The following is a 57,671-nucleotide window of genomic DNA, read 5'->3' on the forward strand; positions in this document are numbered from 1 at the left end:
ACTCTCCATAATAGTTAAACCTATTTGAAAGCTTAATTGCTCATTTGCGTTGCTAGCGAGATTTGCATCTCTTTTTTGATCGATTGCTCGACCGTGCTTCTTTCACTCGTTGTTCAGTTTTCAAAGAACAATTACTCTTGTCCAACCCGCTCTCTTTCGAAAGCCGGAAGACCAATATACCACATCTAAATTTCTTTTGCAACTTGTTTTTTTCAAGTTACTTTCGTTCGCTTCTCAGCGGCGACTTTTATAAGATACCACAGACGAGATAAACAATGCAAGCATTATTTTCAAAAAATTTAGGGCACCTCTCGGCGCCCCATATTGCAAGGATTTTAGTCGTTTTGGCGTTCACGCATTAGCGGGAATAACAGCACATCACGAATAGAAGGCGCATTCGTCAATAGCATAACCAAACGATCAATTCCAATTCCTAGCCCACCTGTTGGTGGCATCCCATATTCCAACGCACGGATGAAATCATCATCCATTTCATGCGCTTCATCATTGCCTTGCTCTTTCTCACGAAGCTGCGATTCAAAACGCTCTCTTTGATCTATAGGATCATTAAGCTCTGTAAATGCATTCGCATGTTCACGCGCTACAATAAAGAGCTCGAAACGATCCGTAAAACGTGGATCTTCCGGGTTCTTTTTAGCAAGTGGTGAAATTTCGAGAGGGTGACCGTAAATAAAAGTTGGCTGAATCAGCGTTTCTTCAACGAAAGTTTCGAAGAACTGATTCACGATATGCCCAAATGTCATATGAGGCTCAACTGAGACTTTGTGTTCTTTGGCTAAACGATGCGCTTCTTCATTGGACATATGGACGCTAAAGTCTACACCTTTAACTTCTTTGATGGCTTCAACCATTGATACGCGTCTCCAGCCTACAGCTAAGTTGACTTCGTGATCCCCATACTGGATGGTTGTCTTGCCCAGTACTTCTTGAGCAATATGAGCAACAAGTTCCTCTGTGAGCTTCATAATGTCTTTATAGTCAGCATACGCCTCATATAGCTCAATCATGGTGAACTCTGGATTGTGACGCGTAGAGATTCCCTCGTTACGGTATACACGACCGATTTCGTAGACTTTCTCCAAACCACCGACAATAAGGCGTTTCAGATGCAGTTCAATAGCAATACGCATGTATAACTGCATATCTAATGTATTATGATGGGTAATAAAAGGACGAGCAGATGCCCCACCTGCAATTGAATGCAATGTTGGAGTCTCTACTTCCAAGTACCCGAGCGAATCAAGATACCGACGCATGGACTGAATGATACGGGAGCGCAAAATAAAAGTCTGCTGTACATCTTGATTAATAATCAAGTCCACGTAACGTTGACGATAGCGAAGCTCGACATCGCTAAGACCATGGAATTTATCAGGCAGTGGGATTAACGATTTGGTCAAAACCTCAAGCGATTTAACTTTAATGGACGTTTCACCAGTTTTTGTTTTAAACACAACACCGCGAACGCCTACCATATCGCCCAGATCTAAAATATCAAAAGCCTGATACTTATTTCCTTCAACGGAATCTTCACGAACATAGATTTGAATCTTACCAGAAATATCTTGCAAATGAGCAAAGCTGGCTTTACCCATTCCTCTTTTTTGCATAATACGTCCCGCAATGGAAACCTCCACTGCTTCTTCGTCCAACTCTTCCTTCGTTTTATCTTGATAGCTATCCAGAATTTGTTTAGCCGTATGCGTTCTTTCGTACTTGCTTCCAAACGGATCAACGCCTAAAGCGCGAAGCTCGTCCAATTTATTACGTCGAATAACGAGCAATTCATTTAATTCCAGTTCCTGGCTCATACTTTCATCTCCTAGGTATTATTAAATGGCCTACACGACTCATGGAAATAATCGGTTAAAAACCGGAAAAAAGCTTCCGGAAGGAAGCTTTCCAAAGAGACGCAGCGGCTCACTACTTTTTAATATCGATAATCTGATACTGAATAATGCCTGCAGGAACGTTTACGTCTACGTTTGCACCCTTCTGCTTACCGAGAATGGCTTTGCCTACAGGGCTTTCATTGGAAATCTTGTTCTGGAACGGATCTGATTCCGCTGTCCCTACAATATGGTATTCAACCAGATCGCCGAATTCCAAATCCTTCATTGTTACGACGGAACCAACGCTTACTGTATTGATATCCACATCATCGTTATTAATAATCCGCGCGTTGCGCAGCAACTTTTCAAGTGTAATGACTCTTCCTTCAACAAACGCTTGTTCGTTCTTAGCGTCTTCATATTCGGAGTTTTCACTGATATCGCCATAGCCGATGGCTACCTTGATTCTTTCGGCAACTTCACGTCGCTTCACTGATTTAAGATGTTCAAGCTCATCCTCCAGCTTTTTCAAGCCAACCTGTGTAAGAATGACTTCTTTTTCAGCCATGTTCAACTGATCTCCCGTCGTGTGAATAATTTTCATATCGTTGAATCAATGCTTCTGCTAGGAGTTAGTCGTTAAAAGAGCTGATTCAAGTAGTATGAATTCACTATTAGTTAATATATTAGCTTCGTGCCTCAAGATGACACCGCTGTCGTTCACTATATGCGGGAACATACATTAATATTGAATGATTATATTGCAACGGTTTCAAAATGTCAATCTAAGCCAATGATGGTTTTTTTAATGAAGCGCAGCGGATTCCTGAGCTGAAAGAGCCTCTGGATCTGCAGACAAATTCTCGACATATTCATGCAAAACATGCACCATCTCGTCTCGTTTCTGAAGCTCCATAATAACGTCCTTCACACGAGCGGATCCAACTAATCCTTTGAGATACCAAGCCATGTGCTTACGCATCTCTTTGACAGCTACATGCTCACCCTTTAGAGCAACTAGACGATCCATATGTAGAATCGCAATGCGAATTTTTTCCGCAGCAGTCGGTTCTGGAGGCAATTCACCATTCGCCAAATACTGAACGGTACGGTAAAGCATCCAAGGGTTACCTAGCGCGCCTCGTCCAATCATAACACCGTCTACACCCGTGTGATCCAGCATCCGCTTTGCGTCTTCTGGCGTTATAACATCACCGTTGCCGATAACAGGAATCGACAGCGCTTGCTTCACATCGCGAATAATATCCCAATCCGCTTTACCTGTATACATTTGTTCGCGCGTACGACCATGTACACTGACCGCACTACCGCCGCCTCGTTCAACAGCCTTAGCGTTTTCGATGGCATAGATGTGTTCAGAGTCCCATCCAATGCGCATTTTGACTGTGACGGGCTTATTCACCGCTGCAACAACAGTCGCAATCATTTCTTCTATTTTGTCAGGTTGAAGCAGCCAACGCGCTCCAGCATCGCATTTCGTAATTTTGGGCACAGGACAACCCATATTAATATCAATAATGTCAGCGTTTGTATGCTGATCTACTACTTTGGCCGCCTGTACGAGCGTCTCGGTATCGCCACCAAAAATTTGTAGGCTAAGTGGTTTCTCCCGATCATCTACATACAACATATCCAGCGTCCGCGAATTCCCATGAACGATCGCTTTATCGCTTACCATTTCTGCACAAACCAAACCAGTTCCGAATTCCTTAGCAATAAGCCGAAACGCCGGATTACACACGCCAGCCATAGGAGCTAGCACAACTTTATTGGGAGCCTCAACATTTCCTATTCTGAGCACCGAAGATTCCATTCCTCTCACCTCGCGACCACCGCTACCAATTCATCCGGTTCGATGTTTAGCACTTGCGAAATTTTGCTAATGATTTTGCTATCTGGTTTACGAGTTCCTCGTTCAATCGCACCTAAGATAGCTATAGATACGCCTAACAGATCGGCCAGTTCATTTTGAGTATATCCTTTTAGCTTACGAAAAGCGCGGATGCGCTGAGCTACTGAGCTTTTTTCCATAAAACGACGCCTTCCTTTCCTTCCAGTTTCTCCAATTGGGCGGAGATGAATTCAAAAGCAGCATCTTGCCGATTGTAGAGAACCTCTGCGAGAGGAACTAACACAAATGCCCGTTCATGCATCCGCGGATGCGGAACAACCAAGTCGGGAGTCGTGAGCCGATGTTCACCGTAAAGAAGCATATCCAAGTCGATCGTTCTCGGGCCCCAACGTAAATCACGGGTTCGACCGAGATGGTTCTCAATAGCCAACATGACACTTAACAACACTTCTGCTGATAATACCGTTCTGACTTCTAAAACCATATTGAGAAAAGCAGACTGATCTACGTAGCCAACAGGCTCAGTCTCGTAAATACTCGATACAGCTGTTACTGTAATCCCATCTTGCTCATTAAGCTCTGCAATAGCCTGTTGTAAGTAAAATTCACGATTATCTATGTTAGACCCTAGTGCTAAATAAGCTGTTATCCCTTGTTCTTGCTCATCGGCTGCCATTCATTTTGCCTGCTTTCGGTTAATCTCTACGGTAACTCCATCAAAAATCACAGCAAATGGCGGATGCGGCTTAATGACCCGAACCGTCACTTCATTGATACTAGTATAAGTATGCAGCAGCTCTGATGCAATATTTTCCGCTAAGGCTTCAATTAATTTGAAGGTGCGGCCTTCGACAATTTCTTTTACTTTGAAAAAAACTTCAGCATAGTTGATCGTATCATTCAGGTGATCGGATTGCCCTGCCTTCTGCAATGGCAGCATGAGCTCAACATCAACATAATACCGTTGACCCAGCTTGTTCTCTTCTTGGAAAACACCATGATGACCAAAAAACTGCATGCGCGAAAGTGTGATTTTATCCATATATAAAGGCCTCCTTGGACTGAATTAAGCTCGAATAATAGCGTCGGTCATAACGGCTACCCGCTTCATCGCTTGAACGTCGTGTACGCGAACAAGGCCACAGCCTTGAGCAATCCCGAGCGCAATTGTCGCAGCCGTACCTTCCAGACAATCTTCTGGAGGGACACCGCCAAGGGCTGTTCGAATCATGCTCTTCCGAGAAGTACCTAGCAGCACTGGATAACCAATATCTGCGATGAGGCGAAGGTGCTTCATAAGCTGCAAATTTTGTTCGTAAGTTTTGGCAAACCCGATACCGGGATCAAGGATAATATTTTCTCTGCGAACCCCTGCCTCTAAAGCGAGTTCGATACTTTCATGCAAATCTGCAAGCACATTTGTCAAAAAGTCCATATACTCCATATTTGTACGATTATGCGTGAGAATGAACGGACTATCATAATGTGCAGCTACTGCTGCCATATGAGAATCAGCCTTACCACCCCACACGTCGTTGATAATATGTGCTCCTGCTTCTAACGCTTGTCGCGCAACCTCAGCCTTATAGGTATCTATGGAAATCGGAACATTAATCTCTGCGCTGAGCGCCTGTATAACGGGAATGACGCGTCTAAGCTCCTCTGCTTCTGTAACCGCAGCGAATCCTGGACGCGTTGATTCCCCACCAATATCAATGATATCTGCCCCCTCGGCAACCATCCGACGAGCTCTTTGAACGGCAGACGCTATGGTCATGTAATCACCGCCATCAGAGAAAGAATCTGGCGTAACGTTCAAGATACCCATGATGATCGTACGATCACCGATGGGCAGCTCGTGTCCTCTGCAAGAAATTACTTTCATCTACGTTCACTTCCTATTTTTGATAAACAACATGATAAAGCTTCATAAGTTTGCGAGTAATAGGACCCGCACAACCCTTACTTACTATCTTTTTCTGTCCGCTAGGGGTGTACAAGGTTGTAATCGGAACGATCTCTTGAATCGAATTCACCAGAAACACTTCATCCGCAGCCAAGAGATCTTCCCATGTGTAAAGTCCATCTTGGGTTGGAATTTCATTAGCTTGAGCGATTCGCAGTACGTGAGCCCTTGTGATACCAGGTAAGATACCTGTATCCAGAGATGGGGTATGACAGACGGCACCTTTTACAAAAAAAAGGTTGCTGACAATTCCCTCTGCCACAAAGCCATCATCAGTTAGCATCAGCCCCTCAGCTCCAGCCGCCCATTCATACTTCTGCAGTTCTCTTTTGGCAAGAATGTTATTCATATAATGAAAGGACTTAAAACGATAAAGTCCCTCCGGGGTGTTACGAGGCAATTTAAGAAGCTGCAAGGGCTTGCCTTGGCTATAAATAGTTTCATCCCTAAGTGGAAGAGGCTTAATGTATATGATCTCCGTTGGCTGCTGATAGTCACCTGAGGGCAAACCTAGTACATCCACGCCAGCAGAAAGCGTATAGCGAATGTACGCATCACTAAGCTGATTAATCTGGAGTAATTCGGTAACTAATCGCTGAACACGTTCTAAATCTAACGTATATATCATGCCAAGCTCGCCGCACCCATCTGATAGACGCTTTAAATGCTCTCGGAGTAAAAAAGGCTGTCCTTCATAGGTTCTAAATGTCTCAAAGAGGCCAAGACCATAAAGAAAGCCGTGATCATAAACCGAGACCACGGCTTTCTGTTCATCATAAAATGTACCGTTAATGCTGATTTTCATATCTATACGCCTGATTTTGCCGTACGGCGGAGAAAATTACGCAGGATTTGATGACCATGGTCAGTAATAATAGACTCTGGATGGAACTGAACGCCCTCAATCGGATATTCTTTGTGGCGAAGCGCCATAATCTCACCTTCAGCCGTATGAGCGCTCGCTTCTAAGCAGTCTGGTAACGTCTCCACCTTTACGATTAAAGAGTGATAACGAGTGGCTGTAAAAGGAGATGGCAGCCCTTCGAACAATGTCTGACCGTCGTGGAAAATCTGTGAAGTTTTGCCATGCATCAAACGCTCTGCACGTATAACTTCTCCACCAAACGCTTGTCCGATGGTTTGGTGGCCAAGGCAGACGCCGAAAATCGGGATGATGCCTTTGAAATGATCAATGAGTGAGAGGCTAATACCTGCTTCATTCGGAGTACAAGGACCTGGTGATATTAAAATATGATCTGGTTTCAGCGCCTCAACACCTGCTAAATCAATTTCGTCGTTACGACGGACGACGACTTCTTCCCCGATCTCCCCCAAGTATTGAACGAGATTGTACGTAAATGAATCATAATTGTCGATCACTAAAATCATTCTCAGCTCCCCTTTCGTCAGCCCGTCTCGGGCTTAAGCTCGGCTCATGCTCCGCTCGCTAAATTCAATTGCTTTCCACATCGCTTTGGCTTTGTTCAAGGATTCCACATATTCTCGCTCGGGGATGGAATCAATGACGATGCCCGCACCTGCTTGAATATGACCCATACCTTGAACCGCTACTAGCGTACGTATAATTATATTAAATTCCATATTTCCATTATAGTCAATCCATCCCATAGATCCTGTGTAAGGCCCCCGGCGAACCGGCTCTAATTCTTCAATAATTTCCATCGTACGAATCTTGGGAGCTCCCGTAATGGTCCCCCCTGGGAATGTCGCCGCAATGACATCATAGGCGTCTTTCCCCTCTGCTAGCTCACCCACGACTTCGGAGACGATGTGCATGACATGGGAGTAATATTCAATGACCATAAAGTCTTTCACTTGGACAGAGCCATATTTGGAGATGCGCCCAAGATCATTTCGCTCGAGATCAACCAGCATGACGTGCTCGGCGCGCTCTTTGTCATTGTGAATGAGCTCGCCAGCAAGACGCAGATCATCCTGCTCGTCCTTGCCTCGCGGGCGCGTGCCCGCAATCGGCCGCGTACGCAGGACGCCGTCTTCGAGCTGCACCAGCAGCTCTGGGGAGCCAGAGACGAGCGCAAAATCTGCGAAACGCAGCAGGCCCATATACGGCGAAGGATTTACGACGCGCAGCGCCTCGTAAATCTCTTCTGGCGTTGTATTTAGCTTGCGGCTCTGTCTCACTGACAGGTTGACTTGAAACACGTCACCCTCAGAAATGTACGTTTGAATTCGCTCCACAGCATCCATGTAATCTGCTTTATCAAAAGCAGGTTTGATACCTTCGATGCGTTCGACTTCTATGTGCAGATGCTCACGTGCCAATTGATCGTGGAAGCCGACCCTATCAGGGCCAACGCCTGGCCAATTACCAGACCGAATTGCCTGCCACTTATCGAGCATAGCTTCCGCCTTTTGATGAGCCCGCTCATATAATTGCTCCAAATAAGCATCATCAACAGAGTTTCGCGCCAACGGTATATGTACAGAAATAAATAAACTTTTTTCGACGTGATCCAGCGTCCATACTTGATCATACATCGCAAAGCTATAATCCGGGATGGGTAGATCATTCGCAGCCAGTTCAGGCAATTTCTCGATCGTACGAATAACATCATAACTCCAATAGCCGACACAGCCACCAAGAAATTTAGGAGCTCCTTCCACTTTCGGACTGCGGTAGGGAGCCATCCATTGCTTAACAACGTCAAGCGGCTTCCCTTGTACATGAGATACATCCGACTTATGGTCTCTATCCCTGCCACTTATTTCGGCTTGCATGCCAACCCCATGGATTGTCGTAATCGGGTGAAGACCCCAACACGTATAGCGGCCGCCTTTACCACTTTCCAATAAAAAGGAGTTAGGTGAAGCTTGATTCCACGCCTCGTGCCAAGAAGCGATTCGATCATCAGCAAGGCCAAGTTTGATGACGTAAGGCAGCATTGTATACGCGGAGGACCAACTGCGCCACTGCTCTAAAGTTGTTAGAATCATGTATGCCCCTCCTTAGATATTCCCGATGATTTGTTGTCCATTAGTATACTCTAACAGTTCCCAGAAAAAAAGCCCCCCAGCTGATTACAGCTGGAAGGCTTGTTAAATATTATTAATCGTTTATTGTTCGTCAAATTGATACAAAGGTGTACTTAAATAACGCTCGCCATTACTTGGGATAACGGCAATGACACGTTTGCCAGCACCTAATTCTTTCGCAACCTTCAAAGCTGCAAAAATTGCCGCACCGGAAGAGATACCACCAAGAATGCCTTCTTCTTTGGCAACACGGCGGGAAGTTTCGAATGCATCGTCGTTCTCTACAGCAATAATTTCATCGTAGATGTTCGTATTCAAAATGCTCGGTACGAAGCCAGCGCCAATACCTTGAATTTTATGAGGACCTGGCTTACCTCCAGAAAGAACTGGAGAAGCAGCAGGCTCAATGGCATAAATTTTAATTCCTGGGAAGTTTTCTTTGAGCACGCCGCCCACTCCTGTAATCGTTCCACCTGTTCCGACACCAGAAATAAACGCATCCAACTTACCGTCGTGCGCATTGATTGCTTCTACGATTTCGGGACCCGTTGTTTCGCGGTGAACCTTAACATTCGCCTGATTATTGAATTGTTGTGGAATGAAGTAAGTTGGATTCTCTGCCTGAAGTTCTTCAGCGCGGCGAATTGCCCCTTTCATTCCTTCAGCACCTGGCGTCAAAACGAGCTGTGCTCCGTATGCACGAAGCAGATTACGTCTCTCCAAGCTCATCGTTTCAGGCATAACTAAAATCGCTTTATATCCTTTAGCTGCCGCAACCATAGCTAATCCGATTCCTGTGTTACCGCTAGTCGGCTCAATAATTGTATCGCCTGGCTTCAAAATGCCTTCTTTCTCAGCCACTTCTATCATGGAGATGGCAATACGGTCTTTCACGCTTGCCCCCGGATTTTGGTACTCTAGTTTCACGTACACTTCCGCACTGCCTTCAGGAACCACGCGATTCAAACGAACCAGCGGAGTGTCACCAATCAACTCAGTAATACTTTGCACTAATCTTGCCATGTATTTCCCCTCCAGATTGAGTAAATTATGATTTCCGAGTTATTTAGTCGGTATTATTACTTTAATCTTATCAATGCACTTACAGGTTGTCAACCAAAATTTCGCGGTACATTTAGTGGAATTTGGGGTCCATTATCTTAGCGCCCCATTTATTACGAATGCTCACTACGTAATCTTTCAGAGGCGGCGCTTCTTGCAGCGCAAGCTCCCTACGTACATTTTCACGAATAAAGGCATGATCCGGATTAACCTTATCTCGCTTATTCTTCAGTTTGGCAATAGCAAAACCTTGCTGCACGGCAACCGGCTTGCTGAATTCGCCAACCTTCAGTAGTTTGACCGCTTCTAGGATAGGAGCAGCAACAAAAGGATCGTCCCCCTCAATCCAACCCAAATCACCACCAGAATTATTGGTCGCATCATCTAGGGAACGATCTCTAGCCAAAATCGCAAAATTCTCTCCTTTAGCCAGCTCCGCAAGTACTTTGTTCGCCTGATCCTTTGTAGAAACGATAATTTGCTGAATGTTGTACTCTATTTCCTGCTTAAATTCATCAGGGTGCGTCTTGATGTATTCATCCACATTTGCATCCGTAACGGCAACATTCCTGGTCGCGAGCTTCTCAAGCAATAGCTTATTGTTCACATCTTCTTTAATCTCTTCCTTAGACATTCCCAATTGATCCTTCATTGAAGTGTAAAATTGGTTTTCACTCTCATACCCCTGCTGCATGCGTTTCAATTCACGCTCAACTTCCGCGTTTCCGATGGTTGTTCCCGTTTCTTTGCCTTCCAGATATATCGCTTCACGATCCAGCATTTGATTGAGCAGCTCTGTACCATAATGATGTTCCAGCGCCGTTTGAAGCTCTTGAATGGTTATCTCTCGACTACCTATTTTGGCTACTACCCGCTCGGTGTCCTTCTCATTGTGCTGCTGCGGTTCAGGCGGATGCGTTGGTTCTGGTTGGTTCGTGGAACGGGCGATTAACAAGGAAGTGAGCACAAGAATACATACAGTCATCATGCTGATGACTCCCCACAGTCGCTTTACGTTCCGCATCCTAGTTCCCTCTTTGCCTCTATAATCCTGTTACTCTACAGGTCGATCATCCTCTGCAAATCTTCTCGATCGTACCGATACGCTTCGTTACAGAAATGACAAACCACTTCAGCAAACCCATCATCATCATGGATTTCTTGTAGCTCTGCCTTGCCTAAGGATATTAACGTCGTCTCTACTCGATCACGACTGCATTTGCAGCGAAACACAACATCCATTTGATCCATAATCTCTACGGAAGGTAGCACGGTTTGCAATATTTCCTCTAAGCTCAGTCCACCATCCAACATACTCGTAAAGGAAGGAAGACTGGCCAGCATATCCTCAATCACGACAATCTCGTCATTCGTAAGGCCTGGGAGAAGTTGAATAACGAATCCCCCTGATGCCAGAATGGAGTGATCCTTATCAACTAAAACTCCTAGCGCAACTGCCGAAGGGGTTTGTTCTGATTTAGCAAAGTAATATGTGAAATCCTCCGCTAGTTCACCGGAAACAAGGGGAACACTTCCTTTATATGGTTCTTTCATGCCTAAATCTTTGGTTATGTATAAAAAACCTTCTGTTCCTACAGCAGCGGAAACATCTAGCTTGCCGTTCTCCTTGAGAGGCGGGTTCACAAGTGGATTATCCACATAACCACGAACCTCGCCTTTGGCGTTCGCATCAACGACGATTTGCCCAATCGGACCATCGCCTTTCACTTGAATTATTAAATGTTCCTCACCCTTTAGCATAGCTCCAATAAGAAGTCCAGCTGCAACAGTTCTTCCTAGCGCCGCTGTCGCTGTCGGTGTCGTTTGGTGTCTACGACTTAGCTCCTCTGTAATACTTGTCGTTTGGACTGCAAAAGCACGAACTCGTCCTTCAAGGGCTATTCCTCGTATTAAATAATCACTCATGATGATTCCTTTCTTCTAACACCTTTATGCGTTTTTCTCATAAATCATTTGCAAGCCTTGCAGGGTAAGCAATGGATTAACGATTTGGATCGTACGAGACTCACTGGAGATAAGTTCAGCCAAACCGCCCGTGGCAATTACGGTCGGGTTAATGTTAAACTCCTGCTTAACACGTTCGACAATCCCATCCACCTGACCGACGTAGCCGAAAATAATCCCTGCTTGCATCGCTGCTACCGTATTCCGTCCAACAACGCTCTTTGGTTTAACTAGTTCAATTCTCGGTAGCTTCGCTGCCTTTTGGTACAATGCTTCCGTAGAAATACCGATTCCCGGGGCAATTGCACATCCAACTAGCTGCTGCGAAGGATCTATGTAGTCATAGGTGGTTGCTGTCCCAAAATCAACAATAATGCACGGTGCGCCATATAATTCAAGAGCGGCAACCGCGTTCACAATACGGTCAGCACCGACCTCTTTGGGATTGTCCACCCTGACATTCAGACCTGTCTTAATGCCGGGACCGACGACAAATGGCGTTCTTTTTAAATAGTGTAGGCAGAGGGTTTCCATTACATTCACTAACGGAGGTACAACGGAAGATAAAATCACACCATCTACTTGATCAAAGGTTATTCCCGTGTGCTGAAACAGACTATGAAGCAGCATGCCGTACTCGTCCACTGTCGCAGAGCGATTCGTGCTAATCCTCCAATGATGGAGAAGGGTACGCTCTCTGTACAAGCCAAGCACAATGTTCGTGTTTCCTACGTCCACAACAAGAATCATAGCGCGTTCTCCTTCCGCTCATTCAAGTCGAGACTAATATCTAGCGCCGACACGGAATAAGTAAGCCGCCCTACAGAAATAACGTCAACACCCGTTTCAGCCATTGCTTTTATAGTCTGTAGTGTTACTGAACCAGAACCTTCTACTACAATATGCGGCGCTTTATTTTTAATTATCGAAACCGCTTCTTTCATTTTTTCAGGGGACATGTTATCTAACATAATGATATCAGCGCCTACAGCAAGAGCCTCATTAAGCTGGTTAAAGTCCTCCACTTCGACTTCAATCTTCATCGTATGTGGGATCTGTTGACGAGCTGCTAGAACAGCCTGAGTTATGCCACCTGAGCCTTTAATATGGTTGTCCTTAATCATAACGGCATCATAAAGCCCGAATCGATGATTATGACCACCCCCGACACGCACTGCATACTTCTCTAGCAGCCTATGACCAGGTGTTGTTTTCCTTGTATCTACAAGACGAGTCGGAAGACCTTCTAACGCTTGGACAAATTCATTTGTTTTCGTGGAAATCCCTGAAAGCCGCTGCATCAGATTAAGACTTAATCGTTCACCCAGCAAAATACTTCTTGTACTGCCTTCCACTTCAGCTATGACAGTTCCTTTCTTAACAGACGATCCTTCTATCACTTTTGGTTCAAAGCGAAGTGAAGAATCGACCACCGCAAAGACTTCTTTGGCTATCGGCAATCCACAAACAATTCCGTCTTCTTTGACGTGGATAATCCCTTTGGACGCATGTTCCAAAGGGATAGTTGTCAGGGTTGTTACATCCCCTGTACCAATATCTTCTTCCAGCCAAAGGCGAATATTTTTACGAATCTGCTCCATATTCAAATCCAGCATCTTAAATCCACTCCTCAACCCTATCTTCCCCGCGCTTGAATACAATATGCTTCTTCCAATGCAGGTCATCTCGTTCTGGGAAATCTTCACGGTAGTGACCACCGCGGCTCTCTTCGCGTTGTAAGGCAGCCGTCGTTGTTAACAACGCGCAACTTAGTAAATTAGCAAACTCATAATCCTCGCGTTTGGACATTTGCGTATCAAATATTGACAATTGTCGCGCTAACTCCTCGTAGCCTTTCTGCAACCCCTTTGCCGAACGCTTGAGTCCTGCATAACGAAGCATCACTTTTTGCAGTTTCAACTTTTTTTCGACAACAGCCTGCTGTGGGCTTTCTATTCTAGGAGAATCCGTCCGCAATTCCGGACTTCCTTCGAGAGCTGGCAGTTCTTTAATACGTTCAATAATTCTTCTACCGAAGACAATTGCTTCAGAAAGCGAGTTACTCGCTAAGCGATTAGCGCCATGAACACCAGTCGACGATACTTCGCCACAAGCAAAAAGACGTTTCACGTCCGTTTCCCCATGCAGATCAGTCTTCACGCCCCCCATCATATAATGGGCAGCTGGAGCAACAGGAATCCAGTCCGTGGTCATATCCAGACCATAATTTAGGCAATATTCGTAAATCGTCGGAAAACGATGCTTTATTAGCTCTTCAGTCTCATGCGTAATGTCGATGTACACAAAGGTTGATTTGCAATTCTCCATCTCATCCACGATAGCGCGTGCTACTACATCCCGTGGAGCCAATTCCAACTGAGGATGGTAGTTCTCCATAAAGCGCTCACCTTTGATGTTGCGAAGATACGCTCCCTCGCCACGAACAGCCTCGGAGATAAGGAAACGTGGAGCACCTGGGTAGCAGAGTGCCGTAGGATGGAATTGTATGAATTCCACGTCTTGAATGTGCGCACCCGCGCGATGAGCAATCGCAATGCCATCAGCAGTAGCGATATCCGGGTTGGTCGTGTAACGGAACAATTGCCCCGCCCCGCCAGCGCACAGGATCGTTGCATTTCCACGCACAAATACTCGCTGACCATCCGGCTTTTGGACGAGTGCTCCATAGCATATGTCATCTTGGGTGATCAGATCGATTACGAAGTGATCGTCCCAGATCTCAATATTTGGGTCTTGCTTCGTACGCTCGGAAAGAGCTCGTACAATTTCAGCCCCAGTGGCGTCACCATGTGCATGCAGAATGCGGCGCTGACTGTGGGCGCCTTCCTTAGTTAACGCAAACTCCCCATTCTCCAAGTCGAACTGGGTACCCATACGAATCAAATCCTGTACGCCGCTAAAGCCTTCATGGACGAGAACGTCGACGGCCTCTGGCGAACAAAGTCCTGCGCCAGCAACCAACGTATCTTGCATATGATACTCTGGTGAATCTTCATCAGAGATTACGGCGGCAATACCACCCTGAGCATAGCGCGTATTGCTGTCCAGAAGTGACTTTTTTGTAATCATTAATACTTTTTTGTTCTCGCTTGCGCGAAGGGAAGTGAACAATCCCGCGATTCCCGCGCCTATGACAATCACATCTGTATGTACATGAGGAATAGCATCTAAATCTACATCTACGAGGTATCTAGGAATCATGCCGCTTCACCTGTTCTCTTCATAATTATCCCACAAATAAAAATACAAGTCTCTTACAAAGAGTAAATACTTTATGGGGGCAACAACCGTAAAATCACCCCACAAAGTGAAAAAACCAGAACTAATTTTTAATATTCGAAAGAGCCCCAAATGTACACAAGACAGTAGCGCATGCTACTTTACTTGTAACATGCGCTCTAAGGATAATCTCGCTTTATCCGCTACATCTTCTGGTACATAGATTTCAGGTTGCATGGTTTCCAAACATTTAACAATTTTCTTTAGATTGTTTACCTTCATATTCGGGCAAACCAAATATTTGGTAGCAAAATAGAATTGTTTGTCTGGGCTATCCATACGCAGTTGGTAGCCAGTCCCATCTTCTGTACCTACAATAAATTCTTTGCAGTCGGACTCTTTGCAGTATTTGATGATTGCGGTTGTACTTCCAACAAAATCTCCTAATTTTACTACTTCAGGACGACATTCAGGATGAACCACGAATTGGGCGTTCGGATATTGGGCTCTCATCTCTTCCACATCTTTTACGGTCAGCATGTCATGTGTGTTGCAATAGCCTTCCCAGATGATTACTTTCTTGCTTGTGAATTTTGATACATAGTCACCCAAATTTTTATCGGGTACCCAGATGATCTCATCTGAATCAACGGAATTGATGACGTTAATGGCATTGGCGGATGTACAACAAATGTCAGTTTCTGATTTTACATCGGCCGAAGTATTAATATAGGCCACTACTTTGGCATTTGGATGCTGGCGTTTCATGGCCCGAAGACCTTCCACATTCACCATATCAGCCATCGGACAGCCTGCGCGCTCATCCGGAATGATAACCGTTTTGTTCGGGGCTAATATCTTGGCGCTTTCCCCCATAAAATGTACGCCACAGAAAACAATTACATCTGCGTCGGTTTCAGCCGCTTTCTGCGCAAGCAGAAAGGAATCCCCCCGGAAATCGGCAACCTCTTGAACTTCGTCTCGTTGATAATAATGAGCGAGAATGATGGCATTGCGTTCTTTCTTCAGCTGCAGCAACCGCTCCTTAAGCACGCGGTTCTGTTCGGCTTTTCTTTCTAGCGCTAAAGCTTCCATGGATGATTCCTCCCCTATATGGGATGTAAAGTTTACTTGCCGTCTATCTAAATAGTAGTATGATCAAATCGCTCTCAAAATAGAGATTTAAAACTAATTTACACATTCCCGCATCCCCTGTCAATGCGCAAATGAGCCCGAAAAACCAAGAAAATCCGGGTACACCTGACGTGTACACCGGATTTATGAGTTGCATGGCCTATTACTCTTCAGAAGATGGATCCGAATTCGGATCTTTCTCTTTTTCTTTATCTTTGTCGAACTCCAGTTTATTACTATCGTTCGATTGGCTTTGACCTTGAATATTGACTTTAACCTCTTCATTATCAGAACCAGCGCTTAATCTGCCGCTCTCCAATAATTCGATAATCTCATCTTTGTCGAGCGTTTCTTTATCAAGCAGTGTTTTTGCGACCAAATGTACTTGATCGGCATGCACCGTCAGAATCTCTCGAGCACGATCATAACAGCTGCGGATAAAGCTTTGCATCTCTTGGTCAATCTCATAAGCAATCGCGTCACTATAATTCTGTTCATGCCCGATATCGCGGCCCAAGAACACCTGCCCTTGCGAACTGCCAAATTGCATTGGTCCAAGCTTGTCGCTCATTCCATATTCCATGATCATCCGACGAACGATCCCAGTTGCTTTTTGGAAGTCGCTGTAGGCACCAGTTCCGATTTCACCGATATACAGCTCTTCTGAAACACGTCCTCCAAGGAGTCCGGTTACCTTATCAAGCAACTCGTTTTTCGTTTGCATCATGCGATCTTCGCCTTCTTTAGGCAGCATCATCACATAACCGCCAGCGCGTCCGCGCGGAACAATTGTGACTTTATGCACCATATCTGCATTCTCGGCATAATAACCGATAATCGCGTGTCCGGCTTCATGATAAGCAACAATGCGCTTTTCGAATTCGCTAATAATGCGGCTCTTCTTCTGTGTACCCACGATTACGCGGTCAAAAGCTTCCTCGATCTCAGCCATGGAAATATCTTTGCGATTGCGTCTAGCAGCGATTAAAGCAGCTTCATTCAATAGATTTTCCAGATCAGCGCCTGTAAACCCAGTTGTGTAGCGAGAAATCGCTTCTAGTTTAACGTCCTTCGCCAAAGGCTTGTTGCGAGCATGTACTTTCAGTACCGCTTCGCGGCCTTTCACATCTGGACGATCAACCGTAATTTGACGGTCAAAACGTCCTGGACGCAAGAGCGCAGGATCAAGAATATCAGGGCGATTGGTCGCAGCGACGATAATGATTCCTTCGTTCGCGCCAAATCCGTCCATTTCTACAAGCAATTGGTTCAGTGTTTGTTCACGCTCGTCATGTCCGCCGCCTAAACCAGCACCACGCTGACGACCCACTGCATCAATTTCATCGATAAAGATAATACAAGGTGAGTTCTTCTTCGCATTCTCGAACAAGTCACGAACACGGGATGCGCCGACACCGACAAACATCTCTACGAAATCAGAACCAGAGATACTGAAGAACGGTACGCCTGCTTCACCAGCTACAGCTCTCGCAAGAAGGGTTTTACCCGTTCCTGGAGGACCATTAAGCAGAACACCCTTAGGGATTCTAGCGCCAACCGCAGCGAATTTCCGTGGGTCTTTGAGGAATTCTACAACCTCAATGAGCTCCTGCTTCTCTTCATCGGCCCCAGCCACATCCTCAAAAGTAACGCGTTTTTTCTCTTCATTATATAAGCGGGCACGGCTCTTGCCGAAATTCATGACTTTACCGCCGCCGCCTTGAGCCTGATTCAATAAAAAGAAGAACAGGATGAAGATGATGACAAACGGGATAATTGAAGTGAGGAAGCTAATCCATACGCTATCTCTCTCCATTGTTTCGTAAACTTCTGTCGGCACTCCGTTTGCTTCAATGAGCTGAACCACCAAAGGTTCGTACGGGGCATGTGTTTCAAAACTCTTCTTGTCAGCACCACTTGGCGGATTAATGTACTTACCTTTAATCAAATACGTATACCCATCGAATTTCAAGTTGACGGATTCTACATTTTTGTTAATAACCGCTTGGCGGAACTTATCGTAAGTAATTAGCTCCTTTTGTTCGTTTTGGGTACTTATAAAATGAACGATACCGACCGTAACCAAAAAAATAAGCAAATAAAAACCGGTATTCCGGATAATTCGATTCATCCCCAACCTCCTCTCGAACGGCACACTTTTGTTATTTTACCACATCCCGGTAAAGCACTACAACAAAGTAGCACACTCAACCAAGGGACATGACTTAGCGGGTGTAGATCTCTGGCTTCAATATGCCGATAAATGGAAGGTTACGATACTTCTCCGCATAATCCAGACCATATCCGACAACGAACTCATCGGGCAGTACATAACCTGAATAATCAGGTTCCAGTTCTACCGTTCTGCGTGCCGGTTTGTTAAACAGTGCAACAACCGAAATCGACTTAGCGTTACGTCGCTCTAAAACATCTATCAAATAACTCAGCGTTAAGCCGCTATCGATAATGTCCTCGACAATAATAATGTGACGGCCTTCCACCGGAACATCGAGATCTTTGATGATCTTCACGACCCCTGAGGATTTCGTCGATTGACCATAGCTGGAAACGGCCATGAAGTCTAATTCCAATGGCACTTTAATCTGCTTTACTAGGTCAGCCATAAAAATGAAGGCCCCTTTGAGCACGCAGATAACCAATGGGTTCTTCCCTTCATAGTCGTTGGAGAGTTGATCCCCCAATTCCTTGATTTTGTCTTGAATTTGCTCTTCGCTGTAAAGTACTTCTTGAATGTCGCTGTACAAGGATGACCCTCCTAGTTTATATTATGAAACCTCATAAATTTACATTCTAGACGAACGAAATTTACACTGCTATTTCAGCATTAGCTTCATATGAAGCACATGTTTTGTATCCGGTCCCACCAAAGCATGCTTGGACCTACGGAACCCTACAATCCACAACACTTGACCCGAAGCATCCACCAATAAGGGGATGACTTCACGTCGGCTTAACGGCATCTTAGCATCAATGAACATATCTTTTACCTTTTTGGACCCGTTTAAACCATGTGGTTCCAAGCGATCCCCCGGCTTGCGGCTCCTTATAGAAAGCGGCAACTCCAGTTGATCGAGATCTAGATATACATCCATGGCCGTTAATGAATGAACAGAAGCTAAAGTCGATGCGGAGTAAATCAAAGAGTAAACAAGCTTAATATCTGCCTCGGGCAGGCTCATCTCGCTAGCACTCAATTCGACCTGATACTGATAAGGACGAAGAGAAGGAGCAAATGACTGAAAGTGAACCGCTTCATATTCTCTCACTATATAAAGCTGTTCATCCACCTCAAGAACATGATTAGAAGCCCTTTGCTTCAAAATCAACTCACGAATCGATTCGACTTTTGTAAAGTCCAGCCTATCCATTCCCAAACAAAGACAGTTTAATATTAATTTAATCAAACGCCTTTGTAAAGCAACGTGCAGTTCGGTGAAGCTTGCCCTTTCCAAGCGATACATTTCGTGACACTTAGTTACGATTCGCTTAAAAACCTGCAAGGTTTCCTTTTCTAAATAGTCATCCTCTTCGCACATCAATTCCGTTAATCGATTCAATGACTCCGAAAACTGCTCATTATACTGCTTCAGCATAGGCAGCACATCGAGTCGAACCTGATTACGAAAGTACTTTCGCAGCGCGTTGCTGCTGTCTTGGCAATAAGCAATTTCGTGCTCGGCACAGTATTGCACAAGTTCTGATTTGTATATACGTAGAAAAGGTCGGATCAGTTCCACTTTTTTTTCTAGCCTTCGTTCGGGCATGCCTACGAGTCCTGATGGTCCTGTTCCACGAAGCAAACGCATCATAACTGTCTCTGCCTGATCATCCGCATGGTGCGCGAAGGCAATACACTGTGCTTGATGTTTATCCGCCACTTCATGTAGAAAAGCATATCGTTTCTCACGTGCAGCAGCCTGCCCATTCATTGATGTCTCTTCAATATACGCGGGCACGTCAATATCACCGATTTCACAAGGTAATTCGAGACGAGCAGCAAGAGCTACTACGAAATTAGCTTCTTCATCCGATTCCGCGCCTCGAAAACGATGATTGACATGAGCAACGACTAGCTTCCAACCATAACGACGTGAAAGCGTAAAAAGGACATGAAGCAGTGCCACAGAATCAGATCCACCCGATACTGCAATAACTACCACATCCCCCGAATCGATAAGCTTTTGTTCTATAATTCTTTGTTCCACCTTGGCAACAAGATTCGTGTCCATCTGCCAGTCCTTTCTCTTCTAACCCCATCCTTTTACCAGTAAATATAGACGGTTGCCCCGAAAACAAATAACGAAGCGGCAAAGCAAATTTTTAACCAAGGCATCTTGAGAGAAGACGGGGAGAGCTTTCTAGTTGCAATCAAGTTTTTCCAATAATGATAAGCTTCTTGCGAAGTTTTCAACTGCCCATTTAATGCTTGTTGCAGAAAAGGTGCAATTCTCGCAGCGGCTGCGCTTTCCCGAATAATCATTTGGAGATGTTCAATTTCACGATTCTGCGGAAGCGTCTGTGAAAAAACAGCAAAGCGATCTTTGTGATCGAGCGCCTTTAATAAGAGGATCGCAAATGAGAATAAGTCATAGCTTTCTTCCGCAACCCGCTCTCCCATCTTCCAAAAACCTCGGTCATACACCTCAGTTAATTGTTTAATAGCCCTACCTTTAAGTGTTACTCCGCCAAAATCGATTAAATCTACATCACCGTAGTTAGAAACAATCATATTTTCAATCTTCAGATCGCCAAAAATATAACCACTTTTATGAAGCTCGGTTAGCTTCCTCAAAAGGTTCGTCCCAATGACATAAATCCAATCCTGTCCACGCTTATGTATGAATTCAGAAATCGTCATCCCCTCAATGTACCTCATTACGCAAAAAGGGATTTCTTTACCTTGCACGATCATGTCATCTACATCAATCAAAAAATTTTTAAACGATGTTTCTGTTAGAGATAATGCATGCAGCGAGTTAATCTCGGACTGATGATCTACCGTTTCATGTCCTGCTTTGAGTGCGTATCTAGCAGTTCCTCTACGTACGAGAGCGACAACTCCGTTAGAACCAGCACCTAATAAACGTTCGACTACATAAACCCGACCGTTCCATTTTCCTTGGATTTCTGATCCTGGACGAAATGCATCCTCATACCACGTAGTCACTCATCATCCCGTCCTCGGCCTTTTGTATGAAAGGCTTCTCCGCCACAAACTGCAGTGTTTGCAGCAAAGCTGGACCCGTTGGAGTTGTACCCTTCATGTTTATTTTATAGAACATCTTGTCCAAATTTGCAAGCTCATTCGACCAATTCAGATCCATTTCTATTTCTTGATCTCTATTCTTTGAAGACGGAAAATGAAAGACAGCTAGTTCACTCTTCCCTGTGCGGGCTCGTAGACTAAGCAATAAATCATGAATAGCCTCGCGTACCGCGGCAAGCTTAGGCTTCATACTTGCACTGGCATCTATTAATAGAGCGACTCGCAGCGACGTGGATTCGCTCATATTATCAATCACTTGAACAACTTCAGCTCGCTGATGTGGCGGCAGTTGCTCTAACTGCGTATGCCCTAGAATACTCTGCAGCTCTTTGCCCACGGCATGCTGAATTGTAGTCGTCACGGTCTTGTGCGTCATCATTTGTACGGTTTGCGAGAGCTGCCCTGAATTAACAATCCGGCTCATGCCACCGCCAGCCGCGGCAATCTCTCGAATTTCCTCAGACCCTAGCACACCTAACTCACCTTGATCAATAACACCAATAACATTTACCGTGATGCCTTCCCCGTGCGCTTGAGCTGCCGCTATAACTGGACTAAGGCCTACGTTCGAGCATCCGTCTGTAATCAGTAAAATTTGTTTCATCATGTTATTAGCCTCCTGGCAAAAAATAAGATCTCCCTAGCAAATTTACTCCTATTTTTTCCAGTTAAGAGAGAGTTTAATCATAGAGGAGAAACAATTTAGCGTTCAACAGACAAATTCGTGAAAGTATTTAATCATTCAATGAGAAAAGCACAAAAGGCTGTAACAGATCTTCTGCTGTCACAGCCTTTCATCATCGTCAACTGACTGTCTTCGGACGCTCCATCCTCGTAATCCCTGGCCAACGGAAAGTAGCCCACTCCGGCTGTCGCTTCTCCACACGTGCAACAACGACAGTCATATCGTCATGAATATCACCTTGGTGGTAGCGGAATATCCGCTCCAGTAAACAGTCCGCAAAATCCTGCGGGATCGTCGTATCGATTTCTTGAATCATCCGCTTCATCCATAATTCCTTGTTAACCGCATGGCCTGGCGCATCATAAATCCCGTCAGTCATCATAATGAGGATATCGCCAGACTGAAGCGCAATCGAAACCAGATCGACATCAATTTCCTGTAAAATACCGACCGGCAGGTTATTCGCCGAGATGGAAATAACCTCACTCCCCCGCTTGATGAAACTTGGAGTAGAGCCAATTTTCATAAACGTTGTGCTTGCACTATACATATCAATCAAAGCCATATCAACCGTTGCATACATCTCGTCTGATGAACGCAGCATCAACACAGAGTTCAGTGACTTAACCGCAAGCTTCTCATCCATACCTGACTGCAGCAGCTGCTGTAGAATGGTCAAAGCTGTCGAGCTTTCCGCACGTGCACGCTCGCCATTGCCCATGCCATCGCTAAGCGCCACGGCATACTTGCCATTACCCAGCTCCACTGTGGAAAAGCTATCTCCTGAGAATAAGTCTCCGCCTTTAGCAGCGCCGGCCACGCCAGTTTCCACATTGTATTCCTTGGCAGAGCCGAATACGACCGTACTATACCCCTCTCCGCGCTCAAGCATCTCCTCCCTTTTCACAGCGACATTCTCTCCAAGGATTTCACTTAAGATCGGGGCGATGATCTTGCGGCACTCATCAAAACCCTTCGTATACTGATGAATGATTTCGATTTCTACATTTCCTTCGTCCAAAGAAATGATATCAATCGTATGGATGGATAAACCAAGCTCCTCCAACGCGCTGCGAATTTGCTCCTCTTGGAAGTACATCTCTTGACCTTCTCGCTTGATTTCTTTCGCCAGGTCCTCCATTACCTGAGAAACCCCGGATAATTGATCAGCTACAAGTTGACGACTATCCATAATCTGCTTTTTCCAATGCATATCATTCTTATAGAGTCCATATTGATTTCTCATCACATCAAGCACTTGATCTGTGCGATGGCATATTTTTTTCCACTCCTGCGGAATATCTTTCTTCGTCATTTCCCCCTTCATCTCAATACTTGTCATCATGTCCGTCATAAACGTATAAGTCTGGTAAAATCTCTGATCCCAGCACTGACTCTTCTTCCAGCATGTATCACACGTTTTATGTGAGACCGCATTCATGAAATGCCCTACCTCTTCCTCTCTGCGACTCTCCGCATTTTCGGTCGTTAATTGTTTAAAGCTGCGGGCCAGCTGACGGAATACCTCAGAGAATTGTTCCACACGGCCCGCCGTAACATCACGTACACGCTTTGCGTAATCCTGCTGTGTTTTAAGGTTTTCATGCGTACCTGGCACATATTTGGCAAGCGTCTGAATGAGACTCCGTGGTGTTAACAGGAACAGCGCAACCGCCGCAAGCGATTCCCATGTGGAATTGATCACATCTACGCCCGTCCCCATGTAGAACGAAAGGATCGATGAACCAAGCAGCATTCCAAAAGCAACCGCCAGTCGATTGCCTTCTTTCAGAAGTCCAGCCAGCATGCCTGAGAAGGCTAGCAAGCTCATTTGATAAATTGCATTGCTATTGGCTAGACTCAGGATAAGTCCTGTTATAACACCTACCGAAGCGCCGAACGGCGCCCCACCAACAAGAGCGAACAAGAGAATTAAGTAACGCGAAAGTACATGTTCCACAGCAACAGGACCAAGCAGCCAGCTTACTGTACCCGTCATAACAGATGCTAACAAAATGATGAGACAAATGATTTCTTCATGTTTCAAATGATAGTTTTTGCGGGTAAGTGTGAATACTGGAATAGCCTGGATGAATATTAATGTCAGGACAAGAGACAAAAGTGATTCAACCGTGATCATCATGACCGAATACCAGCTTAAATTCGAGATGACAAGCTGAGCAAACAATTGTACGAGAAACATGGCACTGAACACTTGAAGCGGTGCCAGAGAAATATCAGAACGCTCGAACTTCTCGCAAGCTTTCTGTATGAGCAGGAAGACGATCATCTCTGTTACGAGGTAGCCCGTGTGTGCTTGTAACGATAGTAAACTTCCTGCAAACACCGCGATACCCACCCCGTGCAAAAGATCTCTTCGTGTAAAATAAATCACCGCAAAAAAAGCTAAGGCGAATGGAGATAGCTGTTCTAAAATCATAGCTCGTCCGAGTAAGAAGCCCATCACAATGAGCAGCATCGCCCATTTTTTAGCAACGAATGCCTGTACAAATTTATTTTCTACTGCTGCGCTATGTGCGCTCGTTTTCGCCTTCTGCCAAAATCCGGACCATTGCCCGCCGATCACTGTGACCACGCTTCTTCTTTGCATCTTCTTGAACACCTTCCATTTCGTCCTTATTTGTTTCTCTAGTATAGGGACAATCTAGCAGAAAGTTTGTCAGAATGAGTTGGTAGATTCAAAGAAATTTCCGACAAGGGGTGCCGACTTTGTCACCACGTCCGAGCCCTTATCCCACCTTACATTTCAGATTTCACGATAAGTGGAAAAGTCTGATTGACCCGAACTTCGCCTCGCATATGGGGTAAATTGATGTCGATTGAAGTGGAGCTCTTTCACTCATAATATTGCTTGCCCCTTCAACGATCATTTTCCTCGCTTCTATGGTACCTTATCAAAACGCAAAAAAACCACATCTACTTAAGTAAATGTGGTTTGGTGCTTGTATATTAATCTCTTCTTCCGCCTCGGCCACCGCGTTTGGACTCGGTATTCTTCTTCAGAGACGAAATCCGCTCTTCACTGTCTTTTAGGAAACGAGACACTTTATCTTCGAAAGAAAATGGTCTAGCGCCGCCCTGCTGCTTGTTAAAGCCGCCACGACCACCACCACCGCCTCCGCGATTGAAGCCACCTCCGCCACCACTTGGTCTTCCGCCACCTGGACCACCACTAGGGGGACCACTGCGTTCTCCGCCGCCTGGGCGTCCTTGGTATCCAGGACGATCTCCACTTGGGCGTCCTTGATAGCTACCGCCACCTTGTCGTTCAGGACGAGCTGGTCTTTCCTCAACTGGCTTATCAATCGTCTGCTTGATTGACAATCCGATCTTGCCATCCTTGTCCACGTTAATCACTTTGACCGTTACTTTGTCTTCCAGCTTTAAATGGTCATTAACGTCTTTCACATAATTATCCGCTATCTCTGAGATGTGAACAAGACCGGTAACTCCTTCAGCAAGCTCGACGAATGCTCCAAAGTGAGTAATCCCCGTCACTCTACCCTCTAACTTGGTGCCCACTTCAATTGCCATAAAGTAAAATGTTCCTCCCTTAAAATGTTGAAAACACTGGCTACGCCGATTATAACCGATGCAGAAACTACGGTCAACAAGGCAAATGCCTACTTCTACATCCTGCTTATTACTGCGACTTCGAGACACTTAAAGGAGTCTCTCCGTTTTTAATATAATGAAAATCTCTGCGAATGATCTGCTCCAAATATTCATCATTATGAAGTCGCGATAACTCTTTCTTCGTTTGATCATTCAATTTGCCAGCATCAGCAAGTTTCTGCTCCAAGTCGGCCATGACATTACTCTTTTCATGAAGCTTGGCGAACTGACCCCAGATATTAACACCTGCCCAGCTCATAAAACACAAAACAAAGATCATCAGAAATCGAAGTCTTCGCTTAGAGCCTTTGCTGCTGATCTTGGATGGAACGTTTGCTTGTGCTTGCATGAATAGGAATGCCCTCCTACTTTGAGAATAACCTGCGGCAGATCTCCATAATCTTACCTGTTAGTTTCTTGAACCAAACAGGAATTACAAAATACTTATGCGCAGGCCTAGTCATCCAGAGGAGTAATCTCCATAAAGGATAGAGCAATTGTAGCACAATTTTATACAGGAATATAGCCACAGCAAGCAAAAACCCTAAAATTATCACCGTTAGACGATATAAGCCAATAATCGGTTTAATAATCAAAAGTTCGACAGTCCTGCTAATAAAAAGATATAACGCTATAACAATTCGAATCACTAGCAAGGTAAGTTGAATGATCCACCTACTGAGAAAGGCAAAATAAAAGCAAATGCCAATCCCCATACCAAGAAAAATAAATACGCGAATCTGACCTTCATTACTGTAAATAAGCAATCGGAACACCAGGATTGTCGCCACAATCCAATACAATATGTCAATGAGCGGAATCGCCCAGCGAGGAAGTCTCAACTTACTGGAGAGCACGCGAAACACATCAAAAATCGCACCCAAAGCGATTCCACTCAGAAACATCATAAAAATCGTATGAAATTGAACATGTAAAGTCACTTAAATAATTTACCTAGAAATCCCTTGGACTTCTCCTGGGAGTTTCCATCCACATACGCTAATTCATTAACTAGCCCTTCTATGGCGACTAACCCTTGTTCCAAGCTCAAATTCTTGATGTGCAAATTTTGACCCTTAATCATCAAGTAACCCATTTCCGTCTCAAGAAGGAATTCTTCACTATCGAAACTTTCTACGTTCAAAACTCCGGAGATCTCCAAGAGCTTGCGATTCAACATTTTGATTTCCTGTCGTTTATTATTTCTCACGGGATCAATCATGGCCTGTACCCCTCCTTCATCTATCACTACGATATGGGAGGATGTCCACTTTTAGAACTGCAAAATAGCCTAGGAACCCTTATACAGGGATCCCAGGCTATTTGACAATCAGGCTATTTACTCCAACTGAAAAGCCTCTTCCTTCAGCAAAGTATACATCTGCGCAGCGTCTTCCTTACGGGTAGACTCGGCTAGTGCTTCCACGCGAACCGTCACTTTTTTCTGACCGAATTGAATGGCAAGTTCATCTCCAACTTTTACGGTTGTACTCGCTTTCGCATCTCTACCGTTGATCCATACGCGTCCTTGGTCGGAGACATCCTTAGCAACTGTACGACGTTTGATCAGACGAGAAACCTTCAGAAACTTATCGAGGCGCATTATTTTACAGCGTCTTTAAGCTTGTTGCCGGCTTTAAAAGCAGGAACTTTGGATTCTGCGATCACGATCGGGCTACCCGTTTGAGGGTTACGGCCTGTACGACCAGAACGTTTACGAGTTTCGAAAGTACCGAAACCGATTAATTGTACTTTATCTCCGGACGAAAGCGCATCAGTAACTTCACCAAGGAATCCGTTTAATACAGCTTCCACGTCTTTCTTAGTTAGACCGCTTTTTTCTGCAATGTTGTTGATCAAATCTGTTTTGTTCATGATTTTTATTTACCTCCTAAAAATGTTTGAAGATCAAGTCTTCTATGTACCCTAACGGTTACATTTCCATATTACACCTTACACCCAACTAAGTATTCTTCTTTTTTCTTTGAAATCCTTCTAGACTAAGTAAGTTTACCAACTTTTTTTGCTTCTTGCCAGTACGCTTCCATCTCTGATAAATCAGTTTGCTCAAAAGAAAGTCCTCTTAAACGTAGTTGTTCTTCGATATAAGAAAATCGACGAATAAATTTCCGGTTTGTTTGAGCAATGGCTTCCTCTGGGTCAACCTTGAGGAATCTAGCAAGGTTAACGATAGAAAACAGCAGATCCCCAAGTTCTTCTTGCTTCTCCTGCACGCCTTGGTTAGCAATCGCTTCTCGCAGTTCACCCAACTCTTCTTCAACCTTATCAAGCACATCTTGCGCCTCTGACCAATCGAAACCAACGGTGGCCGCTTTTTTCTGCAGCTTCCAAGCCTTCATTAAGCCTGGCAGATCACGCGGAACGCCGTCCAGTACTGATTGCTTAGTCGTATCGATACCTTTTTTGCGCTTCTCCTCAGCTTTCATTTCGTTCCAGTTCACAAGCGCCTCTTCAGCATCTTCGGCTTCATTTTCGCCAAATACATGGGGATGACGACGAATCAGCTTCTCGTTCAAGCCGGCAATAACATCATACACGGTAAACGTCCCGGTCTCTTCTTCAATCTGAGCATGCAGCATGACTTGCAGCAGCAGATCTCCAAGCTCCTCGCACATATGCTCAGGATCATCTTCATCGATCGTTTCCAGAACCTCGTAGGCTTCTTCAATAAGGTTTTTACGAAGGCTAGCATGCGTTTGCTCCCGATCCCACGGACAACCTTCCGGACTCCGAAGAATGTTAACAATTTCATGAAGGCGACCAAAGGAGCGATAAAGATCCTTGTCCTGCTCGCTTTTAGGTACCCATACGAGAGACAAGTTTCCATATCCCTGAATATGATCAAGCTCGTAAAGAGGCACTTCTATAATCTGTTCTTCACCTACAACTCCAAGAGAATGACCAACAACGACTCTGTATTCGTCTGGATAAGCTTCCATAAGGCTTATCTTAAGATCCGAAGCCGTGTAAGTATCGTAGACTTGTCCAATGACAGTGTGTAACTGAGGATTCAGACTATATCTGTTCAGACTCGTTGAATCTAATAATTGAAATCCTTCGATCGGATCAAACCCGAAGCGGAGAAATGCTTGATCTAGAAAGCTTTCGCCACTTAGCAAACTTAAGGAAATGCCTTCGGCAGGACAGCGCTGTTTCAACAATTGAACTGTAAATTCAGCGACCATTGGATGCCCTGGGACTGCGTATATGACCTCGCCGGATTGCTGCTTGGCCGTTTGAACAAGCGCCTCTGCAATCGATGCGTACACTTGTTCGAAGCTCTCGTGAGCTTCGTAGTTAGCATCGAAAGTTTGGTAAGGGATATGATTATCATCTAGCATACGAACCATAGGATGGTCTTTCGTGCGTAAGTAAAGCGAAGCTTGCGATTTAGCCGCCAACTGCAGCTTTTTCCATGCGCCAAGTGTTAATTGATCTTCGTCGCCTGTACCTAGCCCAACAACGGTAATCTGTGCGGTTTGCGTGGACATGTAGGTTGGACACCTCCTGAATATTATGAACTACAGATACGCTTGTTAAATAATTAATTACAATGGATGATTGACCTGAAGATCGATGCAGCATTCACTAAATAAATTAAAGAGGCCAAAGAAGCATGAAAACAGCTACGAGTCATCTGAAGCTCGCTCCTTCGCTGGCGGCAGCACCTTGGCCAAAATCGGCGCAAGCTTCCGCTCCAGTTCCGGCATCAGCCGGAGCTCCTCGCGACTGATGCCGCCGCTAAGCAGCAGTGCTAGCCCGTAGACGGCTGCTCCGACGGCAACGCTAATAAGTGCGATTGTGCTATAGCACAATCGCTCAGGCACATGCCAAGCCGCCACAGCGGGCTTGGCTAGCAGCTGCAGCGCTGCCAAGCAAACGCCCATCAGTCCAACGCCCAGCGCAGGACTGATGACGTACGGCCGCAGCGCGAAGCGCGCTCCGGTGCAGCGCATAAGCTGCACCAGATTTAGCCCCGCAGCAGCGGCATAGGCGATTACCGCGCTAAGCGCGGCGCCATCGATGCCCCAGCGGGGCACTAGCCACACATTGCCGAGTGCTTTCAGCACAATGGCAAGGAGCAGTGCTCTAGCCGGCGTGATAATCGCGCCGACCCCTTGGAGAACGCTGGCCGTAACAGCGTTCAGGGTACTGAATAAGGCCGTGAAGGCAAGCACGGCCATCGTCCAGCTGGCTTCACTGCTTTTATACAGCATAATATTAATGGGTACTGCTGCAAAAGCAAGGCCGAATGAAGCCCCTAACCCCACTAACCAAGATAGCCTCACGGCCATCTCAGCCCGACTTCGGATCAATCCTTCCTGTCCATGGGCCATCGCTGCAGCGATGGCAGGAACAAGCACGGCGGACATGGAAGAGGCAATCATAACCACAAGCTGGACTAACGGCAGTCCGCGGTTATATAATCCGAATTGTCGCATGACTTCGGCTTCGCTCCCTTGTGAGTTTTCAAGCAGTCTCGGCATCGTAAACGTGTCGACAAGCGTTAGAAGAGGCACAACAATAGCGCCTAAGCAAACAGGGATTGCATAAGCAGTTATTCGCCTAGCCCATTGCCACTTCGAATAAGAATTGGCCTTTTGAACCTTATTATCCACTTCTAGACTTTTCACACCACTATTCCTCTTCGAATCATTGCCCCTAAGACGTTGATCCTTACGCCAATACACGAGCATTACAAGCAGACCTGCTCCCGCTCCTGTAACTGAACCGAATGTTGCGCCAGCAGCAATCCATGCTTCATCATACGTTAAGGCTACTAGATAGAGCAGTAGGGCCACCATCGTAATCACTCTGATTAACTGCTCAACGACTTGAGAAACTGCAGTCGGCACCATGTTCTGATAGCCTTGAAAATAACCCCGAAGCACCGCCAAAACAGGCGATAACAGCAAAGCAAAGGATACGCTGCGGATCGCTCGCGCTGTATGGCTGATCCCGATCCAACCAGCAATCTCTCCAGCTCCGAAATAAAGCAGCAGAAAGAGCACAACCCCTGACCCCATTAAGATCGTTGCTGAGACATACACGATCCGTTTAGCCCCTTCATAATCGCCAAGGATGGCACGTTCGGCTACAAATTTAGATACTGCAACCGGAAACCCAGCAGTCGCAGCAAACAAAATCAGAATATAGAGTGGATATACCGCATTGTATAACCCAAAGGCCGTATCCCCAGCAACATTTTGCAGTGGAATCTTCTGGAGAGTTCCCAACAGCTTAGAAAGGACAGCAGCTACCCCTAAAATTGCAGCTCCTTTGAGCAGCTTTGCACTTTGTTTACCCACGTTCTTCTGAAGCTCACCCTCATGGGCTTCCTTCATGCTCCGGTCCTCTCCCTTTTTGGTAGATATAGGAGTATTATATCGAAATCCACCCATCCTCACAAAAAAAGCTTCGCTTACAGATGATCGCCATCTCGGTAAGGAAGCCTTTGTATACTATTCTTTTTATTGCTCCATCTGTTTTGCTAAAAATCCTGCAGCGGTTTCCACCATTTTCACTTCCATATTGCCCATCTTCACATTCTCATCTTTGCTAAGCAGAATCACAGAACCGATAGGGTCGCCCCCCGCAACGATCGGTGCTGCGACGAAAGAGGAGAACGTTTCGCTTGTATCTTTAATGATTTCAAATTGCCCGCTTCCGGTTTCCAAAATTGCTTTGCGGTTTTCCATACAGGCTTCAATAATCGATCCGACCGACTTTTCGAAATAATCCTTTTTAGAACCACCAGCCATCGCGATAATATTGTCACGATCGGAGATCATCGCCACATGGTTCGTACTTTCAAACAATGACTCTGCGTACTCTTTTGCAAAATCTCCAAGTTCACCTATAGGTGAATACTTTTTGAGGATGACCTCTCCATCACGATCCACGAAAATTTCCAACGGGTCACCTTCGCGAATGCGAAGTGTGCGTCGTATTTCCTTGGGAATTACGACTCTCCCTAAATCATCTATCCGACGGACAATTCCAGTTGCTTTCATACCTCTAGATGCCTCACTTTCCTCTGAAGAATTAGATACGACTGGAGCATGAATTCTTGTTGTATGCTGGATTTGGAGGGGACTCGAATTCTATCCATAGTATTCTTCACTTCCCATTCTTCTATGCAGACGCTTCTACCTTCGGGTTTTCTTTTATGTAGCTTCGCATGCTGCTGAACTTATCTTGTCCAGAAATAACAAATAAAAACAGGATGCCCTTAACGGGCATCCTGGTAACTTCTTACTTTGCAGCTGGTGATGCAGCAGGACTCGCTGCTGGACTTGCTGTAGGAGCTGGAGTTGCAGTAGGCTTAGGCAAATTGTTCGTTTCAACCAAATTCGGATACTCTTTCTCGGCAAATTCAGAAAGCGCCTTCTGCGCCAAATCTGACTTGATTTGCGTTTTCATTGTATCGTCCAACGGCTTCGTGCTTCGTGATTCCACTTTCATCACATGGTAACCGAAAGATGATTCTACTGGATCGCTGACCGTGTTCAAAGGAAGCGTACTTGCTGCCGATTTGAACTCAGGCACCCATTGATTAATGTCAGCGTCTTTATACGTACCGCCATTATCCTTAGAGCCTGGATCATCGGAATATTCTTTCGCCAAGGCTGCGAAATCGCCACCCTTGTCCAGTTTGCCTTTTACTTCTTTAGCTCTAGCCAAAGCTTCGTCTTTGGTGCGCAAATCTTTTTGCGTTGCCGCGTCTTTGAGGCTGATAAGAATATGGCTTACAGTTGCAATATCAAACGTGTGAGCAGCCGCTTGCTCATTGTAGGCATCTTGTACCTGCTGATCCGTGATTTTGTTTTCCATACTACCCATCGTGTAGAAGCTCATTTTCATCAAAGACTCGATGTCTTTCAATTCAATGTTGTTATCTTTAAGCTGCTTGTCCATTCCGCCTTCTTGCTTGCTGAAATAGTCGGTGATTGCCTTCATTTGTTCAGTAACTTGTTTGTCTGCTTCTGTTTTCGTCTTATCGTCGACTTTGGCAGAAAGCACGCGGAATGTAACCATTTGTTTCAACATGTTTTGTTGAAACCCAGGATCTGCTAGAAACTGTGCAATCTGCGGAGAGAACATCTTGTTTGTGCTCACGAATGCATCAAACTCGGCGCGAGTTATTTTGCCGCCGTCTTTGTAAGTAGCGATAATATCCGTAGGCTTCCCTGATGCAGCTGCGGTCGCGGAAGGCGAAGCGCTTGCCGCTCCCCCTTCACTTTTTTTACCGCACGCGCTCAGCACGGAAAATGCGAGAAGCAGCGCCACCATTGATAGGATCCATTTTTTTGAGTACATTGGTTGATTGTTAGTATGATTTGGCGACATCTTGTAATTCTCCCTTCGGTTTCAGAACTTCCTTGTATTGCACCAGGAATTTCTCCACCAACTCGATGGATGCTTCTGGTTTAAGACCTTTACAGCGGATAATAATGTTGATTTGCGGTTCGGCAACCAGCTTAATGCGACCATCAAAGCCTTTGGATAAAGCAAATAGCTTCTGTCCGTCAAGCTTGCCATTCTGTTCGGCATGAACCTTAATCTGGTAATCTTCCCCTTTTTGGCTAATCGTTTCTATGCGGTATTCCGAACCGTATGATTTCAAACGAGCCACTGCCAGTAAGTTGAAGACGGATTGCGGTAGATCTCCAAAGCGATCCACGAGCTCATCATGCAGATCCGCGGTTTCTTCCAATGAGCGAATAGCAGCCACTTTCTTATAAATTTCGATTTTTTGCATACTGTCGTAGATGTAGTCGGATGGCAGATAGGCGTCCAATTGAATATCAATGGTCGTATTCCATTCCAGTTCGGGCTGGACAGCTTCGCCATCAATTTCTTGTTTCAACTTAGCAATCTCTTCTGCTAACATTTGCGAATACAAATCAAAACCGACAGAGGCAATAAAACCATGCTGTTCTGCGCCCAGCAAGTTGCCTGCGCCGCGGATGGATAAATCCCTCATCGCAATTTTAAAGCCTGAACCAAGTTCTGTAAACTCTTTAATCGCCTGCAGGCGTTTTTCAGCTACTTCCGTCAGCACCTTATCTCGCTGATACGTAAAATATGCGTAAGCAACTCGATTCGAACGACCGACGCGTCCACGCAGCTGGTACAGCTGCGAAAGCCCCATTTTATCCGCATCATGAACGATGAGCGTGTTCACATTAGGAATGTCGACGCCTGTTTCGATAATACTCGTACTGACCAGCACATCATACTCTCCATCGAGAAAATCGAGGATTGTTTTTTCAAGTTCCTGCTCGCCCATCTGTCCATGCGCTACGGTTACCCGGGCATCGGGAATCATCATAGCAATTTGATCTGCCATCTGAGTAATACCCTGCACCCGATTATATAAATAATAGACCTGGCCTTCACGCGCTAGTTCCCGTTCAATAGCTTCTCTAACAAGCGTCGGACCGTATTCTACCACATACGTTTGCACAGGAAACCGGTTCTCTGGCGGTGTCTCGATAACCGACAAGTCTCGTACCCCGAGCATCGACATGTGCAGCGTGCGCGGAATCGGCGTGGCGGTTAACGTCAGCACGTCCACATTCGTTTTGAGCCGTTTTAATTTTTCCTTATGAGACACGCCAAAACGCTGCTCCTCATCGACAATAAGCAGACCTAAATCCTTAAACTGAACATCTTGCGAAAGCAACCGATGCGTGCCAATAACAATATCGACGGTACCTTTCTTAACACCCTTCATAACTTCTGTCTGTTCCTTCTTAGAGCGAAAACGACTAAGCACTTTAACATTAAAAGGATACCCGGAGAACCGTTCGCGGAACGTTTCATAATGCTGCTGCGCCAAGATGGTGGTAGGGACTAGAACAGCAACTTGCTTCCCATCGATAGCTGCTTTAAAGGCAGCTCGAACGGCTACTTCCGTCTTTCCGTAACCGACGTCACCGCAGAGCAAACGATCCATTGGACGGGACTTCTCCATATCCACCTTGATCTCTTCAATAGCGCGAAGCTGATCTCGTGTCTCATCGTAAGGGAACATCGCTTCAAAATCATTTTGATAGGAACTATCTTTGCTAAAGCCATAACCCGTAGTTGCCTGACGTTCCGCGTAGAGCTTAATAAGTTCATCGGCGATATCCTTAACGGATGCTCGCGCCTTGGTCTTCACTCTCGCCCAATCAGTCCCGCCAAGCTTATAAAGCTTAGGTTCTTTCTCTTCTGATCCTACGTACTTTTGAATGAGATCGATCTGGTCGATAGGGACAGATAGCTTGTCGCCACCCGCATATAGAACGTGCATGTAATCTTTATGAATACCCCCGACTTCGAGCGTACCAATGCCGACATACTTCCCAATACCGTGATTCACGTGAACAACATAATCGCCCACCTTAAGTTCCTGGTAGCTCTTAATCCGTTCCGCATTTTCCAGTTTTTTCTCAACTTTGCGAGCCTTACGCTGCTTTTGAGTGAAAATTTCACCTTCCGTGATAACCACTAAGTGGATTGAAGGCATCTCGAAACCAGTTTGTAGATTCCCATCTACGATCTCAGGAATTTCAATCTGATAATCATGCAGTACCCGTCTAACCCGTTCGGATCGATCTTCACCGTTAGCAAGCAAAATAACTTTGCTTCCATTTTTCTTCCAGCGCTCCATCTCCGCTTTAAGCAAATTCATTTGACCATGGAAATTTTGCATCACACGACAAACGAAATTCACAATGTTTTGCGGTTGAATGCCGGATACTTGGCGCAAGAACAGGGATAAGTATAACGTTGGAAACGGTCTGCGATGAAGAAGCGATTCATAGGATTTGGACAGCACAAAAGCTGGCAAGCTCTTCCCCTCTTGCAAAGCATGCATCATCCATTCTGCCTCATCGCGTTCGAGCTGTTTCGCTGTTTCCAGCAATCGAGCCGGTTCGTCGATAATCAGCACGGCATCCTTAGGCATGAAATCCATGAGGGTCTGTCTTTCCGTAAATAAGAGCGATATATATTTATAAATTCCAGGAAACATCTGCCCTTCGCGGAGCAGCTCGATATCGTGTCCTATGCCTTCCAATAGCTTATCTTTGGCTGCACGATCGGTCATCTTCTCCAGCTGCGCCTGAAGAAGCTCATATGCGTGCTGCGCCGCCGATTGTAATCGCTTTCTATCCGCTTGAATCTCCCGACAAGGCGGAATCGTAATGGACGCCAATTTATCAATGGACCTCTGATCGCTTACATCGAAGGTTCGGATCGAATCCACATCTACATCGAAAAGCTCAACCCTTATCGCGTTCGCGGACGTTAACGGATACAAATCTAGGATCCCGCCTCGGACGCTCATCTCCCCTTTACTCTCTACCCGCTCCACACGCTCGTATCCTAAATTCATCAATCCGCTCAGCAGATCATCGAGATGGATCGTATCCCCGACTTTAATCGTAATGCGAGCTTCCTCGTAAACTTGTTTCACAGGAAGTAGTCTTCTCACCCCTGCGAAAGGAGCGATAACTACGCCGCGATACCCGCCAGCGAGTTTAGTGAGAACGTCAATACGCTGCGCTAGCATCTCAGGGCTTGCAGCCGCTTCTTCTGTAGCCAGAAGTTCTTGAGATGGATAGAGCAGCACTTGATCTTCGGATAAACACTCTAGTAAATCCTCAGAGATTTTCTGGGCGGCGAACATGTTGTGGGTTACAATGAATAGCGGACGCTCAAGCTCTCGCGCAAGAGTCGCAATCATCACTTGTCGAGAGGAGCCGGTAAGTCCGGCAACGAGCTGCTCTTTCATCTCGGATCGAATACCAGAGACGATCGTTTGAAAGTCAGTATCCGCAGAAAAAGCTTGAATTAAAGCTTGCAAACAAGTACACTCCCCTCACAAAAAGAAGCCTCGGCACACTTGCCTAGGCTATTGACTCTTCATAAACAACGTTACTGCAGTGGACTTGCCAGTAGCGACAGCTCCGGATTGGCTTCTAGTGCTTCTCGGCAATAGTCGCAAACAACTCTGACTGTAACATCTCCATTCGTATTATACGATATTATATCTCTACGCTCATCGGGGGTCAAGAAATGGAAGCCCAACTGCTGCTCCGTAATCGTTTCTTGATTTATTTCTCCGACAAAGGTATGGCAATGCCTGCAAATATACTTGATCATATATGTATGCCTCCTTCAAATATCCTATTACAGGATAGTATGACCATTCACCGGAGAAATTAGCCAAGTCCAATGTTGTCATTTTCGGATATTCGAAGTGCATATACTTTGTCTAAATAGAATTCAGCACTATTTATTAAACTTTGCCATCGTCTTCTCAAACGAATCCTTCAAACTATATTCCATCGCATCACAGGTGAGCTCGAGTACTTGATCAAGTGACTTCATCTCTTCTTTGGAGAAGTTGGACAGCACATAATCTGCAATGTTATAACCCGGCGCTGGTCGGTTCACTCCCATTCGAATCCGATTAAAGCTTTGTGTACCACCGTGTTGAATAATGGATTTAATCCCATTGTGCCCCCCCGCACTCCCTTGATAGCGCAGGCGGATCTGACCAAAAGATGTATCCATATCATCATAAATAATCGTGACATCTTCAAGTTTCGCCTTATAAAAGTCCAAAAAAGCCCGCATCGCTTCACCCGAAAGGTTCATGTACGTCATCGGTTTGAGCAGATACACTTTCGTACCGTTAACTACACCTTCACCTAGGAGTGCTTTGCCTTTGTTTTGGAACGTAGTTATTCCCCATTTGGCCGCAAAACAGTCTATGGCCATGAAGCCTATATTGTGGCGATTAAGCTCATATTGCTTCCCCGGATTCCCTAAACCTATGAAACATTTCATCTTCCATTTATCCCCCTAACGATCTACCCAGAAAGCCACCCTTGTGTAAAACCTCTGCAAGAATCCCAAGTAAACATCCCTTAAAGCGGAACTAAGTCATCGCATGTATTGTCTACCTATATGTAAACAAAAGTAACCATCAAATTCATAGTTGTAGGTGAACCAGCGCTTATGTATCTAAACGGTCAACAACTTACATGCGATCTTGATTTCCAAAATCATATAGATGCCAGCATTCCCGTCCAAGTATACTATCAAAACCAATACAAGGATATAGGCTTTATAGAAGTTTACAACTCCCATTTTATTAAAGTCAACAACACATTTTACAATCGCTCCATGCACATTTTCATCTCGCGTGCAGGCTATTAAGCTTACTTCCAATCAAAAACAGAGGCTACCCGATACAACCTAAGGGTAACCTCTGTTTATTTTCGGCCTTATACCGTCTGCTCTTGCTTCGCTGTCTCGCTGGCCGTATCCGCCTGTTCTGCTTTCTCGTCCAGTAAGACAACTTCCTCTGCAGCTTCCTCTTTCTGAGGTGCAAGCACAGTCACAATTAACTCGTTGGGATCCGACTTCACTTCAATCTCTGCCGACACAGAAAGATTACTAACTAGTATATTCTCCCCAAGTCCAAGGTTTGAAATGTCTACTTGAATGAAACTTGGAATCTGGTTCGGCAAGCAGCGAATCTCAAGTTCATGAAGCTGCACTTGCACAATTCCACCTTCTTTAGCGCCTTCTGCTTCCCCAATAAACTCTAAGCTAACAACGGTTCTTACAGGCTCATCCATATTAATTTGATGGAAGTCAACATGCAGGATCTCTTTGCTCACTTTGCCACGCTGTAATTCAGTCATCATTACTGGCTGCTTGCCACCGCCGTCCGGCAGCTCTAGCTCAATAATGGCATGCGGATTTTTTCTTAGCAAGGCGCGCAATTCCTTCTCATCAATGGTGATGACCGTTGAATGAACCTTTTTGCCGTAGACCACACCGGGTATCTTGCCTTTAGCACGTAGCTGCTTAATGTCAGACTTGGTTGTATCCTTGCGAGCCTCTACCTTTAAAGTTAATGGCATACTAAAAAGAACCTCCTAAGCGTTTTGCGTTAGCAAAACTAGCATCGTAAGCGATACCGAGTTGGTTAAACGCTATTCTGTAGCGTACCCAAGCTTAGGAGGTTCCATCCAAATCAATCCTATAATTCCTTACAAATCGAAGTCACGGCTTGAATATTACCCGTTATTGTTTTTCTTAGCCTTCATGCGAGCTTTGATTTTATCAGCATAACCCGGCTTATTGGACTGACGTTCTCTGGCAATAGCCAAATCCCCGTCTTCCACCGAATGTGTAATCGTAGAACCTGCGACTACATAAGCGCCTTTGCCAATTTTAACAGGAGCAATTAAATTCACATTGCTTCCCACGAAAGCATCATCGCCAATCTCTGTAAGACTCTTATTAAAACCATCGTAGTTCACAGTAATAGCGCCGCAACCAAAATTTACGTTACTGCCTACAACAGCATCTCCGACGTAGCTCAGATGAGAAACTTTCGTACCTTCTCCTAGCGTAGCATTCTTAATCTCAACGAAATCTCCAACCTTCACATGCTTACCAATTTTGGCGCCTGGCCGCAAGTAGGCAAACGGCCCAACGCTTGCATAGCTATCTACATAAGCTTCCTGTACAACAGATTGCTTAATCGTTACTTCGTCCACAAGCGTGGAATCAATAATTTCAGATTGTGGCCCAATTGTACAATTTTCACCGATTACCGTACGCCCCCTGAGAATCGTACCCGGCAATAAAACCGTATCCGATCCGATCATAACCTCTGATTCAATATAGGTATTAGATGGATCTATAATGGTTACGCCATTTAACATGTGCTGACGATTAATACGGGCCTTGAATAACTGCTCAGCCTCAGCAAGCCCCACGCGATCATTCACACCAATCGACTCTGTCACATCAGCCATGCAATAGCCCTGCACAATCTCCCCCGCGCTTGCTAGAATACCAATGACATCTGTTAAATAGTATTCGTTCTGCACATTACTGTTTGTAACAGACGCAAGAGCACTAAATAGCTTTTGATTATCAAAAATATACGTGCCCGTATTCATCTCCTGTACAGCCGCTTCCTCAGGACTGCAATCCTTTTGCTCTACAATACGTGTTACACGACTATCTTCACTGCGGATGATACGACCATAACCAAAAGGGTTATCAAGCTTCGCTGTAAGAATCGTTGCAGATGCTCCTGACTCTTGATGGAGCTTAATCATACTTTTTAGCGTGTTCTCTGAAATCAGCGGTGTATCCCCACAAATCACAATGGTCATGCCTTCTTCTGAGCCTAAAGCTTCCTTCGCTTGAAGCACTGCATGCCCCGTTCCGAGCTGTTGCGACTGAAGTGCATACTCTACTTGATCTCCTAAATAAGCCTGCACGGCTTCAGCTCCATATCCCACGACAACGAGCGTTCTTGTTGCCTGTATATGTTTCAGCGTATCCACAACATGTCCTACCATCGGTTTACCGACGACTGGATGGAGCACCTTGTATAGTTTCGATTTCATCCTTTTACCTTGACCCGCTGCAAGTACAACAGCCATGAGTTTCAACGCATCCATCCCCTTTATCCGATTACTCTTATATATGCATAAATGCAAATTTCTTCCCCAAATATAGCTTAATTCTTGCAAAAAGAAAAGAGAGCCCGAGGGCTCTCTAGTTAAGCAAAGTTAAGCACCTTCCTCTATCACTTCTTCTTCGACAGCAGCACGATCGTATTCCGCCAATACAGCAGCTTGAATCTTTTCCCGCGTTGTTGAAGAAATTGGATGAGCGATATCACGGAACTCACCGTCTGGAGTTCGTTTGCTAGGCATAGCCACGAACATACCGTTGTTGCCGTCGATGACACGTATGTCGTGTACGACGAACTCGTTATCGATGGTAATGGAAGCAATTGCCTTCATTCTCCCCTCGGAGTTAACCCGACGGAGTCTAACATCTGTAATTTGCACTTGTGTTCACCACCTTTTTCCATCGCTGAGACTTGGGTGTATAATTCCACATTTTAGTGCAAACTCCTGCTTCTTTTTTTGAAATTTTCTATAAATTTATATGATCTTAATGTTTTTGTTAAATTTCGACAGGAATCTCAGCAATTAACTCAATTTCGACAAAAACATCGCGAGGCAATCTGGCTACTTCGACAGTCGATCTAGCTGGTTTATGATCCCCAAAATAAGAGGCGTAAATCTCATTCAACTCAGCGAACTGGTTCATATCTTTCAGAAACACGGTTACCTTAACAACTTGCGTAAAAGTAATCCCTGCCTCTTCAAGCACACCTTTTAAGTTGGCGAAAACTTGATGTGTTTGCTCTTTGATTCCACCTTGTACAATTTGTCCATCTAAGCCAAGTGGAATTTGTCCGGAAGTAAAGAGCAAATTTCCCAACTTAACCGCTTGTGAGTAAGGACCAATGGCAGCAGGAGCTGCTTTTGTTGATATAAACTCCATCATTTACAAATCTCCTTTTATACCGTCAAAATAGTTGCCCGGCTCCACTGTAATTTGCTTTGTTTTGGAATCAACCCCAAACAATCGAGCCAAGGACACATAATCATCCACCAAATGCTCTTCTACTTCGCAGGACTCCATAAACACACCTACACCTTGAACAGAAGCTTTAAATTCAGCCAGCAAATCCATCATGCCATGAATCGTTCCACCCACATGCATGAAATCGTCCACAATAAGCACCTTGGATTCTTCCTTCAAAGCGCGTCGAGCCAGCGACATTGTCTGAATTCGTTTATTAGAACCTGACACATAATTAATACTAACTGCAGATCCCTCAGTTACTCTAGTGTCCCTGCGAACAACAACAACTGGAAGGTTCATATAAGTAGCCGTCGCATAAGCGAGCGGAATGCCTTTTGTTTCAACGGTCATAATGACATCAATGTCACGTCCGGCAAATGCAGATGCAAACGTTTTACCAATTTCGTTCAGAAATTGAGGCTGTCCCATAATATCGGACATATATATATAACCGCCGGGAAGAATTCGTTCTGGCTGCTGCAGTTGTAAACAAAGATTTTGAATAAACTTCAATGACGCTTCTTTCGGCATCTTCGGTGTGAACTTCACGCCTCCGGCAGCTCCTGCAAGCGTATGCAGTTCTCCCAATCCTTCTTCTTCAAATACTTCTTTGATGATAGCTAAATCTTCACTAATCGAGGATTTAGCTGAGTTGTAACGCTCGGCAAAAGTCGTTAAAGGAATTAACGAATGGGGGCGAAATAACAAATATTGCGTCATTTCCACCAGCCTAGCGCTCCTTTTTAACTTTTTCATCGCCCTACCCCCCAAAAATCCGAATAATATAAAGAAAATATACCATTTATATACGTATTTATTCAAGTTTCTCATGAAAATTAAATTAACACAAACATAACGCAGAATTGACACAATTCTCAAATGTAACACATGTTTTATTCCGCTAAAAAGGAGCCCTTGCCAGGGCTCCCTCCATACATCTCTAAGCTAATCTCTACGTTAGCATCCGCACCGCGTAAACATCTTTGCAAAACCCTCGTAGTCCGTTGTAGATACGCGGGACCTTGGCTTCCTTAGAAACGAGCCCGAACACAGTCGGGCCACTTCCCGACATCAACACACCATCCGCCCCAAGCTTCTGCATACACTCTTTGAGATGCCGTACCTGGGGATACAAGTCCAACGTCACTTCTTCCAACACATTGCCCAAAACGCCACACAATTGATCAAATTGCTTCTTTTGAATGGCCTCCAGCACATCTGACGTCGAAGGATGCCGTTTGATTTCCCGAGCATTCAGCTTGCCATAAATTTCAGAAGTGGAAACATTAATAGGAGGCTTGGCCAACACAACCCAACACTGAGGCGGGGAAACAATTGGTTCCAACCTTTCACCACGTCCCCTAGCTACTGCCGTGCCGCCCGTAACACAGAAGGGCACATCTGATCCTAGCTCCGCTCCAAGCGTCTGCAGCTCTTCCATGGGGATGTTCAAATGCCAAAGCCGATTTAAGCCTCGTAACGTAGCTGCAGCGTCACTACTTCCCCCTGCTAAGCCTGCCGCTACAGGGATCTTTTTGTCCAAATGAATATAGACGCCCTGTTTGACGCCATACCGATCTTTAATAAGCCTAGCCGCTTGAAACGCTAGATTCTTCTCATCGAGGGGGATATACCCCGCTTGACTGGATATAATGATCGTGTCTCGAGGCAACTCCTGCATCTCGATACGATCAGCCAAATCTACCATGGTCATGACCATCTCGACTTCGTGATACCCATCTTCTCTTTTATGTAAAACATCCAGGGATAAGTTAATTTTGGCTGGCGCTTTCTCAAATATCTTCATCCGATCACCTTCTTTTGCTCGTCTGCTGTTAAAATATTATAACAAAAGCGCAAAAAAAAAGCTAAAGCATTTGCTTTAGCTTTAATACGGACTATGCTCTCTTTGCGCAGCCAACTCATTCCCTCCCGGAATCTGGCTAGAAATCGTTGGCGACGTTCGGTATAGATTAGGGTATCCCTCACCAGCCGATATGTTATTTGTGGAATTGGACGCACTGCTTCCGTAAGGGTTACCACTATAATTATGAGTCCCAGAGGTATTAGGAAAATGATTACCTTGATTACCTCCATAAGCGTTCTGAGGGTAGCTAGGCTGTGAATACACACTTGGCGTGTTAAACGATGAATAGCCAGGTTGAGGCTTGCCAGGTGACGGATTGTTAGTCGCTTGCGAATAGCTAGATTGCTGGTAGTTCACTGAAGAGGTATGTTGCTTGACTAACTGCTCTTCTGCAATCTGGATAGCACGCTTAACCATATTCCCCGCATCCTTGGCACGGATGCCTTCCCAACCTTCACGCTGCACCACTTCGTAAAACCCCAAATCTTTAGCTAATTCATATTTAAAGCTATCTGACATAACACCTCTTCTGCGTCCCATACGAAGACCTCCTCAGCGTTTTGCTTTAGCAAAACTTACACCGTAAGTGCCAACCATGGGCCAAACCCATGTGGTAGCCTCCTCAGGTAGGGCTAGTATGCCACACAAATGAAATCTCCATACAAATGCAAAAAACAGACCCTCATGGGCCTGCCTGTATAAGAACATAAAGCTAATGTTGAATGTAAGTAATCCGAACCTGTCCGTCATCATTACACACGGTTACTTCCACAGATTCAGTAAGGATATCGGCATAGCTGTAGGACACTCGCTTGAAGGCATGTGCCTCTTGGTCCAATTTCACAATAAATACAGAAGGGTAGGTTTCTTCTAAAACACCGGAACGCTCGATGGTCTTTCGACGACCACCATTTGCTCTCAACATGATCTTCTGCCCAACGTGGGGCTCCAAACTGCGTTTGATCTCCAACAGCGCATTTTTTGCCATTGTCAACTACCACCTCTTTCCTTGTCAATTATAACCCATTCGGACATTCGTGTCAAACTAGGGCCAAATATTATATCAGCACCACAATCCTATTGTCAACGGGGTATTCACCTAATTTTGGAGTTGCCTAGCTAATAGGTTGTCTCCAAAGTTCGCAAATTATTCACAGATTGCTTAATCCTTCCTATATACAAAAAAAGAGCACCTAAAAGGCAGCAGGCTCCCCTAGGAGTCCGATGCCATTAAGTGCCCTCTTCATCTCTTATGCGTACCCTTCGGTATGTTGGATGCCGGGGATACCCATTCTATAACTGCCCCGCGTCTCCAACCCGCCCAACCCCTCCAAACCAGTAACTGTGAGATCCACAATATCAAGCATAGATACGGTTTCCTTCACAGAGGTATAAGAAAGCTTCGCTGCAATGCAAAGCGGGTCTAGCGCATGAATCAGAACACGTGCCGGCGAGCTAGCGAAGTTAGACCCCGCACGCAGTAGAGCCTCAAAGTGCGACTGGCACGCCCCAGCCACAATAATTAAAGAATCTCTATTCCGCTCATACTGCCTAGCCGTCTGCACTGCGTTCACAAAATGCTGCGAATTTTTGTAGTTGCTTAAATTGTGTAATTGCCCGCTACTGCGTTGTTTTAAAATACCGTCATGTCCTGTGATAACGACAATATCCGGCTTAATTTGCGGCAGAAGTCGATACAATGCATCTGACATCTGCGACTCAGGGATATAGAAACCCTCTGCAGGCACTCTTAATTCCCCGTAAAGCTGCATGCTTTTACGCAAATAAGCTGGATCTCCGTCTATGTGAAGTACTTTACCGGGTACTTCAAAGTAGGTGGGACCTGCCTTCTGTTTATGGGTTAAAGCTAGTTGATTTTGTTCATGCATCTGCGCCTGGGATGCCGCCAGTCGCCGAATCGACTCACGGAACTGCGGTGTTTCCGATCTTGGATGATCAAGCGTTCCAGCCTCGCTAGAAGGCGTCAGATCTGTTAACGGCGCATCTGCGAGCAGTCGATAGTCAACACCTCGCAGCACCGCCTTCAATTGCTCGATACGTTCAATTTTAAATATGACGTCTCCGCCATAAGATTTACGGGTTACAAAGTCTCCTTGCCTCATCGCACCAATCCCCTCCTAGGCATATCCTATGGCGGGACTAGGCATTTGGTGCGGGTTATTTGCAGCCGTGCGCGCGAAGAGCCGACGACAAGCGTGCGTATTCTTCCATGCTGAGTGTCTCCCCGCGGCGCTGAGGCTCAATGCCACATCCAACAAGAAGCGCTTCTAGCTCAGGCTTATTCTCTTTGGTAAAAAACCGCGCAGCTAGGTTATTATAAATCGTTTTGCGGCGCTGAACGAAAGACGCTTGGACGACTGCGAAGTAGAAGTCTACGTCCTCCACCTCGACTGCCGGAGTCTTTCGTACACGCAGCCGGATTACCGCTGAATCAACGTTCGGCTGCGGGACGAAAACAGTGCGAGGCACAATAGTGACGAGCTCCGGCTCGCAGTAGAACTGAACGGCGATGCTGAGGCTGCCGTAATCTTTCGTACCCGGACGAGCCGCCATACGGTCGGCCACCTCTTTTTGAATCATCACGACGATGTTCTCAAGGGGAAGCTTTTCCTCGAGAAGCTTCATAATAATCGGCGTCGTGATGTAATAAGGCAAATTAGCAACGACGCTGACGCCGTTGGCGCCCTCGAAATGCTGTTGGAATATCTCCGACAGGTCAAGCTTCAAAATGTCCCCGTGTACAACCGTAGCGTGGGGATAAGGCGCCAGCGTCTCATCCAGGATGGGTAAGAGACGCTGATCGATCTCAACGGCCAACACGCGCCCTGCCAGCTTTGCAAGCTGCTGAGTAAGCGCACCGATGCCGGGACCGATCTCAAGTGCAGCCTTATCAGGACCAAGCTCGGCAGCGGAAACGATTTTATTCAAAATATTTTGGTCAATCAGGAAGTTTTGACCTAAACTTTTTTTGAGCACAAGACCATTCTTCTTAATAATTTGCTTCGTTTTACTTGGTGTTGCAACATCATCTACAGTCACTTCGATGGGTGTATTCATTTATAGCCCTCTTTTATCATTAGGTTCCAAACACTCTATCGCTAATTCAAACTCCTCACGGGTAATTTGAAAGATCGCACAGCGTTTATAAAATTGTTTGCCGTTGCAATAACCAATCCCAAGCGCTTTGCCTACAATCAGTCGACGAGAAGCAGCTTCAGGGTGAACAATGAGTCCTGCAGCCATCAGGTCCTCCATCGTTAGCATGGAGACTACTCCATCATACTCGGTTCTCAAACTCTGGAGCGCTTGCCTGATTGTCTCTGGCGCTGCGTTCTCAACGCCGATATCGCCTTTGTACAAAGCCTGTTCCTGTGTAATGAAAGCATGCTTGCAGCCCGGCACCTTAGCGGCCACAATCTTGCGAATCCGCTCACCAGCGTGATCCGGGTCCGTAAAAATAATAACCCCCCTACGCTCCTGCGCGAGCGCAATCCGCTTTAGCACGGCCTGTCCGATGGCTGAGCCGCCTGTTTCTATTGTATCCGCCTCAACCGCTCGGCGTATTGCTACGGTGTCGTCCTTGCCTTCTACGACGATAACCTCTTTAATCATATGCCGTTCCTTTCCCTACCTGCCAAGGATTCATCCTAAGCGTGAAACTTATACCCTCTTATTCATGCAGAAAAAGAAGAGGGGGTTCCTCTTCTTTCGCCTAGGCTCGTGCCTATAGATTCATTCTACCCGCACTGTCAGCCGTTTAATCGCTAGTTCTCAGAAGGCTTCTTCGGCCCAACCACATAGACCGTGTAGCCTTGCTTCGTACCAAATTTATTGGCATAACCTTGATCTTCGAAGTATACATCAATCGTTTGACCCTTCACAGCACCGCCTGTATCTTCAGCACGTCGGAAGCCCACACCCTCAATGTATACCCACCATCCCAAAGGAATAACCTTTGGATCGACAGCAATTGTTCTACCTTCGGTTACGGTTGTCCCTGTGAAGGTTTTACCAAACCCAGGATTCCCTTCGGATTTGCCTGTTGATTCCGCATCTGCGGAATAAGCGGTCAGCTTCACATTCTTCAGGATTTGTTTATACCCGAATTTCACGCCGTTCTTCGAAATTTCATCCACGCTCGGAGAAGATGCCGACAATGCGACAACAGGATTTTTGGATCCAATCGCCACGATTTTACTTACACTTTCCGTTTGAACCTGTTCACCCACAACTGCTTCCGCGACTAAAACACCATCTTCGAAAGTCTTTTCTTTTTTCTTCACCAACACGCCCTCTTTACCTTCCTGGACGGTTTGTTCTTTTCCTTTGAGCAGCGATGCGTCGGTTTTCTTCTCCGTGCCAAACGCAATCGGCTCAGTCACTTCCTCCATCTCTTTTTTCACGCGGACGATTTTGACTTCGCCACCTGATAATAGAGAGGCAGTCGGTTCAGGAGTCACGCGATCGTGCTCCCCAAGTGCAATATGTAAACTTTGCAATGCACTTTCTACCGTTCTTGCAGTTGTGTAAACAGTGGTGGTCTTTCCATCAGCAGTCAGTTGAATCGGTGATGCTTGGTCGATAACAAATTTGTCGCCGCCCTTGATTGTGGTCGTAAGAGCAACTGAAACTTGATCGTGTTCACCAATTTTAATGGCTTGTTCATCCAGTAGGCGTTGCAGGACCCATTGCTTCGTATGCACAACGGTTTCTTGTCCATTCACAACCACGGATACGCTCTTGGTAGCCGTACCGTACAACAACACCAAAAACATGAAAGTCATTGCGATTGAAATCAGAGCTAAGCTTAGAATCAAACGCAAGTTTTCATGCTTCCATCGCAATGCGAAGGACATGCTGGATGATCGTTTTACATGGGTCTCCATAATTGAGATATTGCCCACTTCTTCGGTCCTCCTTCAAAGCCTCGCCGTCGAGAGTTACGCATGATTAGATTTGACGCGACTAAGGTTATTTTTGTAATAACTTAAGTGATAGTCTCCAGCTTATTCAGCGGAGTTTACCCAACAGCAGATCGGCTTATGCCTAATGCTCCTGTGGTAGTCCCACCCCCTTTGCCTATCAATCATCCTATGAGCCCCTGGCTGTAAATATCCTCAGAAATATGAAAAAGCCAGCAGGAAGAGGACTCTTCCCGTGGCTTAGTTTGCATGTTAAATACAAATAGCACGACAATCGTTACCCCTCTTGGACGCTTACGAGGTTAGCTGACGGATTCGGACGTGAGAGTCGCCCTACCTAGTGTTTGCGAAGCAAGCACCAGGATTCACCCCTGATAATCATCTGTTTACTCCATGTGTTTTGTAAGCACTGAAGCTAACAGTGGTTCCCCCGTTCCCATTATGGAACTCAGCGAATGGAAAATTGGCAAATTGGTTTATTAAGTTAGTATGAAAAGTATATTACGCTGTAAAGCCCCAACTGTAAAGTGATCGATTATAGATAAAAAAGGCGAAATTCCGGAATAATGGACATTTTTCACAATAAACACAGGTTATTAGTACGTTTTTCTCATTATAACGCAAATATACATTGATTATCATCATTCATTCGCCTAAATTATGCTTAGAATGTGAATTTGTTTATAATAAGGTTGGTTGAAATTGGTTTATAAATAACAAAATTTTCTATTTAGGGAGGCGATGAGATGAAGCCTATTTTAGAAGTTGACTCTCTTTTCGGGGGTTATTTACCAGGTAAACCTGTCCTCCATGAGCTCTCATTTTCCATACGCCAAGGCGAGATGATGGGATTAATCGGACTTAATGGAGCAGGTAAAAGTACAACGATCAAAAATATTCTCGGGCTACTCAAGCCACAAAAAGGCAGTATCCTTGTGAATGGCCTTACCTTAGCGGATGATCCCATTCCTTACAGAGCCGCTTATGCTTATGTACCCGAAAGTCCAGAGCTATATGAAGAACTTACGATTCGCGAACATTTAGAGCTAACTGCAATGGCCTACGGTTTGTCGAAAGATGCTTACATGACACGATCTCAATCCCTTTTGGAGCAATTCCAAATGCAGGGCAAGCTGAACAGCTTTGCGAGCCATCTCTCTAAAGGAATGAAGCAGAAGGTTATGATCATGAACGCCTTCTTAATCGAACCATCCCTATATATTATCGATGAGCCGTTCCTCGGCTTAGACCCTCTTGCTATTCGTTCATTGCTGGACTTAATGGTAAAAATGAAGCGTAAAGGCGCCAGTTTTCTTATTTCCTCGCATATTTTGTCAACCATTGAGAAATATTGCGATAACTACGTCGTTCTTCATCAAGGACACATGGTAGCCCAAGGAGATTTGGGCGAATTGCGCTTGCAGACGGGGCTCCAAAATGCGTCATTGGATGACATTTTTTATCAACTTGTACAAGGTGAGTCACTATGAAAACAATGGAATTGGACACCCGTTCCTTATGGCAGAAGCGCTTTGAACGTTACCTAAAAGAATCTATCGGATATTGGCAATACGCGGCGCGCAGCAGCTTTCTTGGCTTCGTGTTGTTTCTTGTCATTCTTTCTTCCTACTATTATGCAAAAATTTTGCAGGAGCTTCCGACAGATTATCCTTTTATATGGATTGTTCTTTTAATCCTTGTTCCCGCCCTTTCATCAAGTCCCATTCGAACTCTGTTACGCAGTGCAGACCGGATGTTTCTCCTTCGAACAGAGCATCGGATGAGCACATATTTTCGCAGCGCCTTCTTATATAGCTTTGTCGTTCAAGCCTTTTGGACCTTCATTGCTTGGGTGGCATTATGGCCTTTATATCATCATTGCGTAGGACGAGCGGAGCAACCGGTTTTTTTAATGCTCGGGTTTATTATGCTCGTCAAACTTGCTAATTTACTAGCAAGTTGGCAAGAAACCCGATTAGCAGACCATCGAGCAAGATTAACCTCAATTATTTTCCGTTGGTTAGCTACACTTACTGTCGTTTATTTCCAATATATTTACAATTTACTATGGGCATGCGGCCTTGCTCTTGCTCTAATTTTCTTGTGGTTAGCAGCAGCTCATTTCGTATCCAGACATGTAATTGGTTGGGATTATTTGATTGCTAAGGAGAAACATCAGCAGGCTCGATTATATTCGTTCTTCAATTGGTTTGTGGACGTACCCCACCTTCCAACCCGAATAACCCGCCGAAGATGGATCAGCGGGGTAACGAGATGGATTCCTTTTCAGCAGGATGCCACTTATATGTATCTCTATACGAAGACACTTTTGCGTACTGAGCTGTTTGCGATCTTACTGCGCGTAACATTCGTAGGAACCCTCGCCATTGTTGTCTCAAGCAGCGATGTAGTGAGGGCGGTAATCCTTTGTGTAGTACTTCTAATTTCCATTGTTCAGCTTACTACACTGGAACGTGCCCATCGCTATACATTTTGGTTGGAGACGTACCCGCTGAATCGCAGCACAAAAGCAGGTTCCCTTGCCTTTCTTATCTGGTGTGTGCTACTCATTCAAACGTGCGTACTTACCATTCCTTTGCTCATTCGATCTTCGCTCACTTACGTGCTTGTGCCATTACTCGCTGTCACGCTAATTTCGTTCATCTGCGGAGTTGTTCTTCGTCGAAGGTTCCAAGCGGCTATTTTACGAGAGACCTAATAAACGAATGGCATTGTTGGTCGTAATTTCAGCGATCTCTTCTAATGTCATCCCACGTATTTCCGCGGCAGTTTCGGCCACCAACCGAACATAAGACGTTTCGTTGCGCTTACCGCGGAAAGGATGCGGAGTTAAGTAGGGAGCATCCGTCTCAATCAACAAACGGTCCAATGGCACCTGCGCCAGCACTTCCTTAGGCTGCTTGGCATTTTTAAATGTAACTGGACCTCCAAAAGAAATATGAAAGTTCATATCCAAACATTGCTTGGCCGTTTCCCAACTGCCAGAGAAGCAGTGCATAATCCCACCAACCTCTGCCGCTTTTTCCTCTTTGAGCACCTGCAAAATATCTTGATGCGCATCTCGGTTATGAATAACAATCGGCATTCCCAGCTTGCGCGCTAACCGAATTTGCTCACGAAATACTCGATCTTGCACATCCTTCGGTGAGGTGTCCCAATAATAATCAAGCCCTATCTCCCCTATAGCAACAACTTTCTCATGTTTGCAGAGCTCTTCAATCCATTCCAGATCTCCAGGCTCCATATCCTTGGCATCTACCGGATGCCAACCCACCGTCGAATAGATGAAATCATATTGCTCAGCTAAAGCAATCGAGCTTGGTATCGTTTCTCGGTTAAAGCCCACATTAACAATTCGCGTCACCCCAGCTGCCAACGCTCTCTGTATAACCTCTTCCCGATCTTCATTGAATTGTTCCGCATTTAAATGTGTGTGTGAATCAGTAAGCATAGATTGTCTCCTTTATATGTATCGAGTAGATCATAGGTTTTGAGGAAATCAGTTTATTATTCCTGTTCCCCTAGTAGCGCCCAAAGATCTGGGTATTCCGTTGCGCTTAAACGATCGAGAAGCTCTTCAGGATAGTAAATATGATGCTTACCCATCTGAAACCCGCTAATAGATTGAACAATCTCCGATTTATGTGTGATTTCCGTCAAATTCTCTTTATGGTCGAGCAATAGGATTGGTAAATTCTCATCACTTTCTCCTCCCCTATACACATCATAGGATTGATCGGATGGGAAATCGATCTCCATATAGTAAGTAGGATCCATACCTACCTCATTCATTGCTTTTTCCATACGCTGAATCAAACGTTTATTGGACTCTTCAAAAGTGCTATATTTGTACAACTTACGATTCAAAAACCTCTTACACATATCAGCTAGTATGGGATCTTTCTCATTGCTCCAGAACGTTAACATTGTCTGCATGACAGACTCATCCAGCAGCAAATAATCTTCCAAAGCTAACTGATTCTGAATTAAATGTAAAATTGGCTCTACAAGAAATCCAAACGTATAGTTTTCTTCGTATAAATGTTTAGCTCGAGCAAATATTTTATGCAGTAAGATTTCTGCGCTTCGAGTAACCGGATGAAAATAAACTTGCCAATACATTTGGTACCTGGACATTAAATAATCCTCTACCGCATGCATGCCACTTTCCTTCACAACGATGTGCCCTTTGTAGGGGCGTATAACACGAAGAATCCGTTCCAGATCAAATGTGCCATAGTTAACACCAGTGAAATATGCATCACGCAATAAATAATCCATACGATCTGCATCCAATTGGCTGGACACGAGACTAACTACAATTTCTTCGCTATACGACTTGCAGATAACACCTGCTACTTTCTTCGGAAAATCTGGTGAAACTCGGCGCAGCACTTCATTTACTTCCGTGTCGCCTAATACAATTCGGCATGACCAATCTTCATGCTTCGTACCAAACGCTTTCTCAATCGAGTGAGAGAAAGGACCATGTCCCAAATCGTGAAGTAAGGCAGCACAAAGACAAAGCAACCTTTCTTCCTTAGGCCAATCATCGTATTGATTACGCTCGAATTGAGAAATGATCTTGCGAGTGACTTCGTAGACACCAAGTGAATGAGAGAATCTACTATGCTCAGCGCCATGGAACGTCAAATAAGAAGTGCCTAGCTGTCGAATGCGGCGCAGACGTTGAAACTCCCGGGTGTTAATCAAATCCCAAATCGTAGCATCCTGTACGTAAATGTACTTATGAACTGGATCTTTGAATACTTTTTCTTCTTTCATTCATTCCACAACCTTCTTTATCAATTTCGACATTCTTTTGACATTTCAACTTAACTATTCGACATAATATGTCGAATAGTGTCGAATTGAAATCCCATTTTTATTGCTTGATTAAAGCCCCTAACCTTCTACACTGATATCGCTTTTTCAAACACTTAACTGTAAGATAAGGCTTACAAAACCTTGTTGTATAAGGAGTTTAGGCTTTTACAAAAGACTTATCACGATTAATTTTTTTTAGACACATTGGTATACTTTTTAGAAAATATGGTTGACTATTTTGGGAATGGTTGGTATCATAAAGCAAGACAAGATTGTCGAAACATGACGATATTGATAAAATCTTTATAAATTGGAAGGGGACTTATATATATGATGAAATCCACTGGTATTGTTAGAAAAGTTGACGAATTAGGTCGTGTTGTTATTCCAATCGAACTACGCCGCACTTTAGGTATTGGCGAGAAGGACGCTTTGGAAATTTATGTAGATGGTGAACGTATCATGTTGAAAAAATATGAGCCTGCATGTATCTTCTGCGGCAATGCCGAGAATGTTACTTATTTCAAGGGAAAAATTGTTTGCCATATTTGTTTATCAGAAATGCCAACACCTGTGACAAAATAAGAAAAGTAGTATATAATAGAAATAGCACTATTCCATTTGGTAATTCTAACCTTTTTCATATCTCCTCTAATCTCTAATTTGTTGGCTTCGGCCACGGATTAGAGATCTTTTTTTGTCTGGACATTCCAGATAAGAGATTAGAAAAATAGAAGAGGAGCTCGATTAGAAAAGAATAGATCTTACTAAAGCTAAGGTACGCTCAGACCACTACTCAAAAGCGGTCTGAGCTAATAGTAAGAACGCTAATCTTTAAGAAATTTACGGGCACAGAAGCAAGGCTATTAGCTCTGCCCTATCATCGTTCAAGCAGCGCATTATAGATATCTCGCTTAGACAACCCTCGGTCCGTCGCAGCAAGCTTCATTGCATCCTTGCGCTGACTGCCGAGCTGTTCATAATGCTCAACATGTTCACCTAACGTCAGCGGTTCCCACCAGCCTGCGGCTGCTTCAAGCGCTGCAGATGCCGACGCGCCTTCAGCAATCACGCAGTACTCGCCCTGCGGCGGGTACTGCTCTAAATGCTCGAGGCACTCCGCAATCGAGCCTCGAACGAACTCCTCATACCGCTTCGTCAACTCCCTAGCGAGGCAAACCTTGCGCTCCGCCCCCCACACTTCCGCCATGCGAGTAAGTGTTTTCTCAACACGGTGTGGCGATTCATAGAACAGCAGTGTGCTTTGCGACAGCTGCAGCTCTGCTAATACCTTCGTCTGATCCTTTTTCTCTCTTGGGAGAAAACCGACGAAGGTAAATTGTTCGGTCGGCAGTCCTGATGCAATCAGCGCGGACAGAGCTGCATTCGCGCCGGGGATAGGCACCACCGGCACGCTCTTCTCTATAGCCATCCTTACCAGGTCATAGCCTGGATCGGAGATGGCCGGCAGACCCGCATCGCTGACTAGCGCGATGCTTTGTCCTTCAAGCAGCAAGCGGACAAGTTCAGGTCCGCTTGCTTGCTTGTTGTGTTCGTGATAGCTGACAAGCCGCGTAGCGACCTCGAAATGTGTCAGCAGCTTGCGCGTTTGCCGCGTATCCTCTGCCGCAATAAGACTGACCTCTTTCAGCGTGCGAATCGCGCGGAAAGTCATATCTTCGAGATTCCCGATCGGGGTGGCCACAAGATATAACGTCCCATTACCACTTTCACCATCTCGGTAGCTTTTTTGCACATTCAAACCCAGTGTAACTACCCTCTTTACATTAGTTTAAGAGACGACTCAACAATACTCTCTTCATATATTTGCTTAAAATCCATCTCAAATTTGTCCAGAATTCAGTTTTCTTCAGATATATCCCCTGCATACTTGCTATTCATGTTCTTACTATCAAGAGGATCTATCACAAAGAAGACCTGCCCCCATAATAGATTTCCTGTAATTCTTTACAATACTCCTGATTCTTGTCATACACAATCAATGGAGACAGTGTGCGAACTTCCGGTTTACCATCTTTCATCCCTTCAATTAGCACCATCATGGCCTCTTCTCCAGCACGCGCATGCACATATCGAATCCGCTTCGGCTCCAAACGATATTGCCTCATCAAGCAGCATATATCAATTAAACGCGTTGCTCGATGCACCATTGCCACCTTACCACCCGCCTTTACCAATTTTGAGCTTGCAGCAATAACATCCTCCAATGTACAGTAAATTTCATGACGTGCTGCAGCAATATGCTCATTGATGTTTTGCTCTCCATTGGGCACGGGCAGATAAGGCGGATTTACTGTAACGCTATCAAATTGACCATGACCTAGCGTCTGAACAACGGTTCTTAGATCCCCTTGCATCATGTGAAGTTGCTCCTCCAACCCATTGAGCACTACATTACGGATGGCCATATCAGCTACTCTTTCTTGAATTTCAACTCCCCATATCTTGGCTCGCGTACGCGTCGTTAATAACAAGGGAATCACACCATTTCCTGTACATAGATCAATCATACGCCCTTTTGGAGCTACACTGCAAAATCTAGCCAGCAAAATTGCGTCTAGCGAGAAACTAAAGACTTGATCACTTTGAATAATTTTTAAATCATGGGTTAATAAATCATCAATGCGTTCCGTTGATAGTAAATGAACTTCCTTCATACGCGTTCTCTTTCAATCCTTCCTCGTAGTTGCTTATTATGGAAAAAAACCGTAAGGCATACACCCCTACGGTCAACATACTTATTTATTTAAAAAGGACAAGCAAAACAAACAATCTCCCTCAGTCCGAAGGTGTCCATAATATACATTACAGATGTGAAAACCCTCATTATATAACCGAGTCAAGTTATCATAACCGGCACCAATCACTGGAGGTGGCTCCATAGCCAAACCTTCCGGTTGCTCAAGAACCGTTTCCTCTTGCCGAATCAGCTTTCGAAGCTGTTGATTTTCAATGCTTAGTCGCTTATTCTCTTCGATGAGTGTAATAATTCTCTTCTTCAGTGCGCCTAGCTCTTCATAAGTGGCGCCCATTCGTTCTTCGATGCCATCGATCTGTTCGAAAATATCCTGTTTATCCACGATTTCACCTCTAGTGCCGTCCATGCTTACTGCGCAACGCCTCTAAAGCGGGGCTTAAGCCTCTACTCTTGCTCTACTACATCATCGAAAGGTAAATCTAATGCTTTACCAAGGTCAAATAATTGAACCTTAGCTGTACGTTCGCTTATATTTAAAGCTAACACCTTACCGTTACCAAAAGAGGTAATTACGTGTCTGCCGACAGTTGGCAACGAATCTTTGGCACTTTCATAGTTATCGTGCTCATATTTCAAGCAGCACATTAGCCGACCGCAAAGTCCAGAGATCTTTGTCGGATTTAGCGATAAATTTTGATCCTTCGCCATCTTAATCGAAACTGGCTCGAAGTCACCCAAGAAGGATGAACAGCAAAGAATTCGCCCACAAGGCCCAATGCCGCCAAGCATCTTGGCTTCATCACGCACACCAATTTGACGCAATTCGATACGCGTACGAAAAATACTAGCCAAATCCTTGACAAGCTCACGGAAATCAACTCGTCCCTCAGCCGTAAAATAGAAAATAATTTTATTGCGATCAAACGTATACTCTACGTCCACAAGCTTCATCTTAAGATTATGATCTTTGATCTTCTCGTGACACGTTTGAAAAGCATCTTTGGCCGCTTTTTTGTTCTCTTCCACCAAATCTGCATCCGAAAAATCCGCAATACGGATGACTTTCTTAAGGGGTAGAACGACGTCATTTTCTCGGACGTTTTTCTTACCGACCACGACCTTCCCATATTCCACGCCTCGCGCAGTTTCAACGATTACGGCGCTTTCTTTCTCTATAGGCAAATCAATTGGGTCAAAATAATATATTTTACCCGCTTTTTTAAAGCGGACGCCAACTACCGAATACATGCTACACCCCCTGCATCTCCACGAGCATTTTCTCGATAACCAGCTGTGAATTGGCGTTAAAGCGTAGACGTTTTTGCAGATCTACTGCTTGTTCCATCATGCGCACCCAATCGGAAACGTCCCGGCTGAATGCGAGAGAGCCCATCCAATCCAACTGGTCATTATAAACAAGTTTGTTTCTGCGCTCAAGACGCAACTGCACCATATCTTTAAACCAGAGAATCAACAAGTCGAATAGACTCGACATGTGATCCGCCAGCTCCGTTTTCACGATCTTGTGCTGTACGGTAATCATAGAAGAAGGAAAACGCGTAAGCGTCTCCTTCGCTAATTGTAACACTACGCTTCTCATTTCTGCAAACCAATTCGCAGCGATAAGCTCCCTTGCTGCTTGCAAGCCCGCCGTTAAATGAGCCGCCGGCTGCACAAGTGCAGCCGGATGGCCTTCCTGCAGGAGAGCTAGCATCATTTCGTCGCGAGCCATAGGCGTGAAACTAATCCATTGCGCACGGGATTGAATGGTTGGCAGCAGCGCATTGCCGTTCTCTGTAATCAGGATTGCAACGACTCGCGAGGTCGGTTCTTCCAGAAACTTGAGTAAGCTATTGGCTGCCTGAACAGTCATTTTCTCCGCCTGATGAAGCACATAGATTTTGGTTCCTGAGGCTGTTGCCCTGTAACCAAACTCTTTCTGCAGTACACGAATTTGTTCAATCTTGATCGAAGCACCGTCTGGTACTACCACATGTAAATCCGGATGATTCCCATGCTCTACCTTTCGGCACTCCAAGCATTCGCCGCATGCATCATCAACCAAATGCTTGCAATAGATAGC

General features: G+C 45.1%; 57 protein-coding genes, 1 pseudogene and 1 riboswitch (1 of these 59 running past the window's edge). Of the genes and pseudogenes, 3 read left to right on the top strand and 55 right to left on the bottom strand.

All coding sequences use genetic code 11. The features are described from left to right. Window positions 1-335: 335 nt before the first annotated feature. The 48 genes and pseudogenes from lysS to GK047_RS27130 all read right to left on the bottom strand — a co-directional run bounded on the left by lysS (window position 336) and on the right by GK047_RS27130 (window position 48,003). Entirely contained in the window at window positions 336-1,832 is a 1,497-nt protein-coding gene (gene lysS, locus GK047_RS26895; protein ID WP_163953545.1) for a lysine--tRNA ligase, read from the bottom strand. A 112-nt stretch (window positions 1,833-1,944) separates the two neighbouring features. After that, on the bottom strand, window positions 1,945-2,421 hold the full coding sequence (gene greA / locus GK047_RS26900; RefSeq protein ID WP_163953648.1) for a transcription elongation factor GreA: 477 nt from the start codon (window positions 2,419-2,421) through the stop codon (window positions 1,945-1,947). Window positions 2,422-2,658: 237 nt separating this feature from the next. Beyond that, window positions 2,659-3,675 carry a tRNA dihydrouridine synthase DusB gene (gene dusB, locus GK047_RS26905; protein ID WP_163953650.1) on the bottom strand — a complete coding sequence of 339 codons (1,017 nt, stop codon included), beginning with the start codon at window positions 3,673-3,675 and terminating at the stop codon, window positions 2,659-2,661. 17 nt (window positions 3,676-3,692) lie between these two features. Next, the gene (locus GK047_RS26910) at window positions 3,693-3,905 is read right to left on the bottom strand and encodes a helix-turn-helix domain-containing protein (protein ID WP_163953547.1); all 213 of its coding nucleotides are present in this window, start codon (window positions 3,903-3,905) and stop codon (window positions 3,693-3,695) included. Then, the gene (gene folK, locus GK047_RS26915; RefSeq protein WP_163953549.1) at window positions 3,887-4,402 is read right to left on the bottom strand and encodes a 2-amino-4-hydroxy-6-hydroxymethyldihydropteridine diphosphokinase; all 516 of its coding nucleotides are present in this window, start codon (window positions 4,400-4,402) and stop codon (window positions 3,887-3,889) included. Before folK ends, GK047_RS26910 begins: the two co-directional genes overlap by 19 nt. Continuing rightward, the gene (gene folB, locus GK047_RS26920; RefSeq protein ID WP_163953551.1) at window positions 4,403-4,768 is read right to left on the bottom strand and encodes a dihydroneopterin aldolase; all 366 of its coding nucleotides are present in this window, start codon (window positions 4,766-4,768) and stop codon (window positions 4,403-4,405) included. Window positions 4,769-4,792: 24 nt separating this feature from the next. Beyond that, window positions 4,793-5,611, bottom strand: coding sequence for a dihydropteroate synthase (gene folP, locus GK047_RS26925; protein WP_163953553.1), 819 nt, complete (start codon window positions 5,609-5,611; stop codon window positions 4,793-4,795). 13 nt (window positions 5,612-5,624) lie between these two features. Next, a complete protein-coding gene (gene pabC / locus GK047_RS26930) occupies window positions 5,625-6,497 on the bottom strand; it encodes an aminodeoxychorismate lyase (protein WP_163953555.1) in 873 nt (290 codons plus the stop codon). Window positions 6,498-6,499: 2 nt separating this feature from the next. Beyond that, on the bottom strand, window positions 6,500-7,081 hold the full coding sequence (gene pabA, locus GK047_RS26935; protein WP_163953557.1) for an aminodeoxychorismate/anthranilate synthase component II: 582 nt from the start codon (window positions 7,079-7,081) through the stop codon (window positions 6,500-6,502). Between the two features lie 33 nt (window positions 7,082-7,114). Then, window positions 7,115-8,668 (bottom strand): anthranilate synthase component I family protein, encoded by a 1,554-nt coding sequence (locus GK047_RS26940; protein WP_163953559.1) that lies wholly within the window; start codon window positions 8,666-8,668, stop codon window positions 7,115-7,117. 120 nt (window positions 8,669-8,788) lie between these two features. Beyond that, complete coding sequence (gene cysK, locus GK047_RS26945; RefSeq protein WP_163953560.1) at window positions 8,789-9,730, bottom strand: cysteine synthase A; 942 nt, start codon at window positions 9,728-9,730, stop codon at window positions 8,789-8,791. A 112-nt stretch (window positions 9,731-9,842) separates the two neighbouring features. After that, complete coding sequence (locus tag GK047_RS26950; RefSeq protein ID WP_163953563.1) at window positions 9,843-10,793, bottom strand: peptidylprolyl isomerase; 951 nt, start codon at window positions 10,791-10,793, stop codon at window positions 9,843-9,845. A gap of 35 nt (window positions 10,794-10,828) precedes the next feature. Further along, on the bottom strand, window positions 10,829-11,695 hold the full coding sequence (gene hslO, locus GK047_RS26955) for an Hsp33 family molecular chaperone HslO (protein WP_163953565.1): 867 nt from the start codon (window positions 11,693-11,695) through the stop codon (window positions 10,829-10,831). A gap of 24 nt (window positions 11,696-11,719) precedes the next feature. Beyond that, window positions 11,720-12,484, bottom strand: coding sequence for a type III pantothenate kinase (locus GK047_RS26960; protein ID WP_163953568.1), 765 nt, complete (start codon window positions 12,482-12,484; stop codon window positions 11,720-11,722). Further along, on the bottom strand, window positions 12,481-13,350 hold the full coding sequence (nadC, locus tag GK047_RS26965) for a carboxylating nicotinate-nucleotide diphosphorylase (protein ID WP_163953570.1): 870 nt from the start codon (window positions 13,348-13,350) through the stop codon (window positions 12,481-12,483). Before nadC ends, GK047_RS26960 begins: the two co-directional genes overlap by 4 nt. 1 nt (window position 13,351) lies before the next feature. Further along, on the bottom strand, window positions 13,352-14,956 hold the full coding sequence (nadB, locus tag GK047_RS26970; protein WP_163953572.1) for an L-aspartate oxidase: 1,605 nt from the start codon (window positions 14,954-14,956) through the stop codon (window positions 13,352-13,354). Between the two features lie 174 nt (window positions 14,957-15,130). Further along, window positions 15,131-16,069: a quinolinate synthase NadA gene (gene nadA / locus GK047_RS26975; RefSeq protein ID WP_163953574.1), complete on the bottom strand. Its 939-nt coding sequence runs from the start codon at window positions 16,067-16,069 to the stop codon at window positions 15,131-15,133. A gap of 202 nt (window positions 16,070-16,271) precedes the next feature. Continuing rightward, window positions 16,272-18,239, bottom strand: a complete 1,968-nt coding sequence (gene ftsH, locus GK047_RS26980) for an ATP-dependent zinc metalloprotease FtsH (protein WP_163953575.1) — start codon at window positions 18,237-18,239, stop codon at window positions 16,272-16,274. Between the two features lie 94 nt (window positions 18,240-18,333). Beyond that, complete coding sequence (hpt, locus tag GK047_RS26985) at window positions 18,334-18,873, bottom strand: hypoxanthine phosphoribosyltransferase (protein WP_163953577.1); 540 nt, start codon at window positions 18,871-18,873, stop codon at window positions 18,334-18,336. Window positions 18,874-18,942: 69 nt separating this feature from the next. Beyond that, window positions 18,943-20,358 carry a tRNA lysidine(34) synthetase TilS gene (tilS, locus tag GK047_RS26990; protein ID WP_163953579.1) on the bottom strand — a complete coding sequence of 472 codons (1,416 nt, stop codon included), beginning with the start codon at window positions 20,356-20,358 and terminating at the stop codon, window positions 18,943-18,945. Window positions 20,359-20,390: 32 nt separating this feature from the next. Then, the gene (locus GK047_RS26995; protein WP_163953581.1) at window positions 20,391-21,296 is read right to left on the bottom strand and encodes a protein kinase domain-containing protein; all 906 of its coding nucleotides are present in this window, start codon (window positions 21,294-21,296) and stop codon (window positions 20,391-20,393) included. Next, window positions 21,280-21,999 (bottom strand): vWA domain-containing protein, encoded by a 720-nt coding sequence (locus GK047_RS27000; RefSeq protein WP_163953652.1) that lies wholly within the window; start codon window positions 21,997-21,999, stop codon window positions 21,280-21,282. Before GK047_RS27000 ends, GK047_RS26995 begins: the two co-directional genes overlap by 17 nt. A 199-nt stretch (window positions 22,000-22,198) precedes the next feature. After that, the gene (spoIIE, locus tag GK047_RS27005) at window positions 22,199-24,691 is read right to left on the bottom strand and encodes a stage II sporulation protein E (RefSeq protein WP_163953583.1); all 2,493 of its coding nucleotides are present in this window, start codon (window positions 24,689-24,691) and stop codon (window positions 22,199-22,201) included. A gap of 359 nt (window positions 24,692-25,050) precedes the next feature. Then, window positions 25,051-25,635, bottom strand: coding sequence for a S1 domain-containing RNA-binding protein (locus GK047_RS27010; protein ID WP_163953585.1), 585 nt, complete (start codon window positions 25,633-25,635; stop codon window positions 25,051-25,053). 109 nt (window positions 25,636-25,744) lie between these two features. Beyond that, window positions 25,745-26,065 carry an FtsB family cell division protein gene (locus tag GK047_RS27015; protein ID WP_163953587.1) on the bottom strand — a complete coding sequence of 107 codons (321 nt, stop codon included), beginning with the start codon at window positions 26,063-26,065 and terminating at the stop codon, window positions 25,745-25,747. Between the two features lie 16 nt (window positions 26,066-26,081). Continuing rightward, on the bottom strand, window positions 26,082-26,657 hold the full coding sequence (yabQ, locus tag GK047_RS27020; protein ID WP_163953589.1) for a spore cortex biosynthesis protein YabQ: 576 nt from the start codon (window positions 26,655-26,657) through the stop codon (window positions 26,082-26,084). Beyond that, a complete protein-coding gene (yabP, locus tag GK047_RS27025; protein WP_163953591.1) occupies window positions 26,654-26,938 on the bottom strand; it encodes a sporulation protein YabP in 285 nt (94 codons plus the stop codon). The genes yabQ and yabP overlap by 4 nt, the downstream gene beginning before the upstream one ends. 117 nt (window positions 26,939-27,055) lie before the next feature. Then, on the bottom strand, window positions 27,056-27,319 hold the full coding sequence (locus GK047_RS27030; RefSeq protein WP_163953593.1) for an RNA-binding S4 domain-containing protein: 264 nt from the start codon (window positions 27,317-27,319) through the stop codon (window positions 27,056-27,058). After that, on the bottom strand, window positions 27,319-27,591 hold the full coding sequence (locus GK047_RS27035) for an HU family DNA-binding protein (RefSeq protein ID WP_163953595.1): 273 nt from the start codon (window positions 27,589-27,591) through the stop codon (window positions 27,319-27,321). The genes GK047_RS27030 and GK047_RS27035 overlap by 1 nt, the downstream gene beginning before the upstream one ends. A 125-nt stretch (window positions 27,592-27,716) precedes the next feature. Further along, a complete protein-coding gene (gene yabN / locus GK047_RS27040; protein WP_163953597.1) occupies window positions 27,717-29,228 on the bottom strand; it encodes a bifunctional methyltransferase/pyrophosphohydrolase YabN in 1,512 nt (503 codons plus the stop codon). A gap of 135 nt (window positions 29,229-29,363) precedes the next feature. Then, window positions 29,364-31,082 carry a putative polysaccharide biosynthesis protein gene (locus tag GK047_RS27045; protein ID WP_163953599.1) on the bottom strand — a complete coding sequence of 573 codons (1,719 nt, stop codon included), beginning with the start codon at window positions 31,080-31,082 and terminating at the stop codon, window positions 29,364-29,366. A 126-nt stretch (window positions 31,083-31,208) separates the two neighbouring features. Then, window positions 31,209-31,751, bottom strand: coding sequence for a stage V sporulation protein T (gene spoVT, locus GK047_RS27050; protein WP_163953601.1), 543 nt, complete (start codon window positions 31,749-31,751; stop codon window positions 31,209-31,211). A 241-nt stretch (window positions 31,752-31,992) separates the two neighbouring features. Further along, window positions 31,993-33,087 (bottom strand): peptidylprolyl isomerase, encoded by a 1,095-nt coding sequence (locus GK047_RS27055; RefSeq protein ID WP_240344302.1) that lies wholly within the window; start codon window positions 33,085-33,087, stop codon window positions 31,993-31,995. Continuing rightward, window positions 33,068-36,595, bottom strand: a complete 3,528-nt coding sequence (gene mfd, locus GK047_RS27060; RefSeq protein WP_163953602.1) for a transcription-repair coupling factor — start codon at window positions 36,593-36,595, stop codon at window positions 33,068-33,070. The genes GK047_RS27055 and mfd overlap by 20 nt, the downstream gene beginning before the upstream one ends. Window positions 36,596-36,666: 71 nt before the next feature. Continuing rightward, window positions 36,667-36,894 (bottom strand): anti-sigma-F factor Fin, encoded by a 228-nt coding sequence (gene fin / locus GK047_RS27065; RefSeq protein ID WP_163953604.1) that lies wholly within the window; start codon window positions 36,892-36,894, stop codon window positions 36,667-36,669. Between the two features lie 129 nt (window positions 36,895-37,023). After that, entirely contained in the window at window positions 37,024-37,584 is a 561-nt protein-coding gene (gene pth / locus GK047_RS27070; RefSeq protein ID WP_163953605.1) for an aminoacyl-tRNA hydrolase, read from the bottom strand. A gap of 440 nt (window positions 37,585-38,024) precedes the next feature. Next, complete coding sequence (locus GK047_RS27075) at window positions 38,025-38,669, bottom strand: 50S ribosomal protein L25 (RefSeq protein WP_163953608.1); 645 nt, start codon at window positions 38,667-38,669, stop codon at window positions 38,025-38,027. Window positions 38,670-38,825: 156 nt separating this feature from the next. Further along, on the bottom strand, window positions 38,826-40,220 hold the full coding sequence (glmU, locus tag GK047_RS27080; protein WP_163953610.1) for a bifunctional UDP-N-acetylglucosamine diphosphorylase/glucosamine-1-phosphate N-acetyltransferase GlmU: 1,395 nt from the start codon (window positions 40,218-40,220) through the stop codon (window positions 38,826-38,828). Between the two features lie 120 nt (window positions 40,221-40,340). Next, window positions 40,341-40,625: a septation regulator SpoVG gene (spoVG, locus tag GK047_RS27085; RefSeq protein WP_028557369.1), complete on the bottom strand. Its 285-nt coding sequence runs from the start codon at window positions 40,623-40,625 to the stop codon at window positions 40,341-40,343. A 118-nt stretch (window positions 40,626-40,743) separates the two neighbouring features. After that, window positions 40,744-41,130 carry a RidA family protein gene (locus tag GK047_RS27090; protein ID WP_346010397.1) on the bottom strand — a complete coding sequence of 129 codons (387 nt, stop codon included), beginning with the start codon at window positions 41,128-41,130 and terminating at the stop codon, window positions 40,744-40,746. After that, window positions 41,131-41,967, bottom strand: coding sequence for a pur operon repressor (gene purR, locus GK047_RS27095; protein WP_163953612.1), 837 nt, complete (start codon window positions 41,965-41,967; stop codon window positions 41,131-41,133). It lies immediately after the preceding gene. A gap of 196 nt (window positions 41,968-42,163) precedes the next feature. Further along, window positions 42,164-43,018 carry a 4-(cytidine 5'-diphospho)-2-C-methyl-D-erythritol kinase gene (ispE, locus tag GK047_RS27100; protein ID WP_163953614.1) on the bottom strand — a complete coding sequence of 285 codons (855 nt, stop codon included), beginning with the start codon at window positions 43,016-43,018 and terminating at the stop codon, window positions 42,164-42,166. Window positions 43,019-43,444: 426 nt separating this feature from the next. Further along, a pseudogene (locus GK047_RS27105) lies at window positions 43,445-43,618 on the bottom strand (small, acid-soluble spore protein, alpha/beta type); the annotation flags it as partial. Window positions 43,619-43,790: 172 nt separating this feature from the next. Further along, the gene (gene veg / locus GK047_RS27110; RefSeq protein WP_163953657.1) at window positions 43,791-44,066 is read right to left on the bottom strand and encodes a biofilm formation stimulator Veg; all 276 of its coding nucleotides are present in this window, start codon (window positions 44,064-44,066) and stop codon (window positions 43,791-43,793) included. Between the two features lie 262 nt (window positions 44,067-44,328). Continuing rightward, window positions 44,329-45,201 (bottom strand): sporulation peptidase YabG, encoded by an 873-nt coding sequence (gene yabG, locus GK047_RS27115; protein ID WP_163953616.1) that lies wholly within the window; start codon window positions 45,199-45,201, stop codon window positions 44,329-44,331. A 55-nt stretch (window positions 45,202-45,256) separates the two neighbouring features. After that, window positions 45,257-46,156, bottom strand: a complete 900-nt coding sequence (gene rsmA / locus GK047_RS27120) for a 16S rRNA (adenine(1518)-N(6)/adenine(1519)-N(6))-dimethyltransferase RsmA (RefSeq protein WP_163953618.1) — start codon at window positions 46,154-46,156, stop codon at window positions 45,257-45,259. Next, window positions 46,157-46,711, bottom strand: a complete 555-nt coding sequence (rnmV, locus tag GK047_RS27125; protein ID WP_163953620.1) for a ribonuclease M5 — start codon at window positions 46,709-46,711, stop codon at window positions 46,157-46,159. 152 nt (window positions 46,712-46,863) lie between these two features. Then, window positions 46,864-48,003, bottom strand: coding sequence for a ubiquitin-like domain-containing protein (locus tag GK047_RS27130; protein WP_163953621.1), 1,140 nt, complete (start codon window positions 48,001-48,003; stop codon window positions 46,864-46,866). Between the two features lie 294 nt (window positions 48,004-48,297). Further along, a riboswitch (cyclic di-AMP (ydaO/yuaA leader) is annotated at window positions 48,298-48,485 on the bottom strand. Between the two features lie 282 nt (window positions 48,486-48,767). On the opposite strand from GK047_RS27130, the gene GK047_RS27135 reads away from it, so the two are divergent. Together GK047_RS27135 and GK047_RS27140 are read left to right on the top strand one after the other, a co-directional pair. After that, on the top strand, window positions 48,768-49,511 hold the full coding sequence (locus tag GK047_RS27135; RefSeq protein WP_163953623.1) for an ABC transporter ATP-binding protein: 744 nt from the start codon (window positions 48,768-48,770) through the stop codon (window positions 49,509-49,511). Next, entirely contained in the window at window positions 49,508-50,740 is a 1,233-nt protein-coding gene (locus GK047_RS27140) for an ABC transporter permease (RefSeq protein WP_163953624.1), read from the top strand. Before GK047_RS27135 ends, GK047_RS27140 begins: the two co-directional genes overlap by 4 nt. On the opposite strand, the gene GK047_RS27145 is transcribed toward GK047_RS27140, so the two are convergent. Continuing rightward, window positions 50,726-51,493 carry a TatD family hydrolase gene (locus GK047_RS27145; protein ID WP_163953627.1) on the bottom strand — a complete coding sequence of 256 codons (768 nt, stop codon included), beginning with the start codon at window positions 51,491-51,493 and terminating at the stop codon, window positions 50,726-50,728. The two genes, GK047_RS27140 and GK047_RS27145, sit on opposite strands and share 15 nt — an antisense overlap. Window positions 51,494-51,549: 56 nt before the next feature. Then, a complete protein-coding gene (locus GK047_RS27150; RefSeq protein ID WP_163953628.1) occupies window positions 51,550-52,827 on the bottom strand; it encodes an HD domain-containing protein in 1,278 nt (425 codons plus the stop codon). 372 nt (window positions 52,828-53,199) lie between these two features. On the opposite strand from GK047_RS27150, the gene GK047_RS27155 reads away from it, so the two are divergent. Then, the gene (locus GK047_RS27155; RefSeq protein WP_163953630.1) at window positions 53,200-53,454 is read left to right on the top strand and encodes an AbrB/MazE/SpoVT family DNA-binding domain-containing protein; all 255 of its coding nucleotides are present in this window, start codon (window positions 53,200-53,202) and stop codon (window positions 53,452-53,454) included. Between the two features lie 295 nt (window positions 53,455-53,749). Here GK047_RS27155 and rsmI read toward each other — a convergent pair whose 3' ends face one another. The 5 genes from rsmI to holB form a co-directional block, all read right to left on the bottom strand. Continuing rightward, window positions 53,750-54,637, bottom strand: coding sequence for a 16S rRNA (cytidine(1402)-2'-O)-methyltransferase (rsmI, locus tag GK047_RS27160; protein ID WP_163953658.1), 888 nt, complete (start codon window positions 54,635-54,637; stop codon window positions 53,750-53,752). A gap of 157 nt (window positions 54,638-54,794) precedes the next feature. Continuing rightward, complete coding sequence (locus tag GK047_RS27165; protein WP_163953632.1) at window positions 54,795-55,547, bottom strand: tRNA1(Val) (adenine(37)-N6)-methyltransferase; 753 nt, start codon at window positions 55,545-55,547, stop codon at window positions 54,795-54,797. Between the two features lie 81 nt (window positions 55,548-55,628). Further along, window positions 55,629-55,970 carry a DNA replication initiation control protein YabA gene (yabA, locus tag GK047_RS27170; protein ID WP_163953660.1) on the bottom strand — a complete coding sequence of 114 codons (342 nt, stop codon included), beginning with the start codon at window positions 55,968-55,970 and terminating at the stop codon, window positions 55,629-55,631. A gap of 62 nt (window positions 55,971-56,032) precedes the next feature. Continuing rightward, window positions 56,033-56,836 (bottom strand): PSP1 domain-containing protein, encoded by an 804-nt coding sequence (locus GK047_RS27175; RefSeq protein ID WP_163953634.1) that lies wholly within the window; start codon window positions 56,834-56,836, stop codon window positions 56,033-56,035. Window position 56,837: 1 nt separating this feature from the next. After that, window positions 56,838-57,671, bottom strand: the 3' portion of a protein-coding gene (holB, locus tag GK047_RS27180) for a DNA polymerase III subunit delta' (RefSeq protein WP_163953636.1). 144 nt of this gene lie beyond the right edge of the window; only the last 834 of its 978 coding nucleotides appear in the window; the start codon falls outside the window, past its right edge — the gene reads right to left on this strand; the stop codon is at window positions 56,838-56,840.

This window comes from Paenibacillus sp. SYP-B3998 (assembly GCF_010820665.1).
In the GTDB taxonomy this organism is placed as follows: domain Bacteria; phylum Bacillota; class Bacilli; order Paenibacillales; family NBRC-103111; genus Paenibacillus_E.

Excerpts from the sequence above, each read along its gene's own strand:
- folB (WP_163953551.1), bottom strand. The coding sequence starts at position 4,768 with ATGGATAAAATCACACTTTCGCGCATGCAGTTTTTTGGTCATCATGGT.
- cysK (WP_163953560.1), bottom strand. The coding sequence starts at position 9,730 with ATGGCAAGATTAGTGCAAAGTATTACTGAGTTGATTGGTGACACTCCG.
- GK047_RS26940 (WP_163953559.1), bottom strand. The coding sequence starts at position 8,668 with ATGATTCTAACAACTTTAGAGCAGTGGCGCAGTTGGTCCTCCGCGTAT.
- yabP (WP_163953591.1), bottom strand. The coding sequence starts at position 26,938 with ATGATTGATCCCGTGAGAAATAATAAACGACAGGAAATCAAAATGTTG.
- yabN (WP_163953597.1), bottom strand. The coding sequence starts at position 29,228 with ATGTCCACGCAAACCGCACAGATTACCGTTGTTGGGCTAGGTACAGGC.
- GK047_RS26910 (WP_163953547.1), bottom strand. The coding sequence starts at position 3,905 with ATGGAAAAAAGCTCAGTAGCTCAGCGCATCCGCGCTTTTCGTAAGCTA.
- folK (WP_163953549.1), bottom strand. The coding sequence starts at position 4,402 with ATGGCAGCCGATGAGCAAGAACAAGGGATAACAGCTTATTTAGCACTA.
- fin (WP_163953604.1), bottom strand. The coding sequence starts at position 36,894 with ATGATCAAGTATATTTGCAGGCATTGCCATACCTTTGTCGGAGAAATA.
- GK047_RS26950 (WP_163953563.1), bottom strand. The coding sequence starts at position 10,793 with ATGCGGAACGTAAAGCGACTGTGGGGAGTCATCAGCATGATGACTGTA.
- GK047_RS27165 (WP_163953632.1), bottom strand. The coding sequence starts at position 55,547 with ATGAAGGAAGTTCATTTACTATCAACGGAACGCATTGATGATTTATTA.
- purR (WP_163953612.1), bottom strand. The coding sequence starts at position 41,967 with ATGAAAAAGTTAAAAAGGAGCGCTAGGCTGGTGGAAATGACGCAATAT.
- greA (WP_163953648.1), bottom strand. The coding sequence starts at position 2,421 with ATGGCTGAAAAAGAAGTCATTCTTACACAGGTTGGCTTGAAAAAGCTG.
- GK047_RS27055 (WP_240344302.1), bottom strand. The coding sequence starts at position 33,087 with ATGTCGCCAAATCATACTAACAATCAACCAATGTACTCAAAAAAATGG.
- pabC (WP_163953555.1), bottom strand. The coding sequence starts at position 6,497 with ATGAAAATCAGCATTAACGGTACATTTTATGATGAACAGAAAGCCGTG.
- pth (WP_163953605.1), bottom strand. The coding sequence starts at position 37,584 with ATGAAATGTTTCATAGGTTTAGGGAATCCGGGGAAGCAATATGAGCTT.
- spoVT (WP_163953601.1), bottom strand. The coding sequence starts at position 31,751 with ATGAAAGCAACTGGAATTGTCCGTCGGATAGATGATTTAGGGAGAGTC.
- pabA (WP_163953557.1), bottom strand. The coding sequence starts at position 7,081 with ATGATTTTAGTGATCGACAATTATGATTCATTTACGTACAATCTCGTT.
- folP (WP_163953553.1), bottom strand. The coding sequence starts at position 5,611 with ATGAAAGTAATTTCTTGCAGAGGACACGAGCTGCCCATCGGTGATCGT.
- hslO (WP_163953565.1), bottom strand. The coding sequence starts at position 11,695 with ATGAGTGATTATTTAATACGAGGAATAGCCCTTGAAGGACGAGTTCGT.
- lysS (WP_163953545.1), bottom strand. The coding sequence starts at position 1,832 with ATGAGCCAGGAACTGGAATTAAATGAATTGCTCGTTATTCGACGTAAT.
- veg (WP_163953657.1), bottom strand. The coding sequence starts at position 44,066 with ATGGCAAAAAATGCGCTGTTGGAGATCAAACGCAGTTTGGAGCCCCAC.
- nadB (WP_163953572.1), bottom strand. The coding sequence starts at position 14,956 with ATGATTCCTAGATACCTCGTAGATGTAGATTTAGATGCTATTCCTCAT.
- rnmV (WP_163953620.1), bottom strand. The coding sequence starts at position 46,711 with ATGATTAAAGAGGTTATCGTCGTAGAAGGCAAGGACGACACCGTAGCA.
- GK047_RS27010 (WP_163953585.1), bottom strand. The coding sequence starts at position 25,635 with ATGGCAATTGAAGTGGGCACCAAGTTAGAGGGTAGAGTGACGGGGATT.
- GK047_RS27035 (WP_163953595.1), bottom strand. The coding sequence starts at position 27,591 with ATGAACAAAACAGATTTGATCAACAACATTGCAGAAAAAAGCGGTCTA.
- tilS (WP_163953579.1), bottom strand. The coding sequence starts at position 20,358 with ATGGACACGAATCTTGTTGCCAAGGTGGAACAAAGAATTATAGAACAA.
- GK047_RS27090 (WP_346010397.1), bottom strand. The coding sequence starts at position 41,130 with ATGATGGAGTTTATATCAACAAAAGCAGCTCCTGCTGCCATTGGTCCT.
- yabG (WP_163953616.1), bottom strand. The coding sequence starts at position 45,201 with ATGAGGCAAGGAGACTTTGTAACCCGTAAATCTTATGGCGGAGACGTC.
- GK047_RS27175 (WP_163953634.1), bottom strand. The coding sequence starts at position 56,836 with ATGTATTCGGTAGTTGGCGTCCGCTTTAAAAAAGCGGGTAAAATATAT.
- GK047_RS27015 (WP_163953587.1), bottom strand. The coding sequence starts at position 26,065 with ATGCAAGCACAAGCAAACGTTCCATCCAAGATCAGCAGCAAAGGCTCT.
- GK047_RS27030 (WP_163953593.1), bottom strand. The coding sequence starts at position 27,319 with ATGCGCCTCGATAAGTTTCTGAAGGTTTCTCGTCTGATCAAACGTCGT.
- nadC (WP_163953570.1), bottom strand. The coding sequence starts at position 13,350 with ATGCTGGATTTGAATATGGAGCAGATTCGTAAAAATATTCGCCTTTGG.
- GK047_RS26960 (WP_163953568.1), bottom strand. The coding sequence starts at position 12,484 with ATGATTCTTGTTGTGGACGTAGGAAACACGAACATTGTGCTTGGCTTG.
- GK047_RS27155 (WP_163953630.1), top strand. The coding sequence starts at position 53,200 with ATGATGAAATCCACTGGTATTGTTAGAAAAGTTGACGAATTAGGTCGT.
- ftsH (WP_163953575.1), bottom strand. The coding sequence starts at position 18,239 with ATGAATCGAATTATCCGGAATACCGGTTTTTATTTGCTTATTTTTTTG.
- spoIIE (WP_163953583.1), bottom strand. The coding sequence starts at position 24,691 with ATGCAAAGAAGAAGCGTGGTCACAGTGATCGGCGGGCAATGGTCCGGA.
- rsmA (WP_163953618.1), bottom strand. The coding sequence starts at position 46,156 with ATGAATACACCCATCGAAGTGACTGTAGATGATGTTGCAACACCAAGT.
- GK047_RS27045 (WP_163953599.1), bottom strand. The coding sequence starts at position 31,082 with ATGAAGGAAGCCCATGAGGGTGAGCTTCAGAAGAACGTGGGTAAACAA.
- GK047_RS27150 (WP_163953628.1), bottom strand. The coding sequence starts at position 52,827 with ATGAAAGAAGAAAAAGTATTCAAAGATCCAGTTCATAAGTACATTTAC.
- GK047_RS27140 (WP_163953624.1), top strand. The coding sequence starts at position 49,508 with ATGAAAACAATGGAATTGGACACCCGTTCCTTATGGCAGAAGCGCTTT.
- GK047_RS27075 (WP_163953608.1), bottom strand. The coding sequence starts at position 38,669 with ATGCCATTAACTTTAAAGGTAGAGGCTCGCAAGGATACAACCAAGTCT.
- ispE (WP_163953614.1), bottom strand. The coding sequence starts at position 43,018 with ATGAAGATATTTGAGAAAGCGCCAGCCAAAATTAACTTATCCCTGGAT.
- GK047_RS27145 (WP_163953627.1), bottom strand. The coding sequence starts at position 51,493 with ATGCTTACTGATTCACACACACATTTAAATGCGGAACAATTCAATGAA.
- GK047_RS27135 (WP_163953623.1), top strand. The coding sequence starts at position 48,768 with ATGAAGCCTATTTTAGAAGTTGACTCTCTTTTCGGGGGTTATTTACCA.
- GK047_RS27000 (WP_163953652.1), bottom strand. The coding sequence starts at position 21,999 with ATGAAACAAATTTTACTGATTACAGACGGATGCTCGAACGTAGGCCTT.
- nadA (WP_163953574.1), bottom strand. The coding sequence starts at position 16,069 with ATGGAAGCTTTAGCGCTAGAAAGAAAAGCCGAACAGAACCGCGTGCTT.